The organism is Bacillus sp. ISL-45 (assembly GCF_018613195.1).
Lineage (GTDB): Bacteria > Bacillota > Bacilli > Bacillales > Cytobacillaceae > Mesobacillus.
Genome location: NZ_JAGGQQ010000001.1, coordinates 1 through 56,070 on the forward strand (window position 1 = coordinate 1; position 56,070 = coordinate 56,070).

At 44.7% G+C, this 56,070-nt stretch carries 64 protein-coding genes, 1 pseudogene and 1 riboswitch (1 of these 66 only partly in view); of the genes and pseudogenes, 24 read left to right on the forward strand and 41 right to left on the reverse strand.

Going from position 1 to position 56,070, the window contains the following annotated elements:
• Positions 1-392: 392 nt before the first annotated feature.
• Positions 393-950, reverse strand: coding sequence for a DUF5366 family protein (locus tag J7E35_RS00005; protein WP_214776182.1), 558 nt, complete (start codon positions 948-950; stop codon positions 393-395).
• A gap of 194 nt (positions 951-1,144) precedes the next feature.
• Complete coding sequence (locus J7E35_RS00010) at positions 1,145-1,348, reverse strand: hypothetical protein (RefSeq protein WP_214776183.1); 204 nt, start codon at positions 1,346-1,348, stop codon at positions 1,145-1,147.
• Between the two features lie 217 nt (positions 1,349-1,565).
• Between J7E35_RS00010 and J7E35_RS00015 the strand changes: the two genes are divergently transcribed.
• From J7E35_RS00015 to J7E35_RS00050, 8 genes are all read left to right on the forward strand, one after another.
• Entirely contained in the window at positions 1,566-3,983 is a 2,418-nt protein-coding gene (locus J7E35_RS00015) for a Na+/H+ antiporter subunit A (protein WP_214776184.1), read from the forward strand.
• The gene (locus tag J7E35_RS00020) at positions 3,970-4,392 is read left to right on the forward strand and encodes a Na(+)/H(+) antiporter subunit B (protein ID WP_214776378.1); all 423 of its coding nucleotides are present in this window, start codon (positions 3,970-3,972) and stop codon (positions 4,390-4,392) included. The genes J7E35_RS00015 and J7E35_RS00020 overlap by 14 nt, the downstream gene beginning before the upstream one ends.
• Entirely contained in the window at positions 4,392-4,733 is a 342-nt protein-coding gene (locus J7E35_RS00025; protein ID WP_102264175.1) for a Na(+)/H(+) antiporter subunit C, read from the forward strand. Before J7E35_RS00020 ends, J7E35_RS00025 begins: the two co-directional genes overlap by 1 nt.
• On the forward strand, positions 4,726-6,207 hold the full coding sequence (locus J7E35_RS00030; RefSeq protein WP_214776185.1) for a Na+/H+ antiporter subunit D: 1,482 nt from the start codon (positions 4,726-4,728) through the stop codon (positions 6,205-6,207). Before J7E35_RS00025 ends, J7E35_RS00030 begins: the two co-directional genes overlap by 8 nt.
• 6 nt (positions 6,208-6,213) lie before the next feature.
• The gene (locus J7E35_RS00035; protein ID WP_192472624.1) at positions 6,214-6,690 is read left to right on the forward strand and encodes a Na+/H+ antiporter subunit E; all 477 of its coding nucleotides are present in this window, start codon (positions 6,214-6,216) and stop codon (positions 6,688-6,690) included.
• 47 nt (positions 6,691-6,737) lie between these two features.
• Positions 6,738-6,980 (forward strand): Na(+)/H(+) antiporter subunit F1, encoded by a 243-nt coding sequence (locus J7E35_RS00040; protein ID WP_483297206.1) that lies wholly within the window; start codon positions 6,738-6,740, stop codon positions 6,978-6,980.
• A complete protein-coding gene (mnhG, locus tag J7E35_RS00045; RefSeq protein ID WP_214776187.1) occupies positions 6,958-7,329 on the forward strand; it encodes a monovalent cation/H(+) antiporter subunit G in 372 nt (123 codons plus the stop codon). The genes J7E35_RS00040 and mnhG overlap by 23 nt, the downstream gene beginning before the upstream one ends.
• A gap of 148 nt (positions 7,330-7,477) precedes the next feature.
• Positions 7,478-8,629: an FAD-dependent monooxygenase gene (locus tag J7E35_RS00050; RefSeq protein ID WP_214776188.1), complete on the forward strand. Its 1,152-nt coding sequence runs from the start codon at positions 7,478-7,480 to the stop codon at positions 8,627-8,629.
• 701 nt (positions 8,630-9,330) lie between these two features.
• Here J7E35_RS00050 and J7E35_RS00055 read toward each other — a convergent pair.
• Positions 9,331-9,717: a PaaI family thioesterase gene (locus J7E35_RS00055; protein ID WP_214776189.1), complete on the reverse strand. Its 387-nt coding sequence runs from the start codon at positions 9,715-9,717 to the stop codon at positions 9,331-9,333.
• A gap of 103 nt (positions 9,718-9,820) precedes the next feature.
• On the opposite strand from J7E35_RS00055, the gene J7E35_RS00060 reads away from it, so the two are divergent.
• Both J7E35_RS00060 and J7E35_RS00065 read left to right on the forward strand, forming a co-directional pair.
• Positions 9,821-10,003 (forward strand): asparagine synthase, encoded by a 183-nt coding sequence (locus J7E35_RS00060; RefSeq protein WP_167833633.1) that lies wholly within the window; start codon positions 9,821-9,823, stop codon positions 10,001-10,003.
• A 122-nt stretch (positions 10,004-10,125) separates the two neighbouring features.
• Positions 10,126-10,314, forward strand: coding sequence for a hypothetical protein (locus J7E35_RS00065; protein WP_214776190.1), 189 nt, complete (start codon positions 10,126-10,128; stop codon positions 10,312-10,314).
• Here J7E35_RS00065 and J7E35_RS00070 read toward each other — a convergent pair.
• Positions 10,286-10,918 (reverse strand): DedA family protein, encoded by a 633-nt coding sequence (locus J7E35_RS00070; RefSeq protein WP_214776191.1) that lies wholly within the window; start codon positions 10,916-10,918, stop codon positions 10,286-10,288. The genes J7E35_RS00065 and J7E35_RS00070 overlap by 29 nt on opposite strands.
• Positions 10,919-11,120: 202 nt before the next feature.
• Between J7E35_RS00070 and J7E35_RS00075 the strand changes: the two genes are divergently transcribed.
• Positions 11,121-11,468, forward strand: a complete 348-nt coding sequence (locus tag J7E35_RS00075) for a YuzC family spore coat inner layer protein (protein ID WP_214776192.1) — start codon at positions 11,121-11,123, stop codon at positions 11,466-11,468.
• Between the two features lie 58 nt (positions 11,469-11,526).
• Here the strand turns inward: J7E35_RS00075 and J7E35_RS00080 are convergent, their stop codons facing one another.
• The 5 genes from J7E35_RS00080 to J7E35_RS00100 all read right to left on the reverse strand — a co-directional run bounded on the left by J7E35_RS00080 (position 11,527) and on the right by J7E35_RS00100 (position 16,135).
• Positions 11,527-11,721: a hypothetical protein gene (locus J7E35_RS00080; RefSeq protein ID WP_214776193.1), complete on the reverse strand. Its 195-nt coding sequence runs from the start codon at positions 11,719-11,721 to the stop codon at positions 11,527-11,529.
• 94 nt (positions 11,722-11,815) lie between these two features.
• The gene (locus J7E35_RS00085; protein ID WP_214776194.1) at positions 11,816-12,412 is read right to left on the reverse strand and encodes a sulfite oxidase-like oxidoreductase; all 597 of its coding nucleotides are present in this window, start codon (positions 12,410-12,412) and stop codon (positions 11,816-11,818) included.
• A gap of 185 nt (positions 12,413-12,597) precedes the next feature.
• Positions 12,598-13,911 carry a Na+/H+ antiporter family protein gene (locus J7E35_RS00090; RefSeq protein WP_214776195.1) on the reverse strand — a complete coding sequence of 438 codons (1,314 nt, stop codon included), beginning with the start codon at positions 13,909-13,911 and terminating at the stop codon, positions 12,598-12,600.
• Positions 13,912-14,128: 217 nt separating this feature from the next.
• The gene (locus tag J7E35_RS00095; protein ID WP_214776196.1) at positions 14,129-15,640 is read right to left on the reverse strand and encodes a leucyl aminopeptidase; all 1,512 of its coding nucleotides are present in this window, start codon (positions 15,638-15,640) and stop codon (positions 14,129-14,131) included.
• Between the two features lie 117 nt (positions 15,641-15,757).
• Complete coding sequence (locus tag J7E35_RS00100; protein ID WP_214776379.1) at positions 15,758-16,135, reverse strand: DUF309 domain-containing protein; 378 nt, start codon at positions 16,133-16,135, stop codon at positions 15,758-15,760.
• 124 nt (positions 16,136-16,259) lie between these two features.
• Here J7E35_RS00100 and J7E35_RS00105 point away from each other — a divergent pair, with 124 nt between their 5' ends.
• Complete coding sequence (locus tag J7E35_RS00105) at positions 16,260-16,733, forward strand: divergent PAP2 family protein (protein ID WP_214776197.1); 474 nt, start codon at positions 16,260-16,262, stop codon at positions 16,731-16,733.
• 36 nt (positions 16,734-16,769) lie between these two features.
• On the forward strand, positions 16,770-17,537 hold the full coding sequence (locus J7E35_RS00110) for a cobalamin-binding protein (protein ID WP_214776198.1): 768 nt from the start codon (positions 16,770-16,772) through the stop codon (positions 17,535-17,537).
• A 53-nt stretch (positions 17,538-17,590) separates the two neighbouring features.
• Here J7E35_RS00110 and J7E35_RS00115 read toward each other — a convergent pair whose 3' ends face one another.
• Both J7E35_RS00115 and J7E35_RS00120 read right to left on the reverse strand, forming a co-directional pair.
• Positions 17,591-18,301 carry a 3D domain-containing protein gene (locus J7E35_RS00115; RefSeq protein ID WP_214776199.1) on the reverse strand — a complete coding sequence of 237 codons (711 nt, stop codon included), beginning with the start codon at positions 18,299-18,301 and terminating at the stop codon, positions 17,591-17,593.
• A gap of 197 nt (positions 18,302-18,498) precedes the next feature.
• A complete protein-coding gene (locus tag J7E35_RS00120) occupies positions 18,499-18,819 on the reverse strand; it encodes a YuiB family protein (protein WP_214776200.1) in 321 nt (106 codons plus the stop codon).
• Between the two features lie 77 nt (positions 18,820-18,896).
• On the opposite strand from J7E35_RS00120, the gene J7E35_RS00125 reads away from it, so the two are divergent.
• Positions 18,897-19,157 carry a hypothetical protein gene (locus J7E35_RS00125; RefSeq protein ID WP_214776201.1) on the forward strand — a complete coding sequence of 87 codons (261 nt, stop codon included), beginning with the start codon at positions 18,897-18,899 and terminating at the stop codon, positions 19,155-19,157.
• On the opposite strand, the gene J7E35_RS00130 is transcribed toward J7E35_RS00125, so the two are convergent.
• The 3 genes from J7E35_RS00130 to J7E35_RS00140 all read right to left on the reverse strand — a co-directional run bounded on the left by J7E35_RS00130 (position 19,149) and on the right by J7E35_RS00140 (position 21,268).
• Positions 19,149-19,271: a YuiA family protein gene (locus tag J7E35_RS00130; protein WP_214776202.1), complete on the reverse strand. Its 123-nt coding sequence runs from the start codon at positions 19,269-19,271 to the stop codon at positions 19,149-19,151. The two genes, J7E35_RS00125 and J7E35_RS00130, sit on opposite strands and share 9 nt — an antisense overlap.
• A gap of 155 nt (positions 19,272-19,426) precedes the next feature.
• The gene (locus J7E35_RS00135) at positions 19,427-19,909 is read right to left on the reverse strand and encodes an NUDIX domain-containing protein (protein WP_214776203.1); all 483 of its coding nucleotides are present in this window, start codon (positions 19,907-19,909) and stop codon (positions 19,427-19,429) included.
• Between the two features lie 141 nt (positions 19,910-20,050).
• Positions 20,051-21,268 (reverse strand): NAD(P)/FAD-dependent oxidoreductase, encoded by a 1,218-nt coding sequence (locus J7E35_RS00140; protein ID WP_214776204.1) that lies wholly within the window; start codon positions 21,266-21,268, stop codon positions 20,051-20,053.
• A gap of 373 nt (positions 21,269-21,641) precedes the next feature.
• On the opposite strand from J7E35_RS00140, the gene J7E35_RS00145 reads away from it, so the two are divergent.
• Positions 21,642-22,637, forward strand: coding sequence for an NAD(P)/FAD-dependent oxidoreductase (locus J7E35_RS00145; protein ID WP_214776205.1), 996 nt, complete (start codon positions 21,642-21,644; stop codon positions 22,635-22,637).
• 198 nt (positions 22,638-22,835) lie between these two features.
• Here the strand turns inward: J7E35_RS00145 and J7E35_RS00150 are convergent, their stop codons facing one another.
• Positions 22,836-23,198: a HesB/IscA family protein gene (locus J7E35_RS00150; RefSeq protein WP_192470160.1), complete on the reverse strand. Its 363-nt coding sequence runs from the start codon at positions 23,196-23,198 to the stop codon at positions 22,836-22,838.
• Between the two features lie 33 nt (positions 23,199-23,231).
• Complete coding sequence (locus J7E35_RS00155; protein WP_214776206.1) at positions 23,232-23,411, reverse strand: hypothetical protein; 180 nt, start codon at positions 23,409-23,411, stop codon at positions 23,232-23,234.
• Between the two features lie 188 nt (positions 23,412-23,599).
• On the opposite strand from J7E35_RS00155, the gene J7E35_RS00160 reads away from it, so the two are divergent.
• On the forward strand, positions 23,600-24,295 hold the full coding sequence (locus tag J7E35_RS00160; RefSeq protein ID WP_214776207.1) for a DUF2225 domain-containing protein: 696 nt from the start codon (positions 23,600-23,602) through the stop codon (positions 24,293-24,295).
• A 65-nt stretch (positions 24,296-24,360) separates the two neighbouring features.
• Here the strand turns inward: J7E35_RS00160 and J7E35_RS00165 are convergent, their stop codons facing one another.
• The gene (locus J7E35_RS00165; RefSeq protein ID WP_192470158.1) at positions 24,361-24,600 is read right to left on the reverse strand and encodes a YuzB family protein; all 240 of its coding nucleotides are present in this window, start codon (positions 24,598-24,600) and stop codon (positions 24,361-24,363) included.
• Positions 24,601-24,847: 247 nt separating this feature from the next.
• Here J7E35_RS00165 and J7E35_RS00170 point away from each other — a divergent pair, with 247 nt between their 5' ends.
• Positions 24,848-25,915, forward strand: coding sequence for an NAD(P)/FAD-dependent oxidoreductase (locus J7E35_RS00170; RefSeq protein WP_214776208.1), 1,068 nt, complete (start codon positions 24,848-24,850; stop codon positions 25,913-25,915).
• A gap of 270 nt (positions 25,916-26,185) precedes the next feature.
• Here the strand turns inward: J7E35_RS00170 and J7E35_RS00175 are convergent, their stop codons facing one another.
• On the reverse strand, positions 26,186-26,512 hold the full coding sequence (locus J7E35_RS00175; protein WP_214738960.1) for a YuzD family protein: 327 nt from the start codon (positions 26,510-26,512) through the stop codon (positions 26,186-26,188).
• Between the two features lie 151 nt (positions 26,513-26,663).
• On the opposite strand from J7E35_RS00175, the gene J7E35_RS00180 reads away from it, so the two are divergent.
• Positions 26,664-26,900, forward strand: coding sequence for a NifU family protein (locus tag J7E35_RS00180; RefSeq protein ID WP_041966137.1), 237 nt, complete (start codon positions 26,664-26,666; stop codon positions 26,898-26,900).
• Positions 26,901-26,986: 86 nt separating this feature from the next.
• On the opposite strand, the gene thrB is transcribed toward J7E35_RS00180, so the two are convergent.
• The 5 genes from thrB to yutH form a co-directional block, all read right to left on the reverse strand.
• Entirely contained in the window at positions 26,987-27,922 is a 936-nt protein-coding gene (gene thrB / locus J7E35_RS00185) for a homoserine kinase (protein ID WP_214776209.1), read from the reverse strand.
• Entirely contained in the window at positions 27,919-28,980 is a 1,062-nt protein-coding gene (gene thrC, locus J7E35_RS00190) for a threonine synthase (protein WP_214776210.1), read from the reverse strand. Before thrC ends, thrB begins: the two co-directional genes overlap by 4 nt.
• Complete coding sequence (locus J7E35_RS00195; RefSeq protein WP_214776211.1) at positions 28,980-30,275, reverse strand: homoserine dehydrogenase; 1,296 nt, start codon at positions 30,273-30,275, stop codon at positions 28,980-28,982. The genes thrC and J7E35_RS00195 overlap by 1 nt, the downstream gene beginning before the upstream one ends.
• 207 nt (positions 30,276-30,482) lie before the next feature.
• Positions 30,483-31,460 carry a 2-hydroxyacid dehydrogenase gene (locus J7E35_RS00200; protein ID WP_214776380.1) on the reverse strand — a complete coding sequence of 326 codons (978 nt, stop codon included), beginning with the start codon at positions 31,458-31,460 and terminating at the stop codon, positions 30,483-30,485.
• An 83-nt stretch (positions 31,461-31,543) separates the two neighbouring features.
• Positions 31,544-32,551: a spore coat putative kinase YutH gene (gene yutH, locus J7E35_RS00205; RefSeq protein ID WP_214776212.1), complete on the reverse strand. Its 1,008-nt coding sequence runs from the start codon at positions 32,549-32,551 to the stop codon at positions 31,544-31,546.
• 243 nt (positions 32,552-32,794) lie between these two features.
• On the opposite strand from yutH, the gene J7E35_RS00210 reads away from it, so the two are divergent.
• A complete protein-coding gene (locus J7E35_RS00210) occupies positions 32,795-33,277 on the forward strand; it encodes a phosphatidylglycerophosphatase A family protein (RefSeq protein ID WP_483297205.1) in 483 nt (160 codons plus the stop codon).
• Between the two features lie 201 nt (positions 33,278-33,478).
• On the opposite strand, the gene J7E35_RS00215 is transcribed toward J7E35_RS00210, so the two are convergent.
• The 3 genes from J7E35_RS00215 to J7E35_RS00225 form a co-directional block, all read right to left on the reverse strand.
• Positions 33,479-34,243, reverse strand: coding sequence for a TIGR01457 family HAD-type hydrolase (locus tag J7E35_RS00215; protein ID WP_214776213.1), 765 nt, complete (start codon positions 34,241-34,243; stop codon positions 33,479-33,481).
• Between the two features lie 161 nt (positions 34,244-34,404).
• On the reverse strand, positions 34,405-34,842 hold the full coding sequence (locus tag J7E35_RS00220; protein ID WP_214776214.1) for a DUF86 domain-containing protein: 438 nt from the start codon (positions 34,840-34,842) through the stop codon (positions 34,405-34,407).
• 21 nt (positions 34,843-34,863) lie between these two features.
• Entirely contained in the window at positions 34,864-36,099 is a 1,236-nt protein-coding gene (locus J7E35_RS00225) for an EAL domain-containing protein (protein WP_251009769.1), read from the reverse strand.
• Positions 36,100-36,749: 650 nt separating this feature from the next.
• On the opposite strand from J7E35_RS00225, the pseudogene glpX reads away from it, so the two are divergent.
• The 3 genes and pseudogenes from glpX (at position 36,750) to J7E35_RS00240 (ending at position 38,380) form a co-directional block, all read left to right on the forward strand.
• Positions 36,750-37,719: pseudogene (glpX, locus tag J7E35_RS00230) on the forward strand (class II fructose-bisphosphatase).
• 28 nt (positions 37,720-37,747) lie between these two features.
• On the forward strand, positions 37,748-38,014 hold the full coding sequence (locus tag J7E35_RS00235; RefSeq protein WP_214776216.1) for a DUF3055 domain-containing protein: 267 nt from the start codon (positions 37,748-37,750) through the stop codon (positions 38,012-38,014).
• A gap of 78 nt (positions 38,015-38,092) precedes the next feature.
• A complete protein-coding gene (locus tag J7E35_RS00240) occupies positions 38,093-38,380 on the forward strand; it encodes a cytosolic protein (protein ID WP_214738950.1) in 288 nt (95 codons plus the stop codon).
• Positions 38,381-38,665: 285 nt separating this feature from the next.
• Here J7E35_RS00240 and J7E35_RS00245 read toward each other — a convergent pair whose 3' ends face one another.
• Positions 38,666-38,956 (reverse strand): YutD family protein, encoded by a 291-nt coding sequence (locus J7E35_RS00245; RefSeq protein WP_214776217.1) that lies wholly within the window; start codon positions 38,954-38,956, stop codon positions 38,666-38,668.
• A gap of 134 nt (positions 38,957-39,090) precedes the next feature.
• Between J7E35_RS00245 and J7E35_RS00250 the strand changes: the two genes are divergently transcribed.
• A complete protein-coding gene (locus tag J7E35_RS00250) occupies positions 39,091-39,789 on the forward strand; it encodes a YhcN/YlaJ family sporulation lipoprotein (RefSeq protein WP_214776218.1) in 699 nt (232 codons plus the stop codon).
• 111 nt (positions 39,790-39,900) lie between these two features.
• Here J7E35_RS00250 and lipA read toward each other — a convergent pair whose 3' ends face one another.
• The gene (lipA, locus tag J7E35_RS00255; RefSeq protein WP_214776219.1) at positions 39,901-40,815 is read right to left on the reverse strand and encodes a lipoyl synthase; all 915 of its coding nucleotides are present in this window, start codon (positions 40,813-40,815) and stop codon (positions 39,901-39,903) included.
• The gene (locus J7E35_RS00260) at positions 40,784-40,945 is read right to left on the reverse strand and encodes a hypothetical protein (protein WP_214776220.1); all 162 of its coding nucleotides are present in this window, start codon (positions 40,943-40,945) and stop codon (positions 40,784-40,786) included. The genes lipA and J7E35_RS00260 overlap by 32 nt, the downstream gene beginning before the upstream one ends.
• 249 nt (positions 40,946-41,194) lie before the next feature.
• Here J7E35_RS00260 and J7E35_RS00265 point away from each other — a divergent pair, with 249 nt between their 5' ends.
• Positions 41,195-42,193 carry a M23 family metallopeptidase gene (locus J7E35_RS00265; RefSeq protein ID WP_353050318.1) on the forward strand — a complete coding sequence of 333 codons (999 nt, stop codon included), beginning with the start codon at positions 41,195-41,197 and terminating at the stop codon, positions 42,191-42,193.
• Positions 42,194-42,233: 40 nt separating this feature from the next.
• Here J7E35_RS00265 and J7E35_RS00270 read toward each other — a convergent pair whose 3' ends face one another.
• The 12 genes from J7E35_RS00270 to sufD all read right to left on the reverse strand — a co-directional run.
• Entirely contained in the window at positions 42,234-42,335 is a 102-nt protein-coding gene (locus J7E35_RS00270) for a methionine/alanine import family NSS transporter small subunit (protein WP_192470140.1), read from the reverse strand.
• Entirely contained in the window at positions 42,335-43,846 is a 1,512-nt protein-coding gene (locus J7E35_RS00275) for a sodium-dependent transporter (RefSeq protein WP_214776221.1), read from the reverse strand. The genes J7E35_RS00270 and J7E35_RS00275 overlap by 1 nt, the downstream gene beginning before the upstream one ends.
• A 249-nt stretch (positions 43,847-44,095) precedes the next feature.
• The gene (locus J7E35_RS00280) at positions 44,096-45,682 is read right to left on the reverse strand and encodes a Na+/H+ antiporter NhaC family protein (RefSeq protein WP_214776222.1); all 1,587 of its coding nucleotides are present in this window, start codon (positions 45,680-45,682) and stop codon (positions 44,096-44,098) included.
• Between the two features lie 143 nt (positions 45,683-45,825).
• Positions 45,826-46,009: riboswitch (Lysine riboswitch) on the reverse strand.
• Positions 46,010-46,075: 66 nt separating this feature from the next.
• Positions 46,076-46,834, reverse strand: coding sequence for a sporulation protein YunB (gene yunB / locus J7E35_RS00285; protein WP_214776223.1), 759 nt, complete (start codon positions 46,832-46,834; stop codon positions 46,076-46,078).
• A 101-nt stretch (positions 46,835-46,935) separates the two neighbouring features.
• Positions 46,936-48,045: an HD-GYP domain-containing protein gene (locus J7E35_RS00290; protein WP_214776224.1), complete on the reverse strand. Its 1,110-nt coding sequence runs from the start codon at positions 48,043-48,045 to the stop codon at positions 46,936-46,938.
• 257 nt (positions 48,046-48,302) lie between these two features.
• Positions 48,303-48,605: a YunC family protein gene (locus J7E35_RS00295; protein ID WP_214776225.1), complete on the reverse strand. Its 303-nt coding sequence runs from the start codon at positions 48,603-48,605 to the stop codon at positions 48,303-48,305.
• A 120-nt stretch (positions 48,606-48,725) separates the two neighbouring features.
• Complete coding sequence (locus J7E35_RS00300) at positions 48,726-50,096, reverse strand: bifunctional metallophosphatase/5'-nucleotidase (RefSeq protein WP_214776226.1); 1,371 nt, start codon at positions 50,094-50,096, stop codon at positions 48,726-48,728.
• A 66-nt stretch (positions 50,097-50,162) separates the two neighbouring features.
• A complete protein-coding gene (locus J7E35_RS00305; RefSeq protein WP_214776227.1) occupies positions 50,163-51,011 on the reverse strand; it encodes a DUF72 domain-containing protein in 849 nt (282 codons plus the stop codon).
• Between the two features lie 750 nt (positions 51,012-51,761).
• The gene (gene sufB / locus J7E35_RS00310) at positions 51,762-53,159 is read right to left on the reverse strand and encodes a Fe-S cluster assembly protein SufB (RefSeq protein ID WP_214776228.1); all 1,398 of its coding nucleotides are present in this window, start codon (positions 53,157-53,159) and stop codon (positions 51,762-51,764) included.
• A 113-nt stretch (positions 53,160-53,272) separates the two neighbouring features.
• Positions 53,273-53,719, reverse strand: a complete 447-nt coding sequence (gene sufU / locus J7E35_RS00315) for a Fe-S cluster assembly sulfur transfer protein SufU (protein ID WP_192470132.1) — start codon at positions 53,717-53,719, stop codon at positions 53,273-53,275.
• Entirely contained in the window at positions 53,709-54,938 is a 1,230-nt protein-coding gene (locus tag J7E35_RS00320) for a cysteine desulfurase (protein WP_214776229.1), read from the reverse strand. The genes sufU and J7E35_RS00320 overlap by 11 nt, the downstream gene beginning before the upstream one ends.
• On the reverse strand, positions 54,938-56,070 hold the 3' portion of the coding sequence (sufD, locus tag J7E35_RS00325) for a Fe-S cluster assembly protein SufD (protein ID WP_214776230.1). 175 nt of this gene lie beyond the right edge of the window; the window shows 1,133 of its 1,308 coding nt (coding positions 176-1,308); the start codon falls outside the window, past its right edge — the gene reads right to left on this strand; its stop codon occupies positions 54,938-54,940. The genes J7E35_RS00320 and sufD overlap by 1 nt, the downstream gene beginning before the upstream one ends.

Here is a 56,070-nt window from a genome sequence, read left to right on the forward strand (position 1 = left end):
CATTAATATGGACTTGACTTTTCCCGGCACCTGTTTAGGCACTGAAACGAGGTTCCGTTTCCTTTCAAGCTTTCCCGGCACCTGTTTGGGCACTGAAACAAGATTTCCGTTCCCTTTCAAACCTTTCCGGCACCTGTTTGGGCACTGAAACAAGATTTCCGTTCCCTTTTAAGCTTTTCCGGCACCTGTTTTGGGCAATGAAACGAGGTTTCCGTTTCCTTTTAAGCTTCCCGGCACCTGTTTGGGCACTGAAACAAGGTTTCCGTTTCCTTTTAAGCTTTCCCGTTACCTGTTTGGGCACTAAAATGAGATTTCGGTTACGGTTTAAGCTTCCCCGAGACCCTGTTTGAGAAGATTCTCCCCCCCATTTGTAATTAAACCCCAATCGGCTATTAGATCGGCAAGCTTGCAATCAGGCTGTTATACACTTTTACCGCAAGATAAATAATACCCAGCACGAGCGTACTCCAGAGGATGACCTGGAAGAACACTGTTCCAATCAGTCCTGCCGCTGTGAGCTTGGGGCTGATTTTATAAACAAAGTAAATGAAATAGACCATAGTTGCCAATAAAAATATGGACCCTATCCCAGTGAAGCTGAAGAAGCTGGCCAGTGCTGCGATTCCGCCAGCAAAGTAAACAATGGCTCCTTTTCGGATCAGTTTCAGGCTCTCTCCTTCATGGTCCCTAGAAAATAATAAAAGGCTGACCTCATTGATGGTATCGGCAATCAGCTTCAAAGCCGCGAATACCATGAAATAGACCACCATCAGCAAAGCCAGCAAGGATAGCTTAATTCCGGTATCTGAAAAGAATTCCAGCATCCCATCGTAAATCCCGGCATTTTTCAGGATGGAGATTAACTCGATTTCCGTTCGCAAAGACAGGGCCAGGCTGAACATAATAATCGACAGTAGCGGAAAGTAGCCTGTTAAGTATGGGTTTCTCATAGAACAATTCACTCAATTCTTTCATTTCCTGCTTCTCATTATGAAAGAAATTATAGTGACCGGCAACAAGAATATGAACCGTAATCCTCCCAGAGCTAACCAGCAGAAAAATCCCACAAGAAAAAAGCCCCTTTTCAGGAACTTTAATTTTTTTTGAAACCTTTTTGTATCTTGTCCGTATAAAAAGGTTGGTGTTACTGCGGAACAATCCGGACGTATTCTCTTGAACCAAATGGTACATAAGTGGCTGTTTCAACCTCGTCCATATCTGATTGCTGGATTTCCAGCACTCCAGGTCCTTTATTTGACAACTCTTTTTCATCGTTTTGATCGAGAATCATGAACCCCGTGAACAAACTCAGGAATATCCCAACGCATACAATCAGCTTTCGGGCCATGGCTTATCCCCCCTATTCACTGTTAGTATGCAAAAAGAATCATGATTTTATTCAGCAAAGGATAAAACCTTGATTTTTCAAGGTCGATGACATGCATCGCCAACTTTTTTACGATATAATTTTCACATCAGTGAGTTGGAGGCATGAACTTGGTTAAATTGGCAAAAAATATAATGTTAAGCCATGAATATGGAATTAAATAAGGAGGTATTATCTTTTGTCTTTACTTCACCTTGCAGTTTTATCACCGCTTTTACTCGCGATCTTAATTCCATTTTTACATAAGTATTTCAAGAGTATCCATACGGGCTGGTTCCTGCTGCCGCTTCCGGCCGTGCTGTTTGCCTATTTCCTGCAGTTCATCAGCACAACAGGACATGGCGGGACGGTTATGGAGACCGTACCCTGGATTTCTTCGCTTGGAATTGATTTCACGTTAAAAGTTGACGGCCTTGGGCTATTGTTCGCCCTGCTGATCACTGGAATCGGCGCATTGGTTGTCCTGTATTCGATTTATTATCTAAATCCGGACAAAGAGAAGCTGAATACTTTCTATGTCTACCTGCTTTTGTTCATGGGCGCGATGCTCGGAGTCGTTTTGTCGGACAACCTGATTGTGCTCTATACTTTCTGGGAATTGACCAGTTTTTCGTCTTTCTTGCTGATTGGCTACTGGAACCATCGTGAACGATCTCGCTACGGTGCGCAAAAATCGATGCTAATCACCGTTTTCGGAGGATTATCGATGCTCGGGGGCATCCTGATGCTGTATATCATCACAGGGACCTTCAGCATTACAGAAACAATCGAAATGTCCAATGAAGTCGTGAACCACCCTTTATTTACCGCGACACTGATTCTGTTCTTGCTGGGGGCTTTTACAAAATCAGCTCAGTTCCCATTCCACATCTGGCTTCCTGATGCAATGGAAGCACCAACGCCGGTCAGTGCGTACCTGCACTCTGCGACGATGGTAAAAGCGGGAATCTATCTTGTTGCCCGTATGACTCCTGTGTTCGCACATTCAGGCACCTGGGTCTGGCTCGTTGCCGGAGTTGGAGTGATTACATTATTCTGGGGTTCGTTCTCAGCGGTAAAACAAACGGATTTAAAAGCGATTCTTGCTTTTTCGACTGTCAGCCAGCTCGGAATGATCATGTCGCTTCTTGGCGCGGGTGCCGCTGCGCTGCATTATGGCACAATTGAAAATGGCTATTATATCGTTGCCGTCACTGCCGCAGTGTTTCACCTGATCAACCACGCAACTTTTAAAGGAAGCCTGTTCATGGTAACAGGGATCATTGATCATGAAACGGGTACAAGGGATATACGCAAGCTTGGCGGATTGATGAATTTCATGCCGATCACCTTCACGCTTGCGATCATCGGCACTTTTTCCATGGCCGGGATTCCGCCGTTCAACGGGTTCCTGAGCAAGGAAATGTTTTTCACTGGCATGCTGCGTGTAGCAGAAATGGATATTTTCAATATGGACACATGGGGCATCCTGTTCCCAATCATTGCCTGGACAGCAAGTGTTTTCACATTCCTGTACAGCATGATGTACGTCTTCAAGACCTTCATGGGCAAATATCAGCCTGAGAAATTGGAAAAGAAACCGCATGAGGCACCAATCGGCATGCTGATTTCACCGGTTATCCTGGCTTCACTTGTGATCATTTTCGGTATTTTCCCGAACGTCCTGTCTCATAACATCATTTCGCCGGCAATGGGATCGATCCTGCCATCACTGCTCGAAAGCGGGGAAGGATTCGATGTCCATATCTCTCACTGGCACGGGCCGACTGCTGAATTGTTCATGACAATTGGTGTTATCACATTCGGGTTATTGCTCTATAAGTTCATGCCTAAATGGGCAGGAATTTATAGCAAGCTTCCATCACGCATGTCATTCAATCGTTTCTATGACCGAGGCCTTGAACTCATGGAGCTGACATCAAGAAACATCACAAAGTCGTACATGACCGGATTTATACGGTCATATCTCGTTTATATTTTTTCATTCTTTATTTTGGCTCTGGCTTCGACACTGATCTTCAAGAACGCATTCAAACTGGATTTGAGCAGTGTCGCACCAATTCACTTTTTTGAAGTTGTGCTTGTTCTGATCATGGCCGTATCCGCAATTACCATCTTGTTTGCCAAATCAAGGCTGACTTCCATCATCCTGCTTGGTGCGGTTGGCTATACGGTAGCACTCTTTTTCGTCCTGTTCAGGGCGCCTGATCTTGCACTTACACAGCTGGTCATTGAGACTGTATCTGTTTCACTGTTCCTTCTGGCGTTTTATCACCTGCCGCAAATCAGGAGAGATGAAGAGAGAATCCGGTTCAGGGCTGCTAATGCACTGATCTCGATTGGTGTAGGGGCGATTGTGACGATGATTGCCTTATCTGCCCACAGCAATAAGATCTTCGGCTCCATTTCAGAGTATTATGTTGAAAATACTTATAAAAAAGCCGGCGGTGAAAATATGGTCAACGTCATCCTCGTTGATTTCCGCGGCTTCGATACAATGTTTGAAATTGCCGTTCTTGGCATTGCTGCACTTGGTATTTTTGCGATGATCAAGCTTCGGCTGACAAGGGGGAGAGAACTTGATGAAAACAAATGATATCATCCTCCAGACTGTTACAAAGTTCGTCCTGTTCGTCATCATCCTGTTCTCAATCCACCTGTTTTTCGCAGGCCATTATTATCCGGGCGGTGGGTTCATCGGCGGATTGATGACGTCTGGAGCAATTGTATTGCTTTTACTGGCATTCGATATCAAGACTGTCAAAATGATTTTGCCGTTTGATTATATTAAAGTTGTCGCTGTCGGTCTGCTCATTGCGATTGGAACAGGTGCTGGTGCGTTATTTTTCAATATGCCGTTCCTGACACATGCATTTACTTACGCTTATTTGCCGCTCCTCGGCAAGACATCTTTACATACAGCGGTATTGTTTGATACAGGGGTCTTCCTTGTCGTCATTGGTGTGACAATGACCATTATTCAAACGATTGGAGAGAGCGAATAATGGAAATCTTAATGGCTTTTCTAATTGGAATTTTATTTATGACAGCCACTTACCTCATGCTTTCAAAAAGCTTGCTCAGGATCATTATTGGGACAGGGCTGTTAAGTCACGGTGCCCACCTTCTCCTGCTGACAATGGGAGGCTTAAAAAGAGGTGCGGCCCCGCTCCTGGGAGAGCATGCCCCATCCTATGCCGATCCGCTGCCACAGGCACTGATCCTGACAGCGATCGTCATCAGCTTTGGTGTTACAGCATTCTTCCTGGTTGTGGCCTACCGTGCCTACCAGGAGCTTGGAACTGATAATATGGATCGCTTGAGAGGAAAGGAAGGACATGAATAATCTAATCATATTACCCATCTTGATTCCTCTGATTACAGGGGTTGTACTTATTTTTTTCACTAAAAACATCATGGCCCAGCGATGGATTTCAGCGATAAGCGCACTGCTCACGATAGTGGTTTCCTTCATGCTGGCTAACCATGTTTATCGGAATGGCATCCAGACGATGAATCTCAGTAACTGGGAAGCACCATACGGCATCACGCTTGTATCGGATATGCTTTCTGCCCTGCTTGTATTGACGACAAGTATCATCGCATTTGCAGCGTTGTTTTACTCCTTCAAATCCATAGGAGAAGATCGTGAAAGATTTTTCTATTATCCAGTCGTCAACTTTTTGATTGTCGGGGTTAATGGAGCCTTTACTACGGGTGATATTTTCAACTTGTTTGTATTCTTCGAAGTGATGCTGATGTCATCATATGTATTGATTGTGTTGGGCGGAACCAAAATCCAGCTCCGAGAATCGATTAAATACATACTCGTGAACGTTATTTCATCTGCCTTGTTCGTCATCGCTGTCGCCTATTTGTATTCAGTGGTAGGGACGCTGAATATGGCGCATATTTCCGTAAGGCTCAGCGAGGTCGGAAGCGCAGGGATCATAACAGTTATTGCCGTCCTGTTCCTTATTGTCTTCGGACTGAAAGGCGCGATCTTCCCGCTTTATTTCTGGCTGCCAGGATCGTATTACGCGCCGCCAGCACCTGTCATGGCGCTGTTCGGGGCATTGCTGACCAAGGTTGGCGTATACTCGATCACCAGAACCTATACATTATTCTTTTACCATGATGTCGGCTATACACATCAATTGCTGCAAGTCCTCGCTATCATGACGATCATTGCCGGGGTAATTGGGGCACTGGCTTATACTGATATCAAAAAAATCATTATCTATAACATCATCGTTGCCGTCGGTGTCATCTTATTCGGGGTATCCGTCCTGACACCTGAATCTCTCACTGGATCGATTTTTTACCTGATCCACGACATGAACATTAAGGCGACACTGTTCCTGTTGATTGGGATTATCATCGTGATAACCGGGACGAGCGACCTTGAGAAAATCAGCGGACTGATCAACAGATACCCTGCACTTGGGTGGACATTCTTCATTGCTACAGCCGCACTTGCCGGCATTCCGCCGCTCAGCGGTTTCGCAGGCAAATTGATGGTTGTGCGCTCTGGATTTGAAGCTGAAAGTTATATTGGTTCCTTCGTTGTACTGATGTCGAGCTTGCTTGTCCTGTTTTCAGTCATGAGGATTTTTATAAGAGGCTTCTGGGGAACACCAAGAGCCTATAAGAATGAGGAAAAAGCACCTGTAAAATGGCTGCTCGTTGCCCCTGCAATTTTAACTGTGTTCGCTGTGTTATACGGCTTCGGAACCGAGGCTATTTATCCGGTTATTTCAACAGCCGCCGAAACGCTTGCCAATCCGGAAATCTACATCAATGCTGTTTTAAAGGAGTGATGAGCTATGGCTTTTCAAATCTTGCTGAATTTCATTCTGGCCTTTGTCTGGATGTTCCTTAAGACATCCTACTCCCCGGCCTCCTTTTTTGTCGGGTATTTCTTCGGCCTGCTCATCATTTATATTTTCCGGCGCTTCTTCACTTCCCGCTTCTATTTATTGAGGGTAGTGGCCGTATTGAACTTGATTTATATTTTCACTCTGGAACTGATCCTTTCAAATATTTCCGTTTTAAAGGCAGTACTTAGGCCAAAGCTTAATATCAAGCCTGGCATCTTCGCCTTCCCGACAGAATTGAAGGAAGACTGGGAAATTACGATGCTCGCAAACCTGATCACTTTGACTCCTGGAACGCTTGTCGTCGATGTTTCACCTGACAACAGGATATTGTATGTTCATGCGATGGATATCAGTGATGCGGATGAAGCAATCCAGAGTATCAAAAATACGTTTGAAAAAGCGATTATGGAGGTGAGCCGATAATGTTTGAAGCGGTTTTATGGGTTTCAGTTACCTTCATATCACTTTCGATGATCGGTCTTATTTATCGAGTGATCAAGGGCCCAACCGTAGCAGACCGGGTAGTGGCCCTCGACGCAATCGGCATAAGCCTAGTTTCTGTGATTGCTTTAGTATCAGTTGTTCTTGAAACCAGTGCTTTCCTTGATATCATCCTGCTGATTGGGATCCTGGCATTCATCGGAACAGTTGCCTTTTCAAAATTCCTTGAGAAGGGAGTAATCATGGAATATGACAGAAATAGAGATCGTTAAGTTTTTTGCTGGCTTGTTCATCCTGTTCGGAGCATTTCTAAGCCTTGTGACTGCTTTTGGTCTGATCAGACTTCCAGACGTTTATACAAGGACCCACGCAGCATCGAAAAGTGCCACTATGGGAGTGATGCTCGTATTGCTGGGCACCTTTCTTTACTTCTGGTTGATTGAACATCATTTCAATTCCCGTTTATTGCTCGGGGTAGCATTCATTTTCCTCACTTCTCCTGTTGCAGGGCATTTGATCGCAAGAGCTGCCTATAACAGCGGGGTCAAGCTATCAGACCGCACTGTCCAGGACGACCTTGCAAAAGCACGGAAAGCTATGAAAGCTAAAGAATTGAAATAATTTAGATAAAAGGTCATCAGGTATATCCACCTGATGGCTTTTTTTGTCCATGTAAAATTCAATTTTTATCCATACCAACCAAAGGATTAGTCACGTATAGTTAAGATATGATTAGGATTCCTGTTTTGCGGAATGGAGGTTAAGTGTTATGAACGATGCAAGAATCTCAATTGTCGGCGGCGGAATCAGCGGGTTAAGCACAGCAATCGCACTGCAAAGAAATGGAATATATGTGGAGGTGTATGAAAAAGAAAAAAATGCACATGAACCTGATACCGGAATCATCCTAAGCGGCAATGCCATTCGAGCCTTCTATATTATGGGATTGGGACCCGAATTGCGTGCAGGCGGATTAGATGCTGACGGCTGTTTGCTTAAATCCGATTCGGGCAGTACCATCGCCGAATTCGACTATCACGCACCATCCCATATCCCAAATTACCTGTTCATCCACCGTTCAGAACTTCATAGAATTTTGACAGATGCACTCCTTCCTGGATCTCTCCACTTTGAAAAGCATATGATTGATTTTAAACACGGTGATGCATTGACATTATTTTTCGAAGATGGCACCAGTATAGAATCTGACTATCTTATCAGCTGCGACGGTGCTGCCTCAAAAACTCGGAGAAAACTGTTCCCGAATAGCAGCCTGGTTTATTCAGGTTTCTCCTGCTGGAGAGGCATCTTGGATGATCCGCCAATACAGGTGCATGACTACACTGAAACATGGGGGGCAAGGGGAAGATTTGGGATTGCCCCGTTAACAGATAATCAGGTGTTTTGGTATGCATTGAAAAAATCCTCTACAGAAAACAGCGACATGAGCGAATGGTCCCCTATCGATTTATTGTTCAACTTTTTTTACTACCATCAACCAATACAGGAAATACTGGAAAATACTTCCCACGACCAGATCATTTACGATAATTTATATGAATTGCAACCTTTAACACCGATTCATAAAGGTAATATCCTATTGCTCGGTGATTCTGCACACGCATCCATGCCCAATATAGGCCAGGGCGCATCACAGGCTGCTGAAGATGCTGTATATCTGGCAAAATGGATCAGCATGGAAGAAACAATTGATCAGGCATTTATAAAGTATGAAGTACACAGGCAGGAGCGTATGAAGGTAGTTAAAGACGAAATGAAAATTTATGGGTTGGCAGCGCGGATTGATTTCCCCGTCCTTTGCTCAATCCGGAACAAATTACTCCAGATGACGCCGGCTGCCTTTCATAACGAGAAGCTGAGGAGGGTGTTTGAAATAGAAGAAGATATGGATGCATTGTGATGGGAATGACTTTTGACAACTTTCCTTGATTTCCTATGAAAGCTGTCTGAACTTGGGCTCACTTCTGACAGGTTTTCTTTGTTTCCTGTGAAAGCTGTCTGTACTTGGGGTTACTTCTGACAGCTTTTCCTCTTCAAAAACTAAACCTGTCACAATCACGGCTGTTTCTTGACAGCTTTTCCTATTCCCACCCCAAACCTGTCAAAATAATCACTTTTTCTTGACAGCTTTTCCCCTTCACGAGCCAAACCTGTCATAATAACGGCTGTTTCTTGACAGCTTTTCCTCTTTACACCCTAAACTTGTCACAATACCGGTTTCTTGACAGCTTTTCCCCTTCACGAGCCAAACTTGTCATAATAACGGCTGTTTCTTGACAGCTTTGCTCCTCCCCAAGCCAAACCTGTCACAATAACCTCCTTTTCTTGACAGCTTTTCCCCTTCACGAGTCAAACCTGTCACAATAACCTCCTTTTCTTGACAGCTTTTCCCCTTCACGAGTCAAACCTGTCACAATTACCCCATTTTCCTGACAGCTTTTCCCTTTCACAAGCCAAACCTGTCACAATAACCTCCTTTTCTTGACAGCTTTGCTCCTCCCCAAGCCAAACCTGTCACAATCACCAAGCGATAATCATTTACTTTCTGCACTCTTCCTTTCAAAACCTGACCAAATGCAAAAACCAGCCAATTTGGCTGGTTCATTTCCTTCGTTTTATCACGGCGATTGTACATCTTGAAATGCAAACAAGGTTTTCTTCTTCATCGGTGATTTTTATATCCCAAACCATTGTTGTTTTTCCTTGGTGGAGGACAGTACCGACAGCTGTTACCAGGCCGTCCTTTTTTGCCTTGATATGGTTTGCGTTGATTTCAAGGCCGACCACTACTTCGTTTTCCTTGTCGACTAGTTCGAATGCTCCAACGCTGGCGACCGTCTCTGCAAGTGCGACAGAGGCTCCTCCGTGCAGCAAACCGAATGGCTGCCTCGTTCGTTCATCGACAGGCATTGTAGCGACTACTTTCCCTTTCTGCAGCTCGGTTATTTCTATTCCCAGTGATCCAAGAAGTGTGTTGTTAAGTTCCAATCTTATTACCTCCTTATATTTGGCAAACAATTTACTATCAAGAACAGGAAAAACTATTATTGTCCTTCACAAAAGGACGCATCATAAAAATGAGGTGATCCATATGAACCGAGTTCGTGAAGGCATGATTCCTGCGGTGCTAGGAACGGCTGTAACAGCAGCGGGCTACGCTATGAAACAAAATCGCAAAATCGATAAGATGGTTTCCAACACCATATTTGGTTTCGGGTTAGCCCATATTGTTCTGGGAGCCATTGACCTGGTTGAACACCGGAATGAGTTTTAGCCTGCCAATTAGGATACCCGGCATATCATTGCAATGACTGCTTTGTTGGAATGCGGCTTTTGAGCCACCTTTCCAAATGAATACACTCTTCAGGAGGCGGCTATTTTTGGCTGCCTCTCCTGATGAATACCCTCTTCAGGAAGACGGCTATTTTGGCTGCCTCTCCTGATGAATCCCCCTCATCAGCAGCAGCTATTTTGGCTGCCTCTCCTGATGAATCCCCCTCATCAGCAGCAGCTATTTTGGCTGTCTCTCCTGAAGAATCCCCTCATCAGCAATCAGCTATTTTGACTGCCTTTCCTGAAGGATAACTTCTTCAGTTCCAATCGCGGCCTTTATTTTTCTCCGGCGCAGGACGAAAATGAAAGTTATAATGGCGAGAGCAAGGATCACCAACCAGACTTCTTTGTTGTACTTCATGACAATGTCCATTTTATCTCCAAATAGATAGCCTAGGACAAAAATGATGGAGACCCACACGAAGGCGCCACTATAGGCAAAAATGGCAAAGGTTTTAAACGGAAGCCTGCTGAAGCCATAGAGCAAAGGCACCAAATATCGGACTCCCGGGGCAAAACAGCTCAACGACAATGAAAAAGCATGGTACTTCTCCATTAGCTTTATCGCAGACTCAATCGAATTCGCGAACCGTTTCTTTTTTTCCAATAACCGCAGCACTCTTCTCCCTATGATTCTTCCCAGTGAATAGCTGGAGGTAAAGGCTGCAGAAATCCCCATGTATGTAACCAAAAATGCAAGGACTGGATTCAATGCCCCTTTAGCCGAAGCGAGTCCTACAGTCATCAGAATAACCTCATTGGGAACTGGAATGACGAATACTCCGAACCATAGCCACAAAAACAAGCCCAAATAGCCATTATCTTCAATTATATTGATAACCAGCTCCAGATCCATGGGTCACCCCTCCATCCCACCTTGGTCCGATTCTATTTCACAATAGAAGTTAATATGTATAACAATTCTCCTTTCGTCCTTATTTCACCTCTTTTTTTCCTATTTTGCAGTGCTTTAGCTTTTCTCTTCTTCATACTTGAGGACTTATGTTCATACATTGAAAAAGGTCGAAAACTTACCCGTTAGGAAGGGGAAGCTGCTAATGCATTGTTTATTTTTTCATAAAAAGCATGCCAGGAATGTTAAAGCTCGTCCATATCCGGAAGTGAATGCAACACTGTTCAAAACTTCAGCAAAAAAAGCCATTTCTTTGATGGAAGACGCCAATCTCGTGATGACTAAAATAACTTCATCCACTTCTTTTTCCAGTGATTTAATGGCTGCCGCACAGCAATCTCAGCAAAATGAAGTAGAAAGATTGATCCACTCAACCGGGATTAAGAAGAAACCAAAAATCAAGTTTAACCCGGATGGTCTCACGATGAATTTCGTGGATTATGCAGGAGACAAAGAATGCTGCCATATCATCACGCAGCTGAGATGGGAATGAGGAATCTTAAAAAATGCCGCTGTTTCTAAACAGCGGCGATGTTAATTGGTTTCTGCATTTAATAATAAAACGGATATCCATAGCCGTATCCATAGCCGTATGGCGGGAATCCGCCGTATCCATAGCCATATGGACGCGGATATAATAGGGCGCTGCCTAACAGTCCTCCGAGTACTCCTCCAATAAACGGACCTCCAAAGCCATAACCAAAGCCAAATGGGCGTCTTCCACCATAGAATGGTCTTCTATACATCAAGCTACCTCCCTCATATATTTGCCTACATTACTTCATATGCAAACATAGAGGCTATTGAATGGGCGTTTGTCCATTAGATTAGAAAAAAAGCCTAATCCCAGGTCATCCGCTGTTCCTTCCATGGATCTCCATACATATGGTAACCATTTTCTTCCCAGAAACCGGGCCTGTTTTCAGAGACGAACTCAATGCCTCTGATCCATTTCGCGCTCTTCCAAAAGTACAGATGGGGAATCACGGCTCTCAATGGATAGCCATGTTCCGGGGTTAGCTCCTCCCCGTTATGGGAATGGGCAAGCAGGCTCGTTTCCTTAAGAAAATCCCCAATCGGAAGATTCGTCGTCCAATTTTCCTCAGCATGGAGAATGACATATTTAGCACTTTCGACCGGCCCGGCCAGCCTGGCTAACTCCTTGGCGGCAATCCCTTCCCACACATTATCCAGCTTCGACCAGCCAGTCACACAATGAATGTCGTTGCCGGATGTCATTTGCGGCAACGCCATTATATCCTTATATCGTAAAATTACTTCTTTTTCTACAAGACCAAAAATCTTCAAGCTCCACTCTTCCAGGTTCTTATAATACGGCACATTGCCATAATGCAGGACAGGAAAAGAGGTTGTGACATTTTGGTTCGGCGGGACTCTGTCCGATGGGCCCTTTTTACGCGTTTTTCCGAAATACATGTTTGATCACCCCTTTTTATCAGATAAGAAGGCTGTTTTCGTAACGATTGTTGTTAAAATCCTAAAGCAGATTTTAACTTGTATAAATCTCTTAGATGCGCTTTTCTTATTATCCTACCGAATTTCCTTTTTAAAATAAACAAAGCCGCCCTGCCCAAAGAGCAAGACGGCTATATTTTTCCGAACTATAAAACCATTGCAGCAATCCAGCCGAAAATGATCAACGGAATATTATAGTGAACGAATGTTGGGACAACCGTGTCCCAGATGTGGTTGTGCTGAGTATCAGCATTCAAACCGGCTGTCGGACCAAGTGTACTGTCAGATGCAGGTGAACCTGCGTCACCAAGTGCAGCAGCTGTTCCAACAATCGCAATCGTTGCCATCGGGCTGAAACCGAGTTGAAGGCTTAGCGGTACAAATATCGTAGCGATAATTGGAATCGTAGAGAAAGAAGAACCGATCCCCATTGTAACCAGCAGTCCGACAATAAGCATCGCCAACGCACCAAGGGCCTTATTATTTCCAATCGCGTCAGCAGCCTGCGCTACCAGCGTTTCAACGTGTCCGGTTTCCTTCAGGACATCAGCGAAACCGAAAGCAGCAAGCATGACGAATCCGATGAATGCCATCATCTTCATGCCTTCTGTTAAAAGATTGTCGGCTTCACGCCACTTGATTGCTCCACTCGCATATACAACAAGGATACCAGCCAGCGCGCCGATAATCATCGAACCATAGTAAAGCTGGGCAGCAAGCGCAGCAACAATCGCAACAATGGAGAAAATAATCCCGACTTTGGAATACTCGCTTTTTTCTACCTGGACTACTTGATAATCCTGATAGATTCTAGGCTTTCGGTAAGATACAAAAATGGCGATCAGCAATCCAACAACAAGACCAGCAACTGGCAGCATCATTGCTGTCGGGATATCGCCCATATCGATTTCCATTCCACTTTCAGCCATGTTCGTTGCCAGGATATCGTGGAAAATACCTCCGAATCCCACTGGCAGCAAAATATAAGGCGCCGTCAGGCCGAATGTCAATACAGAAGCAATTAACCGGCGATCTATTTTCAGTTCGTTGAAGATAATCAACAACGGCGGAATCAAAATTGGAATAAACGCGATGTGAATCGGAATTAAGTTTTGTGAGAAGATCGCCATCATTAAAATCAGGATGACAATAATCGCTTTAGAATAAGTTTTGGCTTTCGACTCTCCGTTTTTGCCAATCATGCCGACCATCCAGTCAACAATCAGATTGGGCAAGCCTGTCTTGGAAATAGCGACAGCAAATCCTCCAAGCAGCGCGTAACTAAGCGCAACCTCTGCACTGCCTCCAAGGCCTCCGGTAAAAACCTCAATCGTTTTCTCTATACTCAAGCCGCCTGTCAGCCCGCCGATCAGCGCTCCCGCAATCAATGCCAAAACAACGTTGACACGAAGCAGGCTCAGGATCAGCATCGCCAGGACAGCAATAATAACTGCATTCATTAGGAGTTCTCCTCTCGATGATAATGTGTGTTTTACTTTAGTTTGGTAAATTGGTAGAGAATTAAAATGACAAATATTAAATTATCATAGATTTGTTTTTGGTGTCAATGGTTTGTTTGAAGTTAGTATTTGGAAACATGGGCAGGAATGAGGGGATTCCGGGCCGCAATAAAAAACCCCCGAGCCGCATGATCAGCTTCAGGGGTGTTAAATCTGGTTATTCTCTATCTGCTGCTGTCTCGAATCTTTCGACAAGCAATGCCAGTGTGCGGGCCATGACGCCGGTTGCGCCTGCTGGTCCCAGGTCATATTCTTTGCTGGTTGTCGCTGTCCCGGCGATATCCAGGTGCACCCATGGAGTGCCTTCTGCGAATTCGCCGACAAAAGCTCCTCCCATGATGGCATGGCCTTCAGGGCCTGGGGAATTATTCAGGTCAGCGATTTTGCTGCCCCGGACACGTTCTATGTCCCGCTCGAACAACGGCAGGCGCCAGATTGGCTCACCTGATTCATAAGAAGCCTCCAGCACTTGTTCAAAAAACTCTTCGTTGTTCGTCAATGCTCCCGATGTATGCAGTCCTAACGCGGTAATGACACCGCCTGTCAGAGTTGCGATATCCACCAGATAGTCCGCACCGTGATGCTTCGCGTATGTCATTGCGTCTGCTAGGACGAGGCGTCCTTCCGCATCTGTGTTCAATACTTCAATTGTTTTTCCGCTCATGGACGTAATCACGTCATCCGGCTTGAATGCTGTACCCGAGATCATATTGTCTGTAGACGGAATCACCGCTACAACGTTTTGCTCCGGCTTCAGTTCCCCGATAATTTCCATTGCGCCAAGCACCGCTGCCGCACCGCCCATATCAGACTTCATGCCGACGATGCCAGCCTTCGTTTTGATTGAGTAACCGCCTGTGTCGAACGTAATACCCTTGCCGACAAGGCCAATTACATCCTTCCACTCTTCTTTTCCCTGATACTTCAGGACAATCATTTTCGGCGGCTGTGAAGATCCCTGGTTGACGGCAAGCAGCGCGCCCATTCCCAGCTTCTCCATTTCTTCTTTTTCCAAAATTTCTGCTTCGAATTCATATTTCTCTGCCAGCTTCAGCGCATATTCAGCCATGTCTGTCGCAGTCAAAAGGTTGCCCGGCGTATTTACAAGCGTTCGTGCCGAATTTGTTCCTTTTCCAAAAACATAGCCAACCTCAACTGCTGCTTCCACTTCGCCCTCTTCGTCTGCGCTGTAGATTGTCAGGCTTTCGATCCGCTTTTCAGGCTCGTTTGATTTTTGTTTGTAGCCTGCGAATTCATATGCAGCCATCGGGAATGCTTCCCCTAAAGCATGCGCCGCGTCGTTAAGCTCAACCTTCTCGCTTGTAAAAGTATCTAAAAGCACGGCTGCTTCCGTCCATTTTTCCTTCTTAGCACTCTTGAACAAACGGCCAAACGCGTCCCTCAATGTTTCGAAATTATATTCCTTTTCATGTCCAAGTCCGACGAAATATACTTTTTTCGCACCAATTTTACCGAAAGTATGTATCTTGGAAACTGCCTTTTTCTTAGTTGAAATATCCCCGCTTTTCACAAGTTCAGTCAGCTGTCCGTCAAAAAGCTGGTCGGCTTCTGCCATGGTGCCTTCAAAGCCGGACGGCTTGTTGAACAAACCAATAACCAGACAATCATGGCTGTTTGAAAATTTAAATTGATCATTTACTTTAAACAAAGAATTCACCCCTACAGATTGATAAGTTCATTATATCGAAACTCTTGAAATATTTCGACTTCCTAATCTTACTGACTGGGTACAATCTTAAATTTATGATCATGATGCAGTACAATTTCAATCTTCAAGATACAAATACAAAACCGGAAGCACTGGCAGCATCGTAACTTCCTCATATGCAACCCGGTCCAGATCCGCCGGGAATGTACCCAGGCACTCTTCGATGAAGGGATAGACCATCTCTAAATTCAGTCCCCAGTATACCGGACGGTACGTTTGCAGATAGTCGTGGGCTGCCTGCATCATCAGCCGTGCTCCCTTCACATTTCCATAGCTGTAGTGGTAAATTGCGACACTCATCTGCAGCAGGCCTTTTAAAAATAGATTGCCTTTATCCGTCATCCACATATCTTCAAGCAAGTCATGGCAGGTATAATAGTCTCCTTCGTTGAACTTAATAAAGAACTCGTAATACTCAACAGGGTAGTCCGTCAAATTCTTCACCTCAATCCTGAAGTATAAAAACTATTTTATCAGACCTTTAAAATTTGCTGTAATGTTATAATTGAACTTGGGTATTACTTAAAAAGGTACTTTTATATATATAGGGGGAACAGCTATGGAATTATTTTCGAATTTCCCATTATGGGCTTCACTTGCTGCGATTTTTTTCGCCCAGTTCGTAAAGGTCCCGATTCAATATATTGCAACGAGGAAAATCGACTGGTCGCTTTTGACAAGTACAGGGGGAATGCCAAGTTCCCACTCTGCTGCGGTTACAGCATTGGCGACAGGTGTGGCGCTTGAAACCGGGCTGGAATCAGCCGTTTTCGCAGTTGCCGCTGTGTTTGCGATTATCACGATGTTTGACGCATCTGGCGTCCGCAGGCAGGCGGGGGAGCAGGCCATCGTCTTGAACCAGCTCGTGGCTGATTTCGGCCGGTTCGCCCAGGAGGCAAAGGGCTGGCAGGATAAGCCTGAAAAAGAGAAACAGAAAGAATTGAAAGAATTGCTCGGCCACAAGCCAATCGAAGTATTTTTCGGCGGGCTGACAGGTGTAATATTGACATTACTTCTTCACTATTTCCTTTAAGACTTGATGGAATTAGATTAAAAGCAGGTGAATCAATTGAGAGTTATATCATTATGTCCCAGCAATACAGAAATCATGGAATTCCTTGGGCTGACGAATCTCCTCGTCGGTGTCGATGATTTTTCAGACTGGCCTGAATCGGTAAAATCACTGCCTCAGCTCGGACCAGACCTATCGATTAATCTTGACCTCGTCGAGGAATTGAAGCCAGACCTCGTCCTTGCGTCTTTAAGCGTTCCTGGAATGGAAAAGAATATTGAAGGTTTGGCGGCACGCAATATTCCACATATCATACTGAACCCGCAATCGCTGGCGGATATCGAAAACGATATGATCAAAACCGCCAATGCCCTGAACGTTCCAGAACGCGGCCGGGAAGCCGCTGGACAGTTCAGGAGCAGACTGGAGAACATCAAGCAAAAAGCAGCCAGTGCCCGCCAGAGACCAAAGCTTTACTGGGAATGGTGGCCCAAGCCGGTATTTACTCCCGGAAGCATCAACTGGCTGACAGAAGTGTCCGAGGCTGCCGGTGCTGAAAATATTTTCAAGGACGTTGAACTCGCAAGCGTGCAGACGGACTGGGATGATGTGAAATCGCGAAACCCGGATTACATCTGTGTCGCCTGGGTCGGCGTCAGGAAGCAAAAGGTGAAGAAAGAATTGATCATCAACAGGCCCGGATGGGAAGAACTTGAAGCTGTCAGAAACGACAGGATCCTGATTCTCGAAGAAGAGCTATATTGCCGTCCCTCCCCAAGGCTCCTCGATGGCCTGGAAAAACTGCATCATCTCATTCATGCGTAATATCATCAAATCAATAAAAAGGCACTTTCCACGGAGGAAAGTGCCTAAACTTTTTATGATTTTTTGCCGCCTGTATATTGCTGGCGGAAAACCTGCATGGATTCATTCTCGTTAAGGGCCTTTAAATCAGCTTCTGTCAGCTTTCCGTTGCCCATCTCAATGACATATACATCCAATGTCTTCTTGCCCCACTGCTCGTATACATCCTTTACCGTATCATAATAAAGGTCAACTTTATTCCCCTTGATTGCGCCGCCTTTATCGGCAACCACACCGAATCCGTATCCCGGAATGAACAGGATTGTCCCGATCGGGAATACGTTAAGATCAGCTGCGACAGTTGAATACAAGTCACGCTTCACTTTTACACCAGAATAAGTAATTCCATACCCTGGATGCCCAGGATTTTTTCCAGTGGATTCAACCCCTGCTGTATACCCTGTTGCAACGATTTTCTTGGTCGGGTATTGCGACCAGTTCAATGACTCCTCAAGGGTGGGCTGCGTCCCAGCTACCTTTTCACTCGAAGAAATCTTTGTTGTAAAATCGGATATTTTTTTCAAAAACTTAAAAGCGAGTCCCATGGATTTCTTTTTATGATCTATAATTGAGTTTTCCTCTTGTGGTAATCCTGCACTATCAAAAACGTATGTAGAAACAGTAGAAGCTTCCACTCCCGATATCGAATGAAAAGTAGAAGTTATAGCAGCAAAAAATAATACCACCATTGCTGAGCGTTTTGCCCACATTTTTAAAATATTCATAAAATTTTTCACTCCTCCCAAAACTATTAATTTCCCAACAAAACAAGAAATATTCCAAAAGGAGCAAAAAAGTGACAAAAGTCCTATTTACACTTCCAATAAAAGTAAAATATTACTGATACTTAGTTATAGTATCCAACAACTAGACCGATTTCATGCATATAAAAAAACCTCCAAATTTTTGAAGGTTTTTTCTATCAGAACATTTGATATCCTTTTTTTCGCAAAAGCCTTATGACTATACCAGCTAAAATGGCACCTGCCAAACCGCTGCTTAGGATCAGTACGTCGGCCATTGCCAATTGTGTAAGCCGCTTTCCGAGATCACTGAATGCTTCACCGCTATTCCTGAAATAGTCGATAAACGGATACTTATCAATTATGAAAATCGCAATTAATGGATAAACTACCGCCATGATCCATGACATCCTCAGCAGCATATTCAATAAAAAGCCAATCCCGAAGAACAGGACAAAAAACAATAACATCGAAATGATCAGTGTGACAACCGTCATCATGCCTATATCCCCCCATTAAACATCATTTCTAGTTTACTGTTTGTCCGTTTTCGAGTCAATGGAATGGTGTAAGTCTCATGATTTTAGGCAAGGCTCTTTTCTCAAACTTTGTTGCTATTGACTACAAAATAGGATTGTATTACCTAAGTTTCTTTACAAAATTAAAGCTTATTATGAGAAAAGAGCTTGCAAACTTAGTACCGACATACAAAATGACTTTACATCACGTTAAAATCGGCTTTAGGATTTTAACAACACTCTTTACGAAAACAGCCTTGGACAAAAAGAAAAACCCCGCATTCTGCGAAGGTCCAAGATGCAGTGCCTTATTATTTTGATTTGCCGGATCCGCTGCAGCATGTGCATGTTTCTGAACCGCCAAGCAACAGTTGGAAATAGCCTTTACCTGAGCAATATGGACATTCCTTTGAATCGTGTGTGTGCATTTTCATTTATGAACCTCTCCTTTTATTATTGAATTTTCTGATAATATATCAGACATTCTCTAATTTTGAAAAGGTTCAAATTTGACCAAAAAACCACATTGAAAACGGATACATCATCTATTTTCTTTAAATATCTGTCACTATCTTAAAATTTCAGAAAATTATAAAAATAATTGATATGCACTATAATGAAATTGCTCTCCGGGATTCAATCCAACCTGTCCGGGGACAACTTGATTGATTGGTTTGCTTAAGAGATAGTGCAGGAGCAGCGATGTAGCGGGGTCCGCTTTCAGTTGTTCAGGCAGTATGAATCTCGCATCATACAACTCACTTTCTTCAACTTTTACCTTTTGATCTGTCAATGGTGCCAGCAGAAAAACGAGCATATTATCGCTGATAGATTCCCGGATCACTCCGGTCCGCAGGCCTAGGAGCCCAGCAACCGTACATTCTATACCTGTTTCTTCATATACTTCCCTGAGTACCGCCTGATCGGCTGTTTCCCCTTCATCTACAAAGCCTGCCGGCAGCGACCAGCTGCCTTTTAAGCCGCCATACCGCTTTTTGACGACCAGCCAGCGCCCATCCTCTGAAATCACAACTCCGGCCACACCAAGCCATACATTTTCACGTTTCCCCATTCCATTCCCCATCCTATTGCTAGTTTGTACTATTATTGTAACCTGCCAGGCGGGATTCGTCAGGGTATCCGTCCGCGTGTGCAAGACTCGCATGAACATGAAAAAAACAGACCCCCTTAGGAGCCTGTTTCCCATTATCTATTATAGAATGTTGAATTTACCTTTTTTAAGAACCATTGAAGGACCGCCGATCATGTAAAGCGCTCGGTTATCGATCATTTTTTTCATGAAGGAAGCTTTCGTGCCGACCATTTTTTTGCCAAATGCAACGCCGATTGCGTCATCTTCTCCAAGTGAACATACTGTTCCCTTGATATCCGGAGTGAAGGTTTCAAGCTCTGATTTGCCGCGGACTAGAGCTGTAAGATTCCTTGCACAAACTTCACCCTGCTGCATTGCGATTTGTGCCGTCGGTGGATATGGACGATTGATTTCTTCATTGATGATCAATGAGCAGTCACCGACAATAAATACATCTTCTGAACCTGGCAGGCGAAGGTCCGGCTGGACTTTCACACGGCCGCGCATTGCTTCAATTCCTGATTTTTCAATGACAGAGTTTCCACGGACACCCGCAGCCCAAACCACTGTTCCAGCTTTGATTTCTTCGACTTCTTCTTCTCCTTTGGCAACGACAATGCCTTCTGGAGTCGCTTCTTTGATGGCTGTACCGATGCGGAATTCCACACCTTTTTTCTCGAGCTGGGCAACCGCATAGTTCACTAGCTCAGGATCGAATCCAGGAAGAACCATTGGCGCAGCTTCGACACATACGATTTTCACCTTATGGTAGTCTACATCATATTCACGGCAAAGTTCCGGAACTCGGTTTGTCAGTTCACCAAGGAACTCGATTCCTGTGAAGCCTGCACCGCCAACGACGATTGTCAGGCGCTCATCTTTCTTTTCCGCTTCAGTATTATAAGTTGCGAATTGGTACTCGATATGCTCACGGATTTGTCTGGCTGAGTTGACATTGACGATAGAGAAAGCATGCTCTTTCAAGCCTTTAATACCAAAAGTTTCAGGTTCAGCACCAAGGGCGATGACTAGGTAATCATAGACGACGTCACCACTATCAAGGATTACTCGCTTTTCCTCCAGCTTGATTTCTTCAACAGAACCCTGGACGAACTCAACTTTATGGCGATCGATTACATCACGTACATCATAACGGACTTTGTCATGGTGCAAAGTTCCTGCTGATGCTTCATGCAGCCATGTAGTTTCATAGTGGTAATCATTTTTGTTGATAAGGACAATGTCAGCTTCGTTTACTCCTACAGCTTTTTGTAAACGGGTAGCTGTCATTAATCCCCCGTATCCTGCTCCTAAAATTACGATCTTTGGCTTTCTCAAAGTGATCACTTCCACCTTTTTAAAATATTTTTGTCGATGGGCTCATCTCTATCTGCCGCCATCTTTTTCCGGATAAGTTTGTGATATTATTCACTAAAGTGTTCAAAAAAATGTCCTAAAAATGTCACAAAATCTTAACATTATTGCCTACCATCCATCTTATTCTTTTTGCGCCGCATTTTCAAGCGATAGAGTTAACTTGGAAATATTCAGAAAATAGTCTGATTTCACTATTTTTTAGTCATGAAAAGGGATTTTTCTATGAAATATATTGTTCCACAAGGAATCTTCTATTATGATTAGGAGTTTATTTTTTTGTTTTATGGTATTATAAAAATTGGAGCAATTTTACTACATGTGAGGGGGATATGGAGTGAAAGAAGATCAAAAAGTTTATGACATCACGATTATCGGCGGGGGGCCTGCTGGTCTGTTCACTGCTTTCTACGGCGGAATGAGACAAGCATCTGTAAAGATTATTGAAAGTTTGCCACAATTAGGCGGGCAATTGTCAGCACTTTATCCTGAAAAGTACATATATGATGTTGCCGGTTTTCCAAAAGTCCGTGCCCAGGAGCTGATCAACAACCTGAAGGAGCAAATGGCGAAATTCGAGCCTGCTACTGCTCTTGAGCAGTCAGTTGAAAAGTTGGAAAAACTGGAAGATGGAACAATTAAGCTTACTACTGATAAAGAAGTTCATTATACAAAAACAGTCATCATTACAGCAGGAAACGGTGCATTCCAGCCTCGCAGACTTGAACTTGAAAGCGCTGCCCAATATGAAGGCAAAAACCTGCACTATTTTATCGACGACTTAAATCAATTCGCTGGCCAAAAGGTTGCCGTATTAGGCGGTGGGGATTCAGCCGTTGACTGGGCATTAATGCTTGAGCCAATCGCTGAACAAGTAACCATCGTCCACCGCCGCGATAAGTTCCGCGCCCATGAGCACAGTGTTGAGAACCTGCAAAACTCAAAGGTTGATATCAAGACTCCTTATGTGCCAACAGAGCTTATTGGCGATGGCAATGCAATCAGCCAAATTGTTCTTAAGGACGCAAATAGCGATGATACTGTAGCCGTTGACGTTGACGCAGTCATCTGTAACTTCGGATTCGTTTCATCTCTTGGACCAATCAAGGAATGGGGCCTTGAAATCGAAAAGAACTCTATCGTCGTCAACTCGAAAATGGAGACGAATATCCCGGGCGTTTATGCTGCAGGCGACATCTGCACATATGAAGGGAAAGTCAAGCTGATCGCAACAGGATTCGGTGAAGCTCCGACAGCTGTCAACAACGCAAAATCCTATATGGATCCAAAAGCGAAGACACAGCCGCTTCACAGTTCATCGATGTTTAAATAAATTGAAATGCGCAAGCGCCTTGGTCAGCCCCGACAAGCGCTGGAGGCCCTGACAGTGAAGTCGTTCTTTGACTTCATTGGCAGGACCGAAGCGACTCGAGGGGCTAGGCGCTGGAGCTAGACACTAATCTAAGTGTGAAAGTTTATATTTCTCTTTGTGCTAAAAAAGCAAGGTCCGAATGTGGACCTTGCTTTTTGTTTAACACTCTTCAGGTGTTCCTTCACGAGTTGCCGTTTTGAAACTAGAACCACAGCCGCATGATGCGATCGCGTTCGGGTTGTCAATCGTAAAGCCGCCGCCCATCAAAGACTGCTTATAGCTGATCTTCGTCCCGTTCAGGACTGGTGCGCTTTCCTTATCAACAAGGATTTTGATGCCATGCTGCTCCAGCTGAGTGTCGCCTTCTTCCACTTCATGGGCGAAACCCATGCCGTAAGAAAGGCCGCTGCAGCCGCCGCCTTTTACAGAAACGCGAAGGTAAGCGTCTTCCGTCTCGTTTTGTTTCATCATATCTTTAACCTGCAATGCAGCTTCTTCAGTAAGAATCACAATATTGTCCACGATAAAACCTCCTTGATCCCTATTTGTCCAGCTTCAGCGCCTAGCCCCTCGAGTCGCTTGTCTAGTGTCACCTCCTAGAAACTCCGAAACTTCAACTCCGCCGGCAGAAGCAAAAAGCGCTTCTTTGTCGGAGTCTTCAGTTTCTGCGTTTCTGGACAGTCGGCTATACTTTTCGATTTCGGTCCGCCCAATGAAGTCAAAGAACGACTTCACCGGCCGGACCTCCAGCGCTTGTCGGGGCTGACCAAGGCACTTACGCTTTTCTTATAGTATATACAGCATTTTTCCAATCCTCAACCAATCAAGCCGAAAAAGAATGATCTTCATATTTTTCCACCGGAAAACCAATTTTACTGGTATAATATACCCATAATCTATAGGGAATTGGGCAGGTGACGAAAATGACTCAAATAGAACCGCTCTATGATAAAAAGTACACATGCGCAATGTGCGAGAATTCCTTCACTACCAAGAAGGTTCGCTCGCGTTTTGTTAAAGTCCTCAGCTTTGATACTGATTTTGCCCCTCTGTATGCCGATGGTTTTGAAAACCCCAACTTTTACTATATCAATGTCTGTCCTGACTGTGGCTATTCCTTTACCGACGACTTCAGCAGTTATTTTCCGCCAGGCGCTAAACAAGTCATTCAGGATAAAATCTGCAATCAGTGGGTGCCGCACGACTATGGTGCAGAGCGGACAAGCCAGGATGCATTGAATACTTTTAAACTTGCAGCTTACAGCTCGATGCTAAAAAAGGAGAAGCATATCGTTTCCGCCGGGTTGTATATAAGACTTGCCTGGCTGTATCGCTCAACCGAAAACCTCGATCAGGAATTGCGCTTTTTAAAACTCGCACTTAAGGAATATACTAATTCGTACAGTACCGGAGACTATAAAGGAACCCAAGTTTCAGAGCTGCGGCTAATGTACCTGATTGGCGAACTCTCAAGAAGGATTGGCCTTACTCAGGACGCAGTCCGCTTTTTCTCAAAAGTAATCGAAAAGCAGAGGCAGTCAGTTGAACCGCAGATCATCCAGCTGGCAAAGGATCGCTGGCAGGAGATGCGTGAAGATAAAGTCGTTTCGGGCAGCTAGGCCCTGCCCTGCTCACATGAAAAAAGGCTGGCGATGGTCCGAAACCATGCCAGCCTATTTCTATATTAAAACATCGGATTCTCGTCCAAATATTTATAAATATTTTCTACCAGCTCTTCAGGAGTATCTCCCACTACCGGATCCCCGTTTACAAGCGCGAACATGGACTGGGCGCATTTTCCGCAGTAACCAAGGCAGCCGTATTCAATGACATCCAGATCGTAATCCTTCTCCAGCTCCGCCCTGGCTTTTTGCGAACCGCTCGCTAGATTGCTGATACAAAATTCAATGATTGGCTTAATCATTTGTTTCACCTCTCTACTAATTTTTAATCGTAACCTTTTTCAGGAAAATCGTCAATTTCCCCGGCTTACGGCATCCATAAAATTGTTGTTATTTTGTCACAATTTCGTTATACTTTTTATGGTGATTTATTGAACATAAAAATATTGCAGAATAATTTCGAAAAATGTATCCGTTTACGGATTTTGTAGAACGAGTTGTAGAAACTTCATTAACTGTCTTTCGAAGAGTTAAAAAGGGGAAATTCACATGAAAAATCTCGTTATTCTAGGCGGCGGCTATGGCGGCATGCGTGTCCTTAATAAATTGCTGCCGAATGATCTGCCGGAAGATGTATCGATCACTCTGATTGACCGTGTTCCTTACCACTGTTTAAAAACAGAATACTATGCCCTGGCCGCAGGTACGATTTCAGACCAGCACATCCGGGTAGCCTTTCCTGAGCACCCCCGCCTTCAATTAAAATTTGCCGAAGTCACTGCCGTCAATCTCGAGGATCAAAAGGTTGAGCTGCAAGGAGATGAGTCCGTTCAATTTGATGACCTTATTATCGGACTTGGCTGTGAAGATAAATATCATAATGTTCCAGGAGCTGACCAGTTCACATACAGTATCCAATCAATCGAAAAATCCCGCGCAACCTATCAGGCACTGAACAATTTGCCAGCAGGTTCCACCGTTTCAATCGTCGGCGCTGGATTAAGCGGGGTTGAGCTTGCAAGTGAATTGGCTGAAAGCCGCAAAGACCTGAAAATTAAACTTTTTGACCGCGGCAACCATATCTTGTCTGCCTTTTCTGAACGCCTGAGCACGTATGTCGAAAATTGGTTCGATAATCATAATGTTGAGATCATCAACAACGCGAATATCACGGAAGTACAGAAAAATGTACTCTATAACCACGATGAACCGATTGTTTGCGACGCGATCGTATGGACGGCCGGAATTCAGGCGAATCGACTTGTACGTGAGATGGACGTCGAGAAAGATAGCATGGGCCGGGCAATGGTAACACTGCAACATAATCTGCCAGGCTATGAAAATGTATATATCGTCGGAGACTGCGCGAGCCTTCCACACGCACCAAGCGCCCAGCTTGCTGAAGGCCAGGCAGAACAAATCGTCCAGGTACTGCAAAAACGCTGGAAGGGTGAAGAGCCGCCTGAATCATTCCCGCCGATCAAGCTGAAAGGCGTCATCGGTTCACTCGGCAAAAAGCACGGCTTCGGCCTTGTCGCCGAACGCCCGATAACAGGCCGCGTCGCACGCTTGCTGAAGTCAGGTATTTTATGGATGTATAAATATCATAATGGTTGATCATTTTTGAACCGGGCGAAGTGCCCGGTTTTTTAATTCAAACGAAAACTTAAAATTGGTAAAAATCGAGTAAAATTTCCAATTCGCTATAAAAATCAAATTTCCGCTATATAATCTTAAAAGTCGCTATAAAAATCATTTTTCCGCTATATAATCTTAAAAGTCGCTATAAAAAGAAGATTTTCGCTACTTAAAGAAGTCGTGATTTTCATCATAAATCTTCTCAAAAAGAGAGAAAAGCACACCCCATTTCGGAATGCTTTTAACAGATTAAGCCGGAACGTACCCATATTTCTCTAATTCTGCGTAAATTGTTTTCAATTTCGGGTTTCCTTCGCCCACAATCTTGCCTTCGAGCAGGACGACAGGGTAAAACATGTCTTCTTCGATTACTTTTTCGGCAAATTCCTTTTTATCTTCCTCTGCTGGAGGGTTGTGGATATCAACATAAACAATTTTAAATGGCTGGTCTGCGTATTTGCGGCCGATCGCGGCTTCAAGCCATTCATATGTTTCTTTTGAGGATGGCAGGTTCACACAGCTTGGGCATAACACTTCTGCACCGTAAACGACGATTTCTACCTCTTTACGTTCCATTATCAATTACCCCCTGTTATTTTCTTTTATTTTACTATACGATGAAATAGATGCATAAGGAAAAAACTGTGTTCACTGGTTTTTCAGTTTATTGGATAGATTTTTCCGGCCGATAAGATTATAATAAGTATTATGAAAGGAGTCGATTTGCATGACTGAACAGCAAATGTTTGAGCAAGTACAGGAAGTATTAGATAAATTGCGCCCATTCCTTCTTCGCGATGGCGGAGACTGTGAACTAGTTGATATTGAGGATGGCATTGTTAAACTTCGCCTGCTTGGTGCATGCGGAAGCTGCCCGAGCTCCACAATCACGCTTAAGGCTGGAATTGAACGCGCACTTTTAGAAGAAGTACCTGGTGTTGTTGAGGTTGAACAGGTATTCTAATTAACCAATAATAAAGCGGTTTTGCCTGTGGATGGCAAAACCGCTTTTTTTTAAGGCTCTTTTTTAAAAACAGATTCAAATAATCATCACCTAAATGATGACCTGCAGCCTTCTTGATCAATCTGCAGGCTGAAAATTTCCATCCCCGTTAGATGATGCCTCAGTTTGTCTGCAACTTCTTCCCCTTTTCCGGGCTGTGCCAGGCAGAGGAGTGATGGCCCCGCCCCGCTCAGTGCTGCGCCGAATGCTCCTGATTGAATTACTTTTACATAAACTTCTTCATAAAATGGCACAAGTGCTTTCCTATACGGCTGATGGAATAAATCAGCTCCCATCATCCTGCCTGCGAGAGCCCAATTTTGAGTCATCAGTGCAGCAAGCAGCTGGTTAGCAACAGCACTTGCCTGGACACTTCGCTGAAATTCCATCACAGCCGGGAGGACATCACGTGAAGCTTCTGTCAGCAGCTCCTGTTTAGGGACGACCAGCACTGGGTCAAACTGTATCTGGTCGAGAACGGTTAAATCAACCTCATCTCCAATTTGACTGCCTACTACGACGCCTCCGAACAGACTCGCTCCTGCATTGTCAGGGTGGCCTTCAAACCCGGAAGCGACCGCCAATTTTTCATAACGTGTCAATTGCAAACCGCAAAATTCATTGGCCAGTTCGACTCCAGCGACGATGGCTGCTGCGCTGGAACCAAGTCCCCTCGCAAGCGGAATCTCGCTTTTCACTGAGATATGGAGCGAAGGCATTTCTTGCTTGTACATCTCAGCCGTTTTGATCGCAATCTGGCAAATAAAATTTTGTTCATCACCAGGAAAACCTGTTAAGGAATCGGATAAGGGAACAACCGCCCATTTTCCGCTTATTTCAGCTTGAACTTCCATATAGAGATTCAAAGCGACGCCGAGGGAGTCAAAACCAGGGCCCAGGTTCGCTGAGCTGGCCGGAACTTTTACACATAAAGCTCTTCCTCTGCCTACCCCGGCAGCTAATGGCTCCTCGACTCCCTTCATTGCCGGACCACTCCTCTGATATAGTCACTGACGATGCTCTCGTCATTTGGAAGCAGCACCGGCGAAATCGAGCTGATGTCAATCGCTGTTGAAGGGTCCTTCAAACCATTTCCGGTAAGCACAGCAACGATTCGGGAGCCTTGCGGTATTTCGCCCCGTTGTAAAAGCTTATGGATACCGGCAAGCGATGCGCAGGATCCTGGCTCAGCGAAAATCCCTTCAGTGCTCGCCAGTTTGCTGTATGCTTGTAGTATTTCGTCATCTGAGACGAAATCGATTTTTCCTTCAGATTCATCACGGGCTGAAACGGCGAGATCCCAGCTTGCCGGGTTGCCAATGCGGATTGCCGTCGCAATCGTCTCCGGCTGTTCAATCGGCTGCCCCTTGACAATTGCGGCTGCCCCTTCCGCCTCAAAACCGAACATCCGCGGCAAACCAGTGCGCTTACTGGCATCGTATTCTTTGAAGCCTTTCCAATAGGCACTAATATTCCCGGCATTTCCTACTGGAATCGCGAGGATATCAGGTGCGCCGCCTAGCTGGTCACAAATTTCAAAGGCAGCTGTTTTTTGCCCCTCAAGTCGGTAAGGGTTGACTGAATTTACGAGGGTCACAGGTTCTGTTTCACTGATCGCCCTGACCATTTTCAATGCTTCATCAAAGTTTCCTTCAATCGAAACGATGCTTGCGCCATACATCACCGCCTGGGCGAGTTTACCCATTGCGATTTTTCCATCAGGGATAACGATGATGGCCCTTAACCCGGCCCTTGCCGCATAAGCTGCCGCGGAGGCGGAAGTATTGCCTGTGGAGGCGCATATGACAGTGTCACTGCCTGCCTCCTTGGCCTTGGCGACTGCCATGACCATCCCTCTATCTTTGAATGAGCCGGTAGGATTTACTCCTTCTACCTTTACATATAGTTCGATACCCCACTCCTCTGACAGCTGGTCGAGCCTGATCAGCGGGGTATTGCCTTCATGGAGAGTGAGCAATGGTGTTTCATCATTGACCGGCAAGTATTCACGATATTCACTCAAAAGACCTCGCCATCTCATTAGCTGACACTTCCTTCGACCCTGTATGAACTTTTGACGTCCTTCACAACCCTCAGGTCACGCAGTTCCATTAAAATATTCTGGTAATCCCTCAAAGAAGCCTGATGTGTAACGACCACAATTTCCGCAAGTTCCTTTTCCTTCAAAGGCATCTGGAGGATTTTTTCAAAGCTGACGCCATGGCTCGCGAATAGAGAGGTGATTTCCGAGAATACACCCACTTCGTCATGAACATGGAGACGCAGGAAGTACTTTGAATTCACTTCTCCATCATCCTTCAGCTGCTTCTCATACTGCGGAGTGACAAAAGAATTGCCATTTACTCCAAGGCGCATATTTTTGACGACGCCAACAAGGTCCGAGACCACTGCAGTGGCGGTTGGCAAGCTTCCAGCTCCAGGACCGTAAAACATGGTCTCCCCAACTGCTTCTCCATAGACATATACCGCATTGTATTCATTATTGACAGATGCAAGCGGGTGCGATGAAGGCAGCAGTGCCGGCTCTACACAAACCTCTACTTTATCACCTTCACGAACCGCGATGCCGAGCAGTTTCATCGTATAGCCCAGCTGTTTCGCATATTGCAGGTCTTCCTCGGTTACAGAAGTTATTCCTTTGAATTTGACATCATCCAGATCAATCTTCATCGAAAACCCTAATGTGGCCATGATCGCCATTTTCCGCGCCGCATCCAGTCCTTCTACGTCAGATGCAGGGTTTGACTCCGCGTACCCAAGCTGCTGTGCTTCTTTTAACACGCTATCATATGCCAGTCCCTCCTGGCTCATCTTCGTTAAAATGTAGTTTGTTGTGCCATTCACAATTCCCATCATCTTTGTGATTCTGTCAGATGCAAGACCATCTACCAGACTTCGCAAAATCGGGATTCCTCCGGCGACGCTCGCTTCAAAAAAGAGATCGCAGCCATTTTCATTGGCAACTGTTAAAAGCTCGGAACCATGGACAGCCATCAAATCCTTGTTTGCCGTCACAATATTCTTTTTGCTCCTTAATGCCTGTAGCAAATGTTCCCGAGTATCCTCAATGCCTCCCATCACCTCGATGACTACCTCAATCTCCGGGTCTTCCATAATATCTGCTGGATTCACCGTCAGGAGAGAAGGATCCACTTTAACCGATCTTTCTTTTTCAACATCCTGAACAAGGATTTTCTTGACTTTAATGGGACACCCAACCTGGTGCATTAATTTATCCTGGTGGTTTTCAATAATCCTGACCACACCTGAACCTACTGTTCCTAAACCTAGAAGTCCAACCGAGATTGCCTGCATTTTCTCTTCCCCTCTCTTATGTCTACACTGAATGTACACTTGTATTTGTATAGTAGACATTATAAAGACCAAAAACAGCTTTTACAAGGAATATTTAGGATGCTTTTCCTGTGTAAACGCTTAACCCTATGGTGCTGTAAGAATAAAAAATTCTAAAGATTGTGATAAAAAAATCCTTCCCGTTTATAAGGGAAGGATTTGAAGGTATTAGAGAACTTCTTTATTGACGATTGTCTTCGGACTGTCTCCTGTCAGTACCGCTTTCACATTTGTGCAGCACAGCTTGATCATGGTTGTCCTCGTTTCGGTGCTTGCGCTGCCAATGTGCGGGATCGCAGTCACGTTTGGCAGTTCGAGTAAAGGATGCTCGGAGGAAATAGGTTCTTTTTCAAAGACATCGAGACCTGCACCTGCAATCTCACCATTCTTAAGTGCATCATATAATGCCTGCTCGTCTACAACCGGCCCGCGGCCTGCATTAATGAAAATCGCGTTTTGTTTCATTTTTGCGAAGACATCGGCTGTAAAAAGATTTCTCGTTTCCGGCGTCAATGGAGCGAGAGACACAACAAAATCAGATTTTGCTGTAAGATCTTCGAGAGAACTGTAGACAGCGCCCAATTCTTTTTCAGCTTCGTGTTTGCGGGAGCGGTTGTGGTAAAGGATTTCCATGCCAAAGCCTTTAGCCCTGCGTGCGACTGCTTCACCAATTTTACCCATGCCGACAATCCCGATAGTCTTTCCAAACACATCATGCCCGGCAAGCAGGTACGGGCTCCAGCCACCCCACTTGCCATCCTTTATATATTCCGCTGCTTCAACAATCCGCCTGGCTGAAGCCATCAACAAAGCAAAAGTAAGGTCTGCTGTTGTCTCAGTCAGCACATCCGGCGTGTTCGTCACGATGATTCCGCGCTTTGTGGCTGCTTCAAGGTCAATATTGTCAAAACCAACTGCCAGATTGGCGACTACTTTTAGACTCTTTCCTGCAGACAACACTTCCACGTCGACTTTGTCAGAAAGCATTGTAATTAAAGCACTGGCTCTTTGGGCTTCTTTTAAAATTACTTCCCTTGGGGCAGGGATATCTTCATGATCCCACATTTTCACCTCAAAAAGCTCAGTGAGATCAGCAATCGTTTCTTCAGGCAATTTCCTGGTGATATAAACATACGGCTTCATAATCTAACTCCTTTTGAAAGCGTTTAATATTGTAGAATAACTTCATTCTACCATAAAATCACACTTTCTTAAGGAGGAAAGCTCGGTTACCTTAATAGCCAATCGACTCCCGGAAGTTTTGCCGCTTTTACAGGTGCGTCACTAAGCTGATAAAAATGGCTCAAAAATCGCTCATGATCACTGCTTTGATTCAAATACTTCCGCAACCGGTCTTCGAGCTGGCGTTTCGTCTGTTCCGATTGGGTAATATAATAATTTTCAACTGTCTCATAATAATGGAGAGGGAATAGCAATCTGGCGTAAAGCAGCCGCCACGAAAAAGGCGACAGCATCGTCAGGGATTGGTACTCAGCCAGGAAGTTCTTGATCTCCGGCTGACTCGTCTGGATATTGGCAAAATAACGGTCCCTGACCCATTCAGCGAGGTCCCGGCTTGCATGGTCAAATACCCATTCAAAAGGATTTTTGACAAAATAGTCTCCTCTCCAGACCGTGTTAGTAAAGCGCTCATGGCAGACAGTGCCATGGTCAGTCCTTGTCGGCTTATCATCAATCTCTGTATCAGCGAGATATTGAATGGCATTTTCAGACAGCCCCATGTAATATGGAAAAGATTCCATAAACATTTTTTCAAAGTCGTTCTCCGGTTCAGTGTAAAGCTTTCCGCTCCAAACCTTCTCCATTTGGTCGAGCCGCTTTTCCCACAGCTGTTTCCATTGTCCCACCCGGCTCATGCTTTCCACCTTGAAGGGGATTTGCCGGCCTCTTGCATGAAATTTAGCCAATTTCCTGCCTGTTTTCATTTTCCCTGGCATCGGGATGGCCCTGTTCAATAACACGCAGTATTTCCGGCCCTCCCAGTCACAAATTTGCTTTCCTTCCTTATCTGCAAGAAGCATCGACACATTACGGTCCCCAGACTTCTGCATATGCTCAGCAATCCTCGCCAGCTCGCTTATCTCTTGCTCTTTCGCCCCATTAGCGTCCATAATCAGATAAAGCCCTTCATTATGCTTATATCCATGATATCTTCCAAGAGATACTTCTGAATCTGCCGAAATCCCATATACTTCTTTTAACATCTTTTGAAACATATTAGCACCTCATTTCCAAGCCACTCTTTTACAAATATATGTATTGGATTGTAAAACTTGATTGAACTTTATAATGAATAAGCGGCTCCATTAAGGAAATGATTTAAAGGAATGAATTCTTTCACTAAAACGGATTAAGCGGAATATTTTAGGTTAAATAGGATAATGAGTATTGAGTATGAGTATGCTGCAATCAAAAATAGAAAGGTGATGCAGATGTTAGAAAAGAAACGCGCCATCCATATGACAGAGGAAACTGCCCGAAAGTGGCTCCATGAACGTGGGGTTGAAATAGAAGATATCGCCAATCTCGTCTATTTCCTGCAGGAAAAGTACCACCCGAACCTGCAAATGGAGGACTGTATCGAAAACGTAGAACGAGTCCTCTCCAAACGTGAGGTTCAGAATGCGATTTTGACAGGAATCCAGCTGGATATCCTCGCAGAGCAAAAGAAGCTTGGCGAACCGCTGCAATCAATTATTGAAACAGACGAAAGTTTGTACGGCGTCGATGAAATCCTCGCATTTTCAATCGTAAATATATATGGATCGATCGGTTTCACGAATTATGGATTCATTGATAAAGCGAAACCAGGCATTCTGGAAAAGCTTAATGACAAGGAAGCATCCGGAAAATGCCATACTTTCCTCGATGATATCGTGGGGGCTGTTGCGGCAGCAGCATCAAGCCGACTGGCGCACCGAGCGGCGAATGTAGAGGATTAAATGAAAAGCGCAAGCGCCTTGGTCAGCCCCGACAACCGCTGGAGGGCCGACCGGTGAAGTCGTTCTTTGACTTCATTGGGCGGACCGAAGCGACTCGAGGGGCTAGGCGCTGGAGCTAGACAGTAGTCCTAGTATAAAAAGTTAACTTTATAATTTTTAAAAAGGGACTTGATACCGAATACGGCTCAAGTCCCTTTTTTTTCATACTTCCCAATCGTCCAGCGAATCCACTGTATAGGTTGGCATTTCTTGATACCCTTTAAGAAGTTCCTTCGTTGTTACCCCTGTGTGGACGAGGAGTGTGTCCATCCCTGCCCTCATGCCTGCAAGGATGTCGGTATCATAGTAATCCCCGACCATAAGAGTCTCCTCTTTCTTTGTACCAAGTACCTTTAAAGCCTGTTCCATGATCACTGATTCCGGCTTTCCAATAAAAATTGGATCTGTTTGTGTAGAAACAGCAATTACGGAAGTCAGCGAACCGTTCCCCGGAAGCAAGCCTCGTTCAGTCGGAATGGCAATGTCCCCATTTGTCGAAATGAAGGTTGCCCCGTTCCTGACCGCAAGACAGCCTACAGCCAGCTTTTCATATGTAATGCCGCGGTCGATTCCGGAAACAACGAAATCAGCATCTTCTCCGGCAAATTTCAATCCCTTTTCCTGGATTGCCGTCTGGATTCCCTCTTCACCAATCACATATACCGTCGCATCATTTTTTTGCTCATAAATATAGTTGGCCGTTGCCTGGCTTGTCGTGAAAACTTGCTCCTCAGTCGTTGGGATATCAAAGCCACGGAGCTTTTCCGCCACCTGTGACGGTGTGCGTGATGAATTATTCGTTACAAATAAATACGGGATTTCAGCTTCAATCAGCCTTTTTATAAAATCAGAAGCGGCTTCGATGCGCTCTGAACCTCGATACATTGTTCCATCTAAATCAATTAAATAACCTTTATACTTTTTCATGGTGATCACTCCTAATTATATCGTTCCCATCTTGTTTAAAAACGAATACTCCTATTTTATAAAAGCCAGGCAGCAAGTGCAAAGGACAAAGCTCACTGTTCACCTTTCAAAGGACAATAAACATAAAAGAGACCGCAATATAACGGTCTCTTCTGTCATATTTACTTTTTAAAAGCGGAAACCGGTCCTAGTTCATTCGTAAGGTACTCTCTCACTTTTTCCGAAAAAAGCTTGAGATGAGGAAGCTCAGATTTGAAGTTTTCAATCAGGCTGGCATGGTCCACGGCAGTGTACTGCTGGACAAGCATCTTCCGAAAAAGGACGATTTTTTTCAATCCTGCGCTCATTTCCTTCGTAACCACTTTTTCATCATCCAAAATATCAATGATGTCTTCATAGCTTCCCGGGTCGCGCATGATGAAGCCATCAATCATCGCGTTTCCCACATCGAGAACAGCTTCAATCATCGTATGCGCTGAACGCTCGAGGGCTGATTTTTCCATTGGCGTTTCCCATGGCCCATTGCTTTCGAAAAAGTCGATTTGCCTGTCTAAAAACTGCAATGTTTCTTCAATTTGTTCCCTGTCGACAAAGTACATTCCATATCACCTCATAAGATGCTAGACGGTTTTCAGTAATCCGGGGCGGGCATAAAAATACCCCTGTGCCAGTTCTACTTTATTCCTAGAGAGAACAGATGCTTCGTGTTCATTTTCGATCCCTTCGGCAATGACGGTGGACCCTGCTTCCCTGGCAACAAGCAGCAGACCTTTCAGCATCGACTCCTTAACAGAGTTCTTATCAATATTCTCGATGACGGAACGGTCGATCTTAATGACATCTGGCATGATTTCACTGATCGTATTCAAGCTGGCATATCCTGCTCCAGTATCATCAACCGCTATTTTGATTCCCATTCCTCTTAAGACCTTTATATTATAAATAAAATTCTCGATTCCCTCAATCGAGTCCCTCTCGGTGATTTCCAACGTGATCTGATTCGGCTGGATGCTTTCAAATGATTGCATCAGATTTTTCAGGTCCCGGATGAATCTGGAATTCCCGAGGGTAATCGGCGTGAAATTAATGAAAATATCATCACGGCAGCCAGTCGACGTGATTTGCTCAAGCGTTTTTCTCAGCACAATCATTTCCAGGTCATACAGCATATTTGTCTGCCGGGCAACGGAAAATAGCTGCAATGGACTCTCAAGCTCCGTTCCCTCAGGCCCTCTGGTCAGCATCTCCCAGGCGCGGATTTCCTTTGTGGCGACGTCTATGATAGGCTGCGCTAAAAGCTTGATATTTTGCTCCGCAATAATTCTTCTCATTTCATAGACCATTTCATTGAATTCAGTTTGGATTCGTTTCTCGGCCATCGCAAAAGCTTGCTGGTGTGCCTTTAAGACAGCACCATGAATGGAACCAACCGATTTATCGATAAAAATAAATCCGGTATCAAAGGCAGGCTGGACAGTAGGGTGCTCAAGGAAAATCCTGCTTTCCGCTTCTCTGAGGATTTTCTTCATTTTCGCATCGATTTCGGAGATACAGTACCTGTTATGGTCAATCCGCATGAACAGGCTCAGGCTGTCGCTAAAGTAATCATGCAGGACAATCATGTCCTCTTTATCGATTTCCTTTTCGATCACCGCTTTGAAATGCCGTTTCAAAGACTGATGAAACTTCCAGTTCTCCTCACCAAGCTGTGAAGCAAGGTCCTGATGATTCTTGATCGTGTATGCGATAACAGCAACTTCAAATCCATTATTAAAAGCCTTCTTCACCCCAGATACGACAGGATCCCTCAAAATGAACTGCGGAGGGTAATAACAAATTGATGAATGAGGCAACATTATTTTCCCCCAACCAAGCAGGTTGTCTAATATGCTAGTAACACGGCGGGCCATAGGTTTCAATCCTCTCAGAAGATCGCTAGAACTTTTTCTTAATTGTACCATATTTAGCTAAATTAGACCTTTTTTACTAGAGAGTTATTTCGAAATATTTTTACTTCTTTTTTATAGTGCAAATGTGGGTAAAGGGTGGGGTGTATTGTTGTTTTATTTAAAGCTGATGTGAGTCCAGGATGATCTTGACAGGTTTTCCTGGTTTCCTTTCAAACCTGTCACGATTACGGCTTTTTCTTGACAGCTTTTACTGCTTTCCTTTCAAACCTGTCACGATTACGGCTTTTTCTTGACAGCTTTTACTGCTTTCCTTTCAAACCTGTCACGATTACGGCTTTTTCTTGACAGCTTTTCCTCTTTTCCTTTCAAACCTGTCACGATTACGGTTTTTTCTTGACAGCTTTTCCCCTTTTCACACCAAACCTGTCTTAAGTTGGGCTTTCTTTTGACAGCTTTTCCTCATAACCAGCCATAGCTGTCAGGATTTGAACTTGCCATGTAAAATGACAAAAAATCCTCTGAAAAATTCAGAAATCGGGATTTTTCTGGTAAGATTGTTGTTGAGTGAGATGCTGTCGATAATGGAGGAGAATCATTTGGAACGCGAATTGGCACTTGAAATTGTAAGGGTTACGGAGGCTGCTGCGCTGGCATCTGCACAGTGGATGGGCCGCGGCAAGAAAAATGAAGCGGATGATGCAGCCACAACGGCCATGCGCAGAATGTTCGATTCAGTCAATATGGATGGGATTGTCGTCATTGGTGAAGGGGAATTGGATGAGGCTCCAATGCTTTATATAGGTGAAAGGCTTGGCACTAGGATGGGCCCAAAAGTCGACATTGCGGTGGACCCGCTGGAAGGGACGAATATCGTCGCCAAGGGTCATAATAATGCAATGGCCGTAATAGCGGTCGCAGATAAAGGCACCCTTCTTCATGCACCAGACATGTACATGCAAAAAATCGCGGTCGGCAAAAGTGCAGCTGGCAAAATCAGTCTTGATGACCCAATTGAGAAGACGATCGAAATCGTAGCCGAAGCCAACAATAAACGAATCCAGGATTTAACGGTCATCATTCAGGAACGTGACCGCCATGATGACCTTATTGAACGTGTCAGGCAAAAAGGCGCCAGAGTGAAGCTGTTCGGCGATGGCGATGTAGGTGTTGTCGATTGCGACCGCCCTGCCCCATACAGGTGTCGACCTTTTTGTAGGAACAGGCGGTGCGCCTGAGGGAGTCATCTCGGCGGCAGCCATTAAAGCTCTTGGCGGCGATATGCAGGCAAGGCTAGTTCCGCAGACGATTGAGGAAGAAGAGCGCTGCATCGCAATGGGATTGAAGGATCCAAGACAATTGCTGATGCTTGATGACCTTGTTTCCGGAGACGATGCGATTTTTGCTGCGACAGGCGTTTCGAGCGGTGAATTGCTCGACGGAGTTCGCTTCCTTGGCGGAGATCTTGTTGAAACCCACTCCATTGTTATGCGTTCAAAAACCAAGACAGTCCGTTACATCACAGCACACCATCATCTTGAACATAAGCCGCATTTAGTGATGGTTTAGCAGGAATTACATATCTAGGAGGATCACGATGACTGAACAATTTTTTTTATACGATGAAACCGAAGAAACAAAAACGCGTTATGTAAGCTTTGTAGGCGAGAACCAGCGCTTTGATCTTGCCATTATGCAGACTGGCCGATATTATGGCAAAAGCATCGTGATGGATATCCAGGGAAGCCGATTTGCCATCCTCGGCCAGGATGATCTCGATGAAGAAGGGTATCTCGAATTTGCTTACAATCTTTCTGAAGAAGACGCAGAGGAACTTCGCTCTTTCCTGCGGCCAATTCTTTAACTTTGGAACGAACTGTTTGTTTGATTTGTCTTTAGTAAGAAATACTAAAAACATATCAAGCAAAAGAAGGTGAGTTCTATGAGCAAGGAAGACAGTGAAAAGTACTCTGATTTTTCGAATGTAGAAAAGCAGCGCAACTATGTAACGGCTGAAGACTATCCAGAAGGTCCATATGGTTCACCGTTCAGGAAAGATGAACCTGTAGAAGGCAAAAGCACGCCGTGGCGTGAAGGGCAGCGGTCCTACAGTAACTTCAACTATGAGTTCAAGTCCCTTCATCAGGGAACTCCACGGAAAGAAGCGGGCGCCCACCCAACCCATGATGACCCGAATGAAAGTGAACAGCCGCCGTATAGCGATTTATAAGAACGAACAGAAAGCGCAAGCGCCTCGTTAAGCCCCGACAAGCGCTGCCCGCCTATGACGCCACGTCCTGTGGCTGGCGGGTCTAGCATCATGTGCCTCGGAGGGCCTGACAGTGAAGTCGTTCTTTGACTTCATTGGCAGGACCGAAGCGACTCGAGGGGCTAGGCGCTGGAGCTGGATTAAGAAAACTTCAGAGAGTTATCCACAACTCAATAACTTTTATAAATTCCTTAACCACAAGAAATGCTCCAATCATGTTGATTGGAGCATTTTTTCATTCTTTCTTTATATATCCTGGGCTTGTTTCGCGACCTTCTTGACGACGAAATAGGCACAGCCAAAATTGCAATACTCATATAAGTACTCGCTGACGGTACTGATTTTCGTATCGAAAGTTGACTTCTGGTTTTGATCATCGAAAAAGCCTCTTAACCGAAGCTGTCCGTACCCCCAGTCCCCAACAATATAGTCGTATTTCGTCAATATCTCGCTGTATCTGGCGCGAAAGGCTTCCTCATTAAAGCCGTCCCTGCTTTCATCCACTATTTCATAGCATAGATTATTGATGCAAATCATCGGTAGGTCCACCTCTTTTTCCGTAACAATCTGTCTTTATCCTTAGCTTTTCTTAATTATAACTTATTCCCCATCAATTACTAAGCAAAAAAAATAATTTCAGAGCCATTCTAATGATTAGGGGGTGTTTTTAATTGAAAAAAGCATTAATGGCTCTTGGCATCTGGGGAACCGTGGCTATGACGGGTTGTGCAGGCGGTGACGATAACGCGTCACCAGCAGGCCGTGATGGCGGAGCTGGAATCTACCAGCAAAGCGGTAACACACTGAATGTAAACGATCAGCGTCCAGACTTATACAATGAAGGTGGACGCAAAGGAATGCAAAACAGAAGCGAGGACTTCGGGTATGTGCGCCATCAAAGAACAGGAGTGATGGGCGCCGATAATGGGCAAAACGCATACCAGGCAATCGACCGCGAGCAAATTGCGGACATGATCAGCAGATTTAGCTTGATGGCCCAAAATGTGGATGATGTATCTACACTCGTGACGGATGAAGAAGTGCTGATTGTATACGCAACAGATTCTCAAAATCGCAACGAGACAGCTGACCAGGTGAAGCGTATGGCAATGTCAGTCGTACCGCGCTGGTTCCATGTGTACGTATCAGATGATACCACTCTGCGCAATGAAGTCGAAAACTTTGCTTCACTTGATACCGATAACCGTGATGTCGATGAGTTAGTTGATGGAGTGGTTAAACAAATGCTTAAATCTCCTCAAGGCCGCGATATGAGCACTGGTGAAAATGCGAATGGCGAAGCCAAGGGTGAATTGAACGAAGAAACGGACAAAGACGATCTTTCTAGACAGATGCAACAAGGAAAATAATGAAAAGAGTTCAGCATGGATGCTGAACTCTTTTTTAGGTTTTCAAAAAACGAATATTAGTGTCTAGCTCCAGCGCTTGTAAGGGCTGACCAAGACGCTTGCGCTTTTCAATTACGCCTGCTGGGCTTCCTGCTCCGCAAGCTGCTGTCTGTGCTTTGCTGCAGAGTTGACCTGTTCGTCGGCATGGTAGGATGAACGGACAAGAGGACCAGCTTCACAATGGCTGAAGCCTTTCTTGAGCGCTAATTCCCTAAGCTCGGCAAACTCATCAGGATGATAGTATTTTTGAACCTCAAGATGCTTCTTGGAAGGCTGCAGGTATTGACCAAGCGTAAGAATGTCCACATTGTTGGCACGTAAATCGTCCATCGCTTCAATTAACTCTTCCTTGGTTTCACCCAGTCCAACCATGATGCTGGATTTCGTAGGAATATCTGGCTGCATTTCTTTTGCACGGCGCAAAAACTCCAGTGAACGCTCGTAAGTTGCGCGGGCACGGATTCTTGGCGTCAGGCTTCTAACAGTTTCGATGTTATGGTTCAGGATATCTGGACGTGCATCCATAAGTGTTTTCAGGTTCTCCTCAACTCCGCCCATATCTGAAGGCAATACTTCAATTGAGGTGAACGGATTTTTCTCGCGGATTGCTCTAACCGTCTCGGCAAAAACAGCTGCTCCCCCATCCTTCAGGTCATCACGGGCAACAGCCGTTACGACGACATGCTTCAGATTCATAAGTGTCACGGATTCCGCCACTCTTTCTGGCTCCTGCCAGTCAAGCTCAGTTGGAAGGCCCGTTTTTACAGCACAAAAACGGCATGCACGCGTACATACATCCCCGAGGATCATGAAGGTAGCCGTCCGTCTAACAGCCCAGCACTCGTGTATGTTTGGACATTTGGCTTCTTCACAAACAGTATGTAAATTTTTCTCGCGCATCATCTTTTTTAAGCCAGTATAGTTTTCATTCGTATTTAACTTTATTTTCAGCCAGTCAGGCTTTCTCTGTACCTCTTTTTTGCTCATTATTTTCACTCCATTCCTGCTGCATTACATCAAGAACACCATGTAAAAATACAGGCCGGTATACAGCTTCTGATGTCACTTTAACACAATGAAAAACTATCGACAAGTACGATAGCTTTGCGATTACCATTATTTGATATTTATGAAAAATCCCCATCATCGCAAACTATAACAAGAAAAGCGGATGCGCCTTGGTCAGCCCCCCATGCGCTGGAGGGCCGACGGTGAAGATGTTCTTTGACTTCATTGGGCGGACCGAAGCGTCTCGAGGGGCTAGGCGCTGGAGCTAGACAAAAAAAAGCGGATGCGCTGGCTTTTATCAAAATGAAGCGCTGGCGCTGGAAATTAACGGGATCCATATCCTGAAGGGAGGATTACGGTGAAATTCCTTAAAGCAGTTATCGTTCTTTTTTTACTTTCCCCGGTCCTGTTAAATGATAATGCATATGCAGCTGAGCAGGATCAAGAAGATGTTTACAAAAAAAGAATGGAACTCTATACAAAAGTTGAAGCGGTCAGCCAGATTCCCTGGTACTACATTGCTGCGGTGGACCAATATGAGCGGAATGTCCGCCAGGCAAGAAAAGATTTACCAAAGGCGGAAGGAATAGCCGGGATTTATTTTAAGCCGGAAGAATGGGCAGGACTCCTGAACCCTGATGTTGAAGATGACAATCCCGTTTCCATTCAATTTTTCAATGGAATTGGGTTTGATGGGAATGGTGATGGCAAAGCAAGTTTGAGGGATGACGAGGACGTACTCCAGGCTTTTGCCCAATACTTGCTTTCATATGGTACAGACCATGAAAACTTAAAAATTGGGCTGTGGAACTACTATAAGCGTGATAAAACTGTTGGTATCATTATTGGAAAAGCGATGATTTACAAGCATTTTGGACGTTTAGACCTTGATACTCATGCCTTTCCTATGCCACTAAGAAGCAATCACAGCTATAACAATACCTGGGGTGACGCCCGCGGCTGGGGTGGCAGAAGGATCCATGAAGGAACAGATATTTTTGCTGGCTATGGAGTGCCTGTACGTGCGACAGGGTATGGCATCGTGGAAATGAAAGGCTGGAACAAGTATGGCGGATGGCGTGTCGGAATCCGAGATATCAATAATACCTATCATTACTATGCCCACTTGAGCGGTTTCGCGAAAGACCTTAAAGTTGGGCAAATCGTCGAACCAGGCACAGTCATTGGCGGTGTCGGCAGCTCGGGGTATGGCCCTCCAGGAACTAGCGGAAAATTCCCTCCCCACCTGCATTATGGCATGTACAAGGACAATGGATATACTGAATGGTCCTTTGACCCATACCCACATCTTAAATCATGGGCAAGGCAGGAGAGGGCAAGGCTCAAGAAAAAGTAAGCATTCAAAAAGGCCAACCATTTCGGTTGGCCTTTCCATTTTATGAACGGGCTTTCTTGACAGCATACAAAACACTCGCTGCAAGTCCTCCCCAAATAATGACCATACCCACAACCATCATTGCTAATGCGCTAGCATCCATTATTTAGAAACCCCCTTGTCTTGTGGAACTTCATAAAGTGCTGCATCCCACTTCTTTGCTTTTGCAAAAATAAACCCGACTAAAATCGCACCGATTGCGACAAACCATCCGAAGTAGACGTTGAACATAACCGGATAACCGCCATAGCTAGTTTTAATATCTGTCATGATGTTCATGACCATCATGATACCCAGAACGATTGGAGTGATGTATTTCAAAGAAATGACCCACCAGCTGCCAAGGCGAATATCAGAGATGGCATCAGCATGGTTTTGCAAGTTGTTCAGTTCTTTTGCTACCCATACAATGAAGACTACTTCTACCAGACCAGCTAGAGCAACACCATAGTTATTGATGAAGGCATCCGCTGTATCAAGGAAATTCAAGCCGCCCTGTGTCGCGAACAGGATGGAGATCAAGGCAGACAAACCGCCGCCGATTGCAACAGCCTTTGTACGGGAAACATTGAATTTATCCTGTACACCGGCAACATAAGTTTCAACGATTGAAATCAATGAAGAAAGTCCTGCCAGTGTCAAGCTTACGAAGAACAGTACTCCGAATGCCGCACTGAACGCCGGCAATTCATTGATGATCTGCGGGAATACTGCGAATGCAAGGATTACACCTTTGCTTACTACTTGGTCAATTGGCTGACCTGACTGCATGGCCATGAAGCCCAATGCTGCGAATACTCCGATACCAGCAAGCAACTCAAAAGAAGAGTTAGCAAAAGCGGTAATGAATGCGTTGTTTGTAATATCAGATTTCTTAGGAAGATAACTTGAATATGTGATCATAATTGCAAATGCAATGGATAAACTGAAGAAAATCTGTCCATATGCCGCAACCCATACTTTACCATTAAAGATCTGGCTCCAGTCTGGCTTGAAGAATGCGTTGACGCCATCGATTGCTCCATCCAGAGTTAAAGCGCGAACGACAATCACAAAGAATAAAATAACAAGTGCAGGAATAAAAACCTTGTTCGCAACTTCAATACCTTTCTTTACTCCCTTGAACAAAATACCAAGAGTGATGACCCAGACAATGACCAATGGAAGGAATACACCAGGTACGATACTTCCAACCTGGCCAGCGTCAACTACTTTTAAATAGTCACCGACAAGGAAAGTCAGCGGGTCGTCTCCCCATTGCTTGCTTAGCGAGAAATAAGCGTAAGACATAGCCCATGCGATAATTACTGCATAATAAGTCGAGATGACAAAAGAAACGGCAAGCTGCCACCAGCCAATCCACTCGGCACCTTTACGCATCCTGAAGTAGCTTAATGGTGCAGAACCACGGTATTTATGGCCAATCGTGAATTCCAATATCAAAATTGGAATACCAGCTGTCAGAAGTGCAAACAAGTATGGGAAGAAGAATGCTCCCCCGCCATTTTCATAAGCTACTCCCGGGAAACGCCAAATATTTCCCAACCCTACTGCCGACCCTACTGCGGCAAGAATAAATCCTGCTCTCGATCCCCACTGTGGACGATTTTCCATTTTTAATCCCCCTTACCTTCTAATCACCTGGAAAATGTTGATAATTAGAAAGTTTTATATTTTCAGATTATTTAGTCTAGGAATAGTATAGCTAGTTTTTAATTGCTTGTCAAAATATTATTTGAGTCATAATAAAATTTTTTTCAAAATAATTTCCCAACTATACCAAAACACCCTATTAATTAGGATTCTATTCCCCCTTTCTTAAAAATATGAAAAAGGCTGTCTGAGAGTCAGACAGCCATAACATTATTCTGCTAGATTTTCTTTTAGCACTTCTTCCTGGGTTGTCCTGCTTCCGAAAATGAAAGCAAAAGCAATAAGCAAAATTGCCACAGCTGCAAGTGCACCCACCGTGCTTCCAGTGAAACCAATGATCAGGAATCCGACAGATGAAATCGCCGCAGAAATCAAAGCGTACGGAAGCTGGGTCATGACATGGTCTAAGTGATGTGAGCCAGCCCCAGTGGATGACAGGATCGTCGTATCGGAGATTGGTGAACAGTGGTCACCAAAAACCGCACCCGCCAATACAGCCGCCAACGCTGGCAGCATCATGGTGATATCAGCTGCAGCTGCGATATCCCCTGCAATTGGCAGCAGGATGCCGAATGATCCCCATGAAGTTCCTGTTGAGAAAGCCATGATTCCAGCTACTAGGAATAGCAGGAACGGCAGAAATGAGATATTGATATTCGAGCTTTCAACAATACCAGCAAGATATTTGCCAGTTTCAAGTCTTCCAATCAAATCAACAATGACCCATGCGAAGATCAGAATATAAATAGCCGGAAGCATGGATTTAATGCCCTCAACCATTCCTTTTCCAAATACACTGGCATTGACGCCTTTTAAGACAACTGCCTGTCTCACAAAGAGAATCAACGCGACAGCAAGGCCAAGCAATCCGCCAGTTACGAGAGACTTAGTAACATCTGTATTTTCAAAAATACCGAAAATGGTTACTTCACCTTCAACAGCGCTTGCGCCAGTCCAAAGCATCATGCCAACTGTTCCAGCAACAAGGGCAACAATCGGCCATACAAGGTCTCCAACTGTCCCTTTTGTGCTTGTAGGCAGGTCATCCTTCAGTTCGCCAGGTACAGGCTTGTCCTGAGGAACGACAATTCCTTCCATGATTGCACGCTCTTCATGCTTTTTCATAGGTCCAATTTCGATGTTTCGAAGAGCTACGATAAAGACCATTGCTAATGCTGCAAGTGCGTAGAAGTTCATTGGCACAATTTGCATGAATCCTGAGAACGCACTATATTCATTAACACCGTGGGCAGCAAGGATTGTACCGATCAAAGCAATGATGTATGCACCCCAGCTGGAAATCGGTGAGATGACACACATAGGCGCTGAGGTTGAATCGATGATATAAGCAAGCTTGGCACGTGAAACTTTCTGTCGGTCTGTGATCGGACGTGTAATTTGGCCGACTGCCAGAGCATTGAAATAATCATCAATGAAAATTATTACTCCCAAAAATGCGCCGACAAGCTGTGCTCCGACTCTTGTTTTCACACGCTTCATCGCCCATTCGCCGAACGCACGGCTACCGCCTGAAATGGAAATGAACGCAGTGATTGTACCCAATAATAATAAGAAAAGGATGATGTACAGGCTATATGTGTTCAATTCCCCATCAGCGACAACGATTCCTTTAGCCGCGTCCCACATAATAGCAAATGTTTCTGCGATATTAAAGTCAGCCAGCAAAAAAGCAGCTGCGACGATGCCGGTCCCCAAGGACAACAGCACTCGCCTTGTGATTACTACCATTAAGATTGCCACTAATGGCGGCAGCAATGAAAAAATTGTGTTTTCCATTCTTTCTTTCTCCTCCTTGTTTTTGACAGGGGGAAACTTTTACATGAAAAGAGTTTAGTTACTTTCTTTTAAAAAAATACAAAAAAGGGCAACGATAGAGAACATTCTATCGCTGCCCTTAATAAGCAACTAGTGTCTCCATCACGATCTGTAGCTCCCCATTATGGATTTATCTCCATAATGACAGTGATACTCTTGTTCAAAGTATCCCCAGCAATAAAAAATGTGACTCACTTATTATTGCTTCGGCAAAATTCCCTTTGAGCTGTGATCAACGTTGTCATCCTCACACAGCTTACTCATGAACCCTGCGCCTCTACCCCATCGGAATGATGTGGTTTATTATTCAATTGATTTTATAATATAACAATATCGTTAATTTGACAACTGTTTTTATTCTCCAGGAAGCTGGATGGCTGGTGATGTATCTCCGCCGCCATTGTAGAACTGGGGAACTTTTCCTGGGTAGTAGAAGCTGCCAATTGGAATATTTTCCTGCACAGTCGCAATTTCGGTCGCGAAAGGAATGATGATCTGTACGTTTACTTTGACTCTGACCGAAACATTGATCAGTGTATTGTTGATTCCATGTTCTTCTGTCTCCCACACGACATCGGCTGTCACATCGCCAATCGCATTGAATTTCACTGGAACTCTCGGCCCCATATTGCCTAGTAGTGCATTATTGGTGGCCTGGCCCAAAGGAACATAATAGATGATCCCAGCTTCCCTGTCTTCTTCGTCGGTAACAAGCTCGACATCAGATAGCATCTCAAGCGAGGTGAGATTCCCTCTTTCCGCTTCCTTCAGGTTCATTTGCACAATATTAGTCGTTTCTGCTTTTACCCTGTTGATGATTTCAGTATTGAATTTCACTACAGTGGTCGTTCCGCCATCGACAGGGACGAATTCTATGACCTTATCAATATCCATCCCGCTGGCGATTTTTTTATTGATGGCCTTGTTGATCACCAAGGTGGCAATCTTCCTTGTCTGGGATTCTGCGTACTTCATCAATGTGGGCTCGAGCCCTTTATCTATAATCCACAATCCTCCTGCTGTTGAAAAGGAAAAAAAGACGAATGTCAGCAGGAATACATACCTGAAAGGCAAGGGCCCTTTCCGAGGCAGCCGCCGGCCGAATTTTGCCAAAACAAATCCCCCCTCTAAAGCTATATGTATGCTTCAAAGGGGGGAACTAGCCTAAAAACTTGTTCTAATACTGCTTGGACTATCCAATCAGCAAACTTAAATCAATGATTATTAGCGTAATCATATTTAATGATCGTATCGCAGCTGACAATCATTAAAGATAGATGTGATTGTAAATCAAGATTATACGGCGTGATTTTTCGGCCGCTTTCCTCCAAAATGCGGACAACAGGCCGCTCACTCAAGCCGGGATTCTGTTCGGCCACAACTCCCTTGCGTCCATCACTCAGGATGACTGTCAAACCGACCGGATAGATCGCCACAGCCCTTCGGAAGGCGTCGACCACTTTCGGATCAAACAGGCTGCCTGAGCCTGAATAAAGTATTTCAAGTCCTTCATGCGGCAGCATGGCAGGTCTGTAAACACGATTGGACGTAACCGCATCAAACACATCTGCCACACCAAGTATTTTACCGAATAAGTGGATTTCATCCTCTTTCAATCCACGGGGATACCCGGCACCATTCAATCGTTCATGATGCTGGTATGCACAATGGGCGACAATCAGCGAAACAGTCGGGATATTCCTTAGAAGCTCAAAGCCATCCTCTGCATGGGCCTTAATAATCTGGAACTCTTCCGCAGTCAGCTTGCCTGGCTTCGATAAAATGTCCTCAGGCACTTTCATTTTCCCAACATCATGCAAAATTGCTCCCAGCCCAAGCTGTTCCAATTCCTTTGGGGGCAGTTTCATTTCTATTCCAATCGCAAGAGCGTAGAGTGTTACATTCAGGGAATGCGAAAAGATATAATGGTCATGAATGAATACATCAGAAAGCAGGTTTAAAAGCTCCTTGCTGTTGTTCAGTTCATCAAGCAAAGCAACAACCAGCTTCTTGAATTTCCTCGCCGATTTTTCGAGTACGAAGGTTTGCGATATCTTTGAATCCAGCTGAATCTGCTTGAACGTTTCACCTATCGTCATGACCGCATTGATCCGCAGGTCATCTGATATCGAATTTTTCACGATAATATCTTCAGTATCAGGATCCTTTATATAAATATAATCAATCCCAAACTCTTCAAGCCGATTCAGAATCTTCCGCTCGAGCCGCGCACCCACATTAAGCAGGATTTGGCCCTTGTCATTATAGATGGCTTTCCCGAGTAAAGCCCCTTCCTCTACCGATGTGGTGGCTACGAGTCTCATGTCTATTCCCACTTTATCTGTTAGTTGGTGTTGGCTAATTCCGCCGATAACTTTCGAAAAAAAAGAAAATTTTACATAAAACGACAATATTTCCTTATATTCTATCACAATAATTATTTGAATGGTGATACCTTTTGTTTTTCGAATTGGGAAAAAAGCAGTTCAGTTAATATATCGGATAGGGATATTCATTCTTAACAAATGCCACAATATATTCATATAAATACGCAAAAAGACAGCCTGCTCGGGCTGTCTTTTTAATTCATGAGCAATAATGCTTCTTTGCCGATCATACCTTTTGTTGCGCCAAGATTCTCCGCTTCATAGGTAACGGACTCCAGCGGGGCTTCAAGCAATTCATCAATCGTTTTTACCCCAACCGCCCTGCCGGCAATAACCTTCCTGCCCTTTAGTTTTTCATTGAGAAGTGCGACATCCAGAGCTCCGCACATAATGTATCCTTTATCTCCTGTAACGACAAGCAGGTTTGTCTTTGGCAGTTTTACAGAAATGCATAAAAATGTCCTGCCTTCTATTTCTATAGGTGACATGTCGATCATGATTACAACTCCCTCCTTCAATCCCAATAACACTCTATGAAGGAGAGGGGAAAAGCGTGATATCTTGATCACATAATGGTGAAAATTGATGAGAATTTCTGCTCATACAAAAACAGCCTTTTAATAAGACGCCAGCTTCCACTCAAGCAAATTTCGAAGGAATTCAGGAAGCCAATATCGTTTTTCCTCAGCACGCTGGATTTCCGGGAAGAAGCGGCCGAATGTGAACATATCAGGAATGGCCAGTGTATAGTGTTCCTTAGGGTTTATCAGCTTTCCATTGATGAGAACCTGCTGCACATTCCCTTTTTGCTGAAACTTGATACCATCGTACTCCATGATCCCCATGACGGTGCCGCGGAAGCCGAGACCCTTTATCTGCAGATGGGGCCATTTTTCATCCCTGGTCTGCAGGAGTACTTCTTTTAACTCTGCTCCTGACATCCTGATCGTACAAGGATTGATTGGATGGGGACAGATCTCCAGCAAGTCGAATTTCGTGACTTCTCCCCGGTTCAGGCCTTTAAGGATCATGCCGGCATTCATGAAAGCGCAATCGGCATCGCACCATTCTCGTAATGCCTGAGTGAGCATCTTTGTTAGCTCTGAATGCTGCAGTGGGTCTGCCTTTAATTCTTGTGGCAGAGATGCAACACTTTCTGCCATCAGCCTTTTGCCTTCGAGAAAATACCCTTCTGCCATTGCTTTTTCGCCTTGAGCCTGATCTGCCTCATTCATATCATAAAGAACGGCACTCCTGTGTAAAATCCGCTTTGTTTTTTCATCCAGCTTCAGGGTTACATGACCGGTATAGTACCCAAACTTCCCTGCTCCCGCCAGCAAGCTGGAGCCCACTTCCTTGCCCTCATGTAAAATGTGGTGGGTATGGCCGCCAAGAATGACATCAATCTCCGGAAACTTCGCGGCAATCAGTTCATCATCATGTATCCCTAGATGTGACAGGAGAATAATAATGTCGGTTTCATCTCTCAGTTGGTCGATGCATTTTTCCAGCTCATCAATCGGGTCATTCAGCTTCCAGCCCAGCTGTGCATAAAACCGTGCAAAATTCACTGTGACGCCAATAACACCGATCCTCGTTCCTTTGCTGCTTATGTATACATGATATGGCTTCGCCCACGCCGGTCTGTTTCCATCCTGTTTATAAAGATTCGCAACCAGCAGTTCGAAACTTTTTTCAAGGTACATCGAATCCAGATCCTCGAAAGGAAGAGTGATGCCTTCGTTATTCCCTATCGTCGCTGCATCGTACCCCGCTTCGTTCAGAAGGCGGCAATTCGCCTTTCCCCTAGTCGCATCAGATAAAGGGTGCCAGCGGTCCATATGGTCGCCGATATCGAACACAAGAACCTCATCACCGGCTTCTTCATGCCAGCGTCGACGCTCGGTCACAAGCTTATGGATGCTTGGCCAGTGCTCCAAATGGCTATGCAAATCATTCGTATGGTAAATATGAATAACTTCTTCCATCTAACCATCCATCCTCTTTTTAAAATGAAGTGCCCCCCTGCATGGTGCCAGGAGGGTGCAAATTATCTAAAACAAATCAAGCTGCCTTGGGTTTAACCCTTCATATTCGATATCCAACAGCTCGACCATCTGTTTAGCATTATCCGCAGCATCCCCGCCGGAATTGTTGTTGAACAATGCGAAAACCTGGGAAGTACTCTCGTTCAGCTTTTTCAGGTGATCTGACCATTCCTGTAATTCTGCCTGATTATAGCGATATAGATAGCGAACCTCGCGCCAGTCCTCGCCTTTCCCTTTCTTGTTCCAGCCATGGACATTGCGGCCATGAAAGCGGACTAGTACCTTATCATTGGAAGTGGATTCGAGAACTGTAGGAATGGAGCCCTCCCCTGCTTGCGGTTCATCGCAAATGCTGTGGATCCATTTTTCCTTTCTCATAAACTCCAGTGTCTTCTCGCGCATTTCATCTCTGAACCATGATTGGTTGCGGAACTCGAGCGCACAATCGATATCCCCCATTTGGTCGCGACACCAGCGCAAATAATCGACATTCTCCTTGCGCAGGTCAAACCACGGCGGAAACTGGAAAAGCGTCATCGCATGCTTATTCGACTCAAGATAAGGCTGGAGCGACTCTTTGTACGCATTGAACATCTCATGTTTATCAGTAAAAGGAATTTCGCCGCGCTGATGCCCGGTCATTCCCTGGTACGCTTTTACGATGAACTGAAAATTGTCTGGTGTATCCTCTACCCATTTCGCGGCATTCCTCACAGGCTGCACAGCGTAAAAAGAGGCATCGACCTCAACTGCAGGAAAGTGGCTGGAGTACTCCTTCAGTTTATCACGCGGTGAAACCTTGCCTTCATATAAACTGTCATGGTCCCCCCAGCCCGTTAAGCCAACAATAATCATCTGTGCACCTCCATTTTAGTTTCATGATAGCATATTTCCCCACAATTGAAATGGAGAAACAACCTGGGGTCCGCCATTAAAGGGAATATTGCATTTTGTTATCGATTGATGGCAGATTGTTTTGCATAATTGCCCGTTAGGCTGCGTTTTATATTAAAAAATCACATTAATCTCATGAAAATCGAGGTGGATTGTACTAAGAATTGAAACTATTGTACAAGAAATTGATTGATTTGCATCGAAAAGTGAATTTTTTGTACAAGAAATTGATTTTCACCAGGAAGTTGAAACTATTGTACAAGAATTTGATTGATTTGCATCGAAAAGTGAAACTACAGCACAAGAAATTGATTGATTTGCATCAAAAGTCGTATTTTATTGTAAAAGTATTTGATTGATCTTCACCAAAAGTTGAATCTATTGGACAAGAAATTGATTGATTACACCAAAATCTAACGAAATTGCACTGAATTCCTTTTTATGTGGTAATTCACCGCTTGATTTTGAAGCTAAGTAACGAGCTGGAAAAATTATTCTCCTAATCAAAGGGCTTAATCTCCCAAACTTATCGCATATTTATTCCGTTCAATTCAATAATCTCCCACTAATCATCATTAATCTTTCCAAAGTACACGATAATCGTGCCGTCTTCCTATTTATGTAAAAAAATCACGAGCTTATACTGCTGTTTTTAAAAAGAACAAAAAAATCCACCTGCCATAAGCAGGTGGATTCCAGTATCTATCATTATTAACCGATAGAACCTTCCATTTCGAACTTGATCAGGCGGTTCATTTCGACAGCGTATTCCATTGGCAATTCTTTTGTGAATGGCTCGATGAAGCCCATTACAATCATTTCTGTTGCTTCTTCTTCGGAGACTCCACGGCTCATCAGGTAGAACAATTGCTCTTCTGAAACCTTGGAAACCTTCGCTTCGTGCTCAAGAGAAATGTTGTCGTTCAGGATTTCATTGTATGGAATCGTGTCTGAAGTAGACTTGTTATCCATGATCAGCGTATCGCACTCAATGTTTGAGCGGGCGCCGTCGGCTTTGCGTCCGAAGTGGACGATACCGCGGTATGTTACTTTTCCGCCCTGCTTTGAGATCGATTTTGATACGATGGTTGATGATGTGTTTGGCGCAAGGTGGATCATTTTCGCACCTGCATCCTGGTGCTGGCCTTTACCAGCGATTGCGATTGATAGTGTCATACCGCGTGCGCCTTCACCCTTGAGGATGACTGCCGGGTATTTCATTGTCAGCTTGGAGCCGATGTTGCCATCGATCCATTCCATTGTCGCGTTCGCTTCACAGACCGCACGCTTTGTAACAAGGTTGAAGACGTTGTTTGCCCAGTTCTGGATGGTTGTATAGCGGCAATATGCGTCCTTTTTGATGATGATTTCAACGACCGCACTGTGAAGCGAGTTCGTTGTGTAAACAGGAGCTGTACATCCTTCAACATAGTGTACGTGCGCGCCTTCATCAACGATGATCAGTGTACGCTCGAACTGGCCCATGTTTTCAGAGTTGATGCGGAAATACGCCTGAAGTGGAGTATCCACTTTGATGCCCTTTGGAACATAGATGAAAGATCCGCCAGACCAGACCGCAGAGTTCAATGCTGAAAACTTGTTGTCTGTTGGAGGGATGACTTTCCCGAAATGCTCACGGAAAATGTCTTCATTTTCTTTCAAAGCAGAATCTGTGTCCTTAAAGACAATTCCAAGGTCTTCAAGTTCTTCCTTCATGTTGTGGTATACAACCTCTGATTCGTACTGCGCAGAAACACCGGCAAGGTATTTTTGCTCAGCTTCAGGGATTCCAAGCTTGTCAAACGTCTGCTTGATTTCATCTGGAACTTCATCCCATGATTTTTCAGAGCGCTCAGAAGGTTTTACATAGTAAGTGATTTCATCAAAATTTAATGAAGCCATGTCGCCGCCCCATTGAGGCATTGGCATATTGTAGAAGTGCTCCAATGATTTTAAACGGAAGTCCAGCATCCACTGGGGCTCTTCCTTCATTTTTGAAATTTCTTCAACGATTTCACGCGTCAGGCCGCGCTTAGACCGGAAGATGGAAACGTCTTTATCGGAAAATCCGTACTTATAATCACCGATCTCTGGCATTTTTTTAGCCATCGTCGAATTCCTCCATTCTTAAAGCAAGGAAACCAGGTTTCCTGCTTTGTAGTTGTTCGCTGCAGGCCAATCCCCTGCAGCCCTTTCGGAAAAAATCATCAGATGATGATTTCTTATTGGCTGTCTTCCTCTTCCTTCAGGCCTTTCTCCATTGCCTTCCATGCAAGAGTAGCACATTTGATCCTTGCTGGGAATTTCGCCACACCTTGCAGTGCTTCGATATCCCCGAGGTCGAGATCATCCTCTTCATAATCTTTTCCCTGCATGATGTCAGAAAAAACCGTTGAAAGCTTTAAAGCTTCCTCGATGGGTCTTCCTTTGACCGCCTGCGTCATCATTGAAGCAGAGGACATGGAAATCGAGCAGCCTTCCCCTTCGAATTTTGCGTCCGCTACCTTGCCGTCTTCGACTTTCATCGTCAGCTGGATGCGGTCGCCGCATGTCGGGTTGTTCATATTGACTGTCAGGCTGCCTTCTTCCAAAACACCTTTATTGCGAGGGTTCTTATAGTGATCCATAATAACTTGACGATAAAGGTTATCTAAATTATTAAAAGACATCGCTGAAATACTCCTTTGTTTTGACAAGTCCGGCTACGAGCTTGTCAATATCTTCTTCTGTGTTGTACAGGTAGAAGCTTGCACGTGCTGTCGCGGATGCCTTCAGCCACTTCATCAAAGGCTGAGCACAATGGTGTCCCGCGCGGACGGCGATTCCTTCAGCATCTAATACAGTTGCCACATCATGTGGATGCACATCATCAATATTGAAAGTTACGAGTCCAGCACGCTTGCCGGCTTCCTTGGGTCCATAGATCGTCATGCCTTCGATTTCAGACATTTTATCCATGGCATAGGCCGCAAGTGCGTGTTCATGCTTTTCGATATTGTCGAGTCCGATCTCATTCAGGAAGTCGATTGCGGCACCAAGACCAATCGCACCAGCAATGATCGGTGTTCCGGCTTCAAATTTCCACGGCAGCTCTTTCCATGTTGATTCGTAAAGACCTACGAAATCAATCATTTCGCCGCCAAATTCAACCGGCTCCATTTTTTCAAGAAGTGCCTTCTTGCCATATAATACGCCGATACCGGTCGGCCCGCACATCTTATGTCCGGAAAAAGCGAGAAAATCGCAGTTTAGGTCCTGAACATCAATCTTCATATGCGGAGCGCTCTGGGCACCATCGACAACCATGATTGCACCATTCTGGTGTGCGATCTCGGCAATCTCCTTGATCGGGTTCATGACACCCAGTACATTGGAAACCTGCATGATGGAGACGATTTTCGTATTCTCTGTCACGGTTTCTCTGACAGTATCAAGTGAAATCGTGCCATCCTCCTGCAAGTCGATATATTTCAAAGTTGCGCCCGTTTGTTTTGCCACCTGCTGCCACGGGATGATATTGCTGTGATGTTCCATATAGGAGATGACTATTTCATCGCCCTCTTTTAGATGATCACGGCCATAGCTTGCAGCTATCGTGTTGATTGCAGTTGTGGTACCACGGGTGAAAATGACTTCTTCGATTGATTTTGCGTTAATGAACTTTCGGACTTTTTCCCTTGACCCTTCATACCCATCAGTGGCTCTTGTTCCAAGAGTGTGCACACCGCGATGGACGTTGGAGTTGTATTCGCGATAATATTTGTCCAGCGCTTCGATTACCTGCACCGGCTTTTGTGATGTTGCCGCACTATCAAGGTAGACTAGCGGGCTGCCATTGACTTCCTGATTTAAAATCGGAAATAATTCACGAATTTCGCGGGCGTTCATTATTTAACTTTCCTTTCGATTACCTCAACCAACTGCTTCTTAACTCCCTCAATCGGAAGCTCATTAACAACTGGTGCAAGGAATCCGTGGATGACAAGGCGCTCTGCCTCAGTTTTTGGAATACCGCGGCTCATCAAGTAGTAAAGCTGCAATGGATCGACACGTCCAACAGATGCAGCGTGACCAGCAGTTACATCATCTTCATCGATCAGAAGAATCGGGTTCGCGTCTCCACGTGCTTTTTCGCTAAGCATAAGAACGCGTGATTCCTGTTCTGCATTAGACTTGGAAGCGCCATGCTCGATTTTACCAATTCCGTTAAAAATTGAAGTTGCGCTATCCTTCACAACACCGTGCTTCAGAATATAGCCTTCGGAATTTTTACCGAAATGGATGATGCTAGTTGTGAAATTCTGTGTCTGTTCTCCACGTCCGACAACAACAGTCTTTGTGTCGCCGTAAGAACCGTCACCAACAAGGTTGGTTACATTATCAGAAATTGTGTTTCCATCGTTCATCATGCCAAGAGCCCATTCGATGCGAGCATCTCTTCCTGCGTGGCCGCGGCGGTTCACATAAGTTGTAACGCCTTCAGCCAATGTATCAACCGCACCATACTGGATTTTCGCGTTTTGGCCAGCGATTGCTTCAGTTACGATGTTCACCAATCCGTTCACTTTGCCAGTTGTTGAGATATAGTTCTCGACATATGTCACAGAACTATTATCTTCAGCAACTACAAGCACATGATTGAAAAGGTTCGCTTCAGCATCATCATGCAGGAAGATTGCCTGAATAGGGTTGTTCAGCTGAACGTTTTTAGGAACATAAAGGAATGCTCCGCCGTTCATGAAAGCTGTGTGAAGAGCAGTCAAACGGTGCTCGTCATTTTTAACAGCTGTCATGAAATATTTCTTCAGCAAGTCGCTGTATTCCCGTGCGGCTGTGAAAATATCTGTGAAAATAACGCCCTGCTCCTGCATTTCCTTTGAAAGCTGCAGGTATGCAGGCTTATTGTTACGCTGCACATAAAGGCTATTTTCCTTTGCTTCCTGGTCTACTAGCGCTTTAACATCCTCAGGAAGTTCGTCGATGGATGAAAAGACATCGCTTTTCACAAGCAGTTTTTCAA

Coding starts and splice junctions, on each gene's coding strand:
- J7E35_RS00240 (WP_214738950.1), top strand. CDS start 38,093: ATGAGCAAGGAAGACAGTGAAAAGTACTCTGATTTTTCGAATGTAGAA.
- J7E35_RS00165 (WP_192470158.1), bottom strand. CDS start 24,600: ATGATTAAGCCAATCATTGAATTTTGTATCAGCAATCTAGCGAGCGGT.
- J7E35_RS00305 (WP_214776227.1), bottom strand. CDS start 51,011: ATGATTATTGTTGGCTTAACGGGCTGGGGGGACCATGACAGTTTATAT.
- J7E35_RS00090 (WP_214776195.1), bottom strand. CDS start 13,911: ATGAATGCAGTTATTATTGCTGTCCTGGCGATGCTGATCCTGAGCCTG.
- yutH (WP_214776212.1), bottom strand. CDS start 32,551: ATGTTTCAAAAGATGTTAAAAGAAGTATATGGGATTTCGGCAGATTCA.
- J7E35_RS00320 (WP_214776229.1), bottom strand. CDS start 54,938: ATGAACGCCCGCGAAATTCGTGAATTATTTCCGATTTTAAATCAGGAA.
- J7E35_RS00295 (WP_214776225.1), bottom strand. CDS start 48,605: ATGATCGACATGTCACCTATAGAAATAGAAGGCAGGACATTTTTATGC.
- J7E35_RS00040 (WP_483297206.1), top strand. CDS start 6,738: ATGATCGGTCTTATTTATCGAGTGATCAAGGGCCCAACCGTAGCAGAC.
- J7E35_RS00065 (WP_214776190.1), top strand. CDS start 10,126: ATGAATACCCTCTTCAGGAAGACGGCTATTTTGGCTGCCTCTCCTGAT.
- J7E35_RS00245 (WP_214776217.1), bottom strand. CDS start 38,956: ATGATTTGCATCAATAATCTATGCTATGAAATAGTGGATGAAAGCAGG.
- J7E35_RS00275 (WP_214776221.1), bottom strand. CDS start 43,846: ATGGAAAATCGTCCACAGTGGGGATCGAGAGCAGGATTTATTCTTGCC.
- J7E35_RS00270 (WP_192470140.1), bottom strand. CDS start 42,335: ATGGATGCTAGCGCATTAGCAATGATGGTTGTGGGTATGGTCATTATT.
- J7E35_RS00035 (WP_192472624.1), top strand. CDS start 6,214: ATGGCTTTTCAAATCTTGCTGAATTTCATTCTGGCCTTTGTCTGGATG.
- J7E35_RS00130 (WP_214776202.1), bottom strand. CDS start 19,271: ATGAAAATGCACACACACGATTCAAAGGAATGTCCATATTGCTCAGGT.
- sufU (WP_192470132.1), bottom strand. CDS start 53,719: ATGTCTTTTAATAATTTAGATAACCTTTATCGTCAAGTTATTATGGAT.
- J7E35_RS00085 (WP_214776194.1), bottom strand. CDS start 12,412: ATGTATTTCGGAAAAACGCGTAAAAAGGGCCCATCGGACAGAGTCCCG.
- J7E35_RS00030 (WP_214776185.1), top strand. CDS start 4,726: ATGAATAATCTAATCATATTACCCATCTTGATTCCTCTGATTACAGGG.
- J7E35_RS00260 (WP_214776220.1), bottom strand. CDS start 40,945: ATGGTAATCGCAAAGCTATCGTACTTGTCGATAGTTTTTCATTGTGTT.
- J7E35_RS00025 (WP_102264175.1), top strand. CDS start 4,392: ATGGAAATCTTAATGGCTTTTCTAATTGGAATTTTATTTATGACAGCC.
- sufB (WP_214776228.1), bottom strand. CDS start 53,159: ATGGCTAAAAAAATGCCAGAGATCGGTGATTATAAGTACGGATTTTCC.
- lipA (WP_214776219.1), bottom strand. CDS start 40,815: ATGAGCAAAAAAGAGGTACAGAGAAAGCCTGACTGGCTGAAAATAAAG.
- thrB (WP_214776209.1), bottom strand. CDS start 27,922: ATGAAGGGAGTCGAGGAGCCATTAGCTGCCGGGGTAGGCAGAGGAAGA.
- thrC (WP_214776210.1), bottom strand. CDS start 28,980: ATGAGATGGCGAGGTCTTTTGAGTGAATATCGTGAATACTTGCCGGTC.
- J7E35_RS00210 (WP_483297205.1), top strand. CDS start 32,795: ATGACAGAGGAAACTGCCCGAAAGTGGCTCCATGAACGTGGGGTTGAA.
- J7E35_RS00075 (WP_214776192.1), top strand. CDS start 11,121: ATGCATTGTTTATTTTTTCATAAAAAGCATGCCAGGAATGTTAAAGCT.
- mnhG (WP_214776187.1), top strand. CDS start 6,958: ATGACAGAAATAGAGATCGTTAAGTTTTTTGCTGGCTTGTTCATCCTG.
- J7E35_RS00135 (WP_214776203.1), bottom strand. CDS start 19,909: ATGGGGAAACGTGAAAATGTATGGCTTGGTGTGGCCGGAGTTGTGATT.
- J7E35_RS00220 (WP_214776214.1), bottom strand. CDS start 34,842: ATGTACTTTGTCGACAGGGAACAAATTGAAGAAACATTGCAGTTTTTA.
- J7E35_RS00170 (WP_214776208.1), top strand. CDS start 24,848: ATGAAAAATCTCGTTATTCTAGGCGGCGGCTATGGCGGCATGCGTGTC.
- J7E35_RS00115 (WP_214776199.1), bottom strand. CDS start 18,301: ATGAATATTTTAAAAATGTGGGCAAAACGCTCAGCAATGGTGGTATTA.
- J7E35_RS00070 (WP_214776191.1), bottom strand. CDS start 10,918: ATGGATCTGGAGCTGGTTATCAATATAATTGAAGATAATGGCTATTTG.
- J7E35_RS00120 (WP_214776200.1), bottom strand. CDS start 18,819: ATGATGACGGTTGTCACACTGATCATTTCGATGTTATTGTTTTTTGTC.
- J7E35_RS00125 (WP_214776201.1), top strand. CDS start 18,897: ATGATTTTAGGCAAGGCTCTTTTCTCAAACTTTGTTGCTATTGACTAC.
- J7E35_RS00050 (WP_214776188.1), top strand. CDS start 7,478: ATGAACGATGCAAGAATCTCAATTGTCGGCGGCGGAATCAGCGGGTTA.
- J7E35_RS00105 (WP_214776197.1), top strand. CDS start 16,260: ATGGAATTATTTTCGAATTTCCCATTATGGGCTTCACTTGCTGCGATT.
- J7E35_RS00010 (WP_214776183.1), bottom strand. CDS start 1,348: ATGGCCCGAAAGCTGATTGTATGCGTTGGGATATTCCTGAGTTTGTTC.
- J7E35_RS00300 (WP_214776226.1), bottom strand. CDS start 50,096: ATGGAAGAAGTTATTCATATTTACCATACGAATGATTTGCATAGCCAT.
- J7E35_RS00195 (WP_214776211.1), bottom strand. CDS start 30,275: ATGCAGGCAATCTCGGTTGGACTTCTAGGTTTAGGAACAGTAGGTTCA.
- J7E35_RS00160 (WP_214776207.1), top strand. CDS start 23,600: ATGACTCAAATAGAACCGCTCTATGATAAAAAGTACACATGCGCAATG.
- J7E35_RS00280 (WP_214776222.1), bottom strand. CDS start 45,682: ATGGAAAACACAATTTTTTCATTGCTGCCGCCATTAGTGGCAATCTTA.
- J7E35_RS00060 (WP_167833633.1), top strand. CDS start 9,821: ATGAACCGAGTTCGTGAAGGCATGATTCCTGCGGTGCTAGGAACGGCT.
- J7E35_RS00020 (WP_214776378.1), top strand. CDS start 3,970: ATGAAAACAAATGATATCATCCTCCAGACTGTTACAAAGTTCGTCCTG.
- J7E35_RS00225 (WP_251009769.1), bottom strand. CDS start 36,099: ATGTTGCCTCATTCATCAATTTGTTATTACCCTCCGCAGTTCATTTTG.
- J7E35_RS00080 (WP_214776193.1), bottom strand. CDS start 11,721: ATGTATAGAAGACCATTCTATGGTGGAAGACGCCCATTTGGCTTTGGT.
- J7E35_RS00290 (WP_214776224.1), bottom strand. CDS start 48,045: ATGAGACTCGTAGCCACCACATCGGTAGAGGAAGGGGCTTTACTCGGG.
- J7E35_RS00235 (WP_214776216.1), top strand. CDS start 37,748: ATGACTGAACAATTTTTTTTATACGATGAAACCGAAGAAACAAAAACG.
- J7E35_RS00005 (WP_214776182.1), bottom strand. CDS start 950: ATGAGAAACCCATACTTAACAGGCTACTTTCCGCTACTGTCGATTATT.
- J7E35_RS00180 (WP_041966137.1), top strand. CDS start 26,664: ATGACTGAACAGCAAATGTTTGAGCAAGTACAGGAAGTATTAGATAAA.
- J7E35_RS00175 (WP_214738960.1), bottom strand. CDS start 26,512: ATGGAACGTAAAGAGGTAGAAATCGTCGTTTACGGTGCAGAAGTGTTA.
- J7E35_RS00215 (WP_214776213.1), bottom strand. CDS start 34,243: ATGAAAAAGTATAAAGGTTATTTAATTGATTTAGATGGAACAATGTAT.